This window comes from Actinomadura rubrobrunea NBRC 15275 (genome assembly GCF_001552235.1).
GTDB classification, from domain to species: Bacteria; Actinomycetota; Actinomycetes; order Streptosporangiales; family Streptosporangiaceae; genus Spirillospora; species Spirillospora viridilutea.
In genome coordinates this window covers 56019-113689 of the sequence record NZ_BCQU01000007.1, presented here as the reverse complement: position 1 = coordinate 113689, position 57671 = coordinate 56019, and the positions used below count along the sequence as shown (strand labels likewise).

At 75.0% G+C, this 57671-nt stretch carries 52 protein-coding genes and 1 riboswitch (2 of these 53 cut by a window edge); of the genes, 33 read left to right on the top strand and 19 right to left on the bottom strand.

From position 1 onward, the window contains the following. A protein-coding gene (locus AR3_RS03895) for a histidine phosphatase family protein (RefSeq protein WP_083950906.1) crosses the window boundary here: on the top strand, window positions 1–75 show its final stretch. It extends 708 nt beyond the left edge of the window; only the last 75 of its 783 coding nucleotides appear in the window; its start codon lies off the left edge, out of view; the stop codon is at window positions 73–75. Between the two features lie 62 nt (window positions 76–137). On the opposite strand, the gene AR3_RS03890 is transcribed toward AR3_RS03895, so the two are convergent. Next, window positions 138–1313 (bottom strand): cytochrome P450, encoded by a 1176-nt coding sequence (locus tag AR3_RS03890; RefSeq protein ID WP_067908446.1) that lies wholly within the window; start codon window positions 1311–1313, stop codon window positions 138–140. A gap of 94 nt (window positions 1314–1407) precedes the next feature. Here AR3_RS03890 and AR3_RS03885 point away from each other — a divergent pair, with 94 nt between their 5' ends. Next, window positions 1408–2466 carry a TetR/AcrR family transcriptional regulator gene (locus AR3_RS03885; RefSeq protein ID WP_067908443.1) on the top strand — a complete coding sequence of 353 codons (1059 nt, stop codon included), beginning with the start codon at window positions 1408–1410 and terminating at the stop codon, window positions 2464–2466. Window positions 2467–2487: 21 nt separating this feature from the next. On the opposite strand, the gene AR3_RS03880 is transcribed toward AR3_RS03885, so the two are convergent. After that, window positions 2488–3249 (bottom strand): aminotransferase class IV, encoded by a 762-nt coding sequence (locus tag AR3_RS03880; RefSeq protein WP_106258699.1) that lies wholly within the window; start codon window positions 3247–3249, stop codon window positions 2488–2490. Window positions 3250–3504: 255 nt separating this feature from the next. On the opposite strand from AR3_RS03880, the gene AR3_RS03875 reads away from it, so the two are divergent. Both AR3_RS03875 and AR3_RS03870 read left to right on the top strand, forming a co-directional pair. Continuing rightward, window positions 3505–4212 (top strand): carbon-nitrogen hydrolase family protein, encoded by a 708-nt coding sequence (locus tag AR3_RS03875; protein WP_067908437.1) that lies wholly within the window; start codon window positions 3505–3507, stop codon window positions 4210–4212. Window positions 4213–4261: 49 nt separating this feature from the next. After that, a complete protein-coding gene (locus AR3_RS03870; RefSeq protein ID WP_106258667.1) occupies window positions 4262–4894 on the top strand; it encodes a class I SAM-dependent methyltransferase in 633 nt (210 codons plus the stop codon). 30 nt (window positions 4895–4924) lie between these two features. Here the strand turns inward: AR3_RS03870 and AR3_RS03865 are convergent, their stop codons facing one another. After that, window positions 4925–5821, bottom strand: a complete 897-nt coding sequence (locus AR3_RS03865; protein WP_067908430.1) for a sigma-70 family RNA polymerase sigma factor — start codon at window positions 5819–5821, stop codon at window positions 4925–4927. 94 nt (window positions 5822–5915) lie between these two features. Between AR3_RS03865 and AR3_RS03860 the strand changes: the two genes are divergently transcribed. The 4 genes from AR3_RS03860 (at window position 5916) to AR3_RS03845 (ending at window position 11166) form a co-directional block, all read left to right on the top strand. After that, the gene (locus AR3_RS03860; RefSeq protein ID WP_067908497.1) at window positions 5916–6629 is read left to right on the top strand and encodes an FMN-dependent NADH-azoreductase; all 714 of its coding nucleotides are present in this window, start codon (window positions 5916–5918) and stop codon (window positions 6627–6629) included. 473 nt (window positions 6630–7102) lie between these two features. Continuing rightward, entirely contained in the window at window positions 7103–8503 is a 1401-nt protein-coding gene (locus tag AR3_RS03855) for a DUF1996 domain-containing protein (protein ID WP_067908428.1), read from the top strand. A gap of 186 nt (window positions 8504–8689) precedes the next feature. Next, window positions 8690–9478 (top strand): TIGR03084 family metal-binding protein, encoded by a 789-nt coding sequence (locus tag AR3_RS03850; protein WP_067908425.1) that lies wholly within the window; start codon window positions 8690–8692, stop codon window positions 9476–9478. Between the two features lie 56 nt (window positions 9479–9534). Beyond that, window positions 9535–11166, top strand: coding sequence for an acyclic terpene utilization AtuA family protein (locus AR3_RS03845; protein WP_245637851.1), 1632 nt, complete (start codon window positions 9535–9537; stop codon window positions 11164–11166). A gap of 30 nt (window positions 11167–11196) precedes the next feature. Here the strand turns inward: AR3_RS03845 and AR3_RS03840 are convergent, their stop codons facing one another. Then, a complete protein-coding gene (locus tag AR3_RS03840) occupies window positions 11197–11862 on the bottom strand; it encodes an MBL fold metallo-hydrolase (protein WP_067908494.1) in 666 nt (221 codons plus the stop codon). A gap of 222 nt (window positions 11863–12084) precedes the next feature. Here AR3_RS03840 and AR3_RS03835 point away from each other — a divergent pair, with 222 nt between their 5' ends. The 4 genes from AR3_RS03835 (at window position 12085) to AR3_RS03820 (ending at window position 18255) form a co-directional block, all read left to right on the top strand. After that, window positions 12085–12618, top strand: coding sequence for a hypothetical protein (locus AR3_RS03835; protein ID WP_146150262.1), 534 nt, complete (start codon window positions 12085–12087; stop codon window positions 12616–12618). A 3-nt stretch (window positions 12619–12621) separates the two neighbouring features. Further along, the gene (locus AR3_RS03830; RefSeq protein ID WP_067908415.1) at window positions 12622–16509 is read left to right on the top strand and encodes a tetratricopeptide repeat protein; all 3888 of its coding nucleotides are present in this window, start codon (window positions 12622–12624) and stop codon (window positions 16507–16509) included. A gap of 182 nt (window positions 16510–16691) precedes the next feature. Beyond that, on the top strand, window positions 16692–17390 hold the full coding sequence (locus AR3_RS03825; protein WP_067908413.1) for a Crp/Fnr family transcriptional regulator: 699 nt from the start codon (window positions 16692–16694) through the stop codon (window positions 17388–17390). A gap of 58 nt (window positions 17391–17448) precedes the next feature. Continuing rightward, complete coding sequence (locus AR3_RS03820; RefSeq protein ID WP_217998433.1) at window positions 17449–18255, top strand: MBL fold metallo-hydrolase; 807 nt, start codon at window positions 17449–17451, stop codon at window positions 18253–18255. Here AR3_RS03820 and AR3_RS03815 read toward each other — a convergent pair. After that, window positions 18225–18683: a nuclear transport factor 2 family protein gene (locus tag AR3_RS03815; RefSeq protein ID WP_067908405.1), complete on the bottom strand. Its 459-nt coding sequence runs from the start codon at window positions 18681–18683 to the stop codon at window positions 18225–18227. The two genes, AR3_RS03820 and AR3_RS03815, sit on opposite strands and share 31 nt — an antisense overlap. Window positions 18684–18775: 92 nt before the next feature. Between AR3_RS03815 and AR3_RS03810 the strand changes: the two genes are divergently transcribed. The 16 genes from AR3_RS03810 to AR3_RS03740 all read left to right on the top strand — a co-directional run bounded on the left by AR3_RS03810 (window position 18776) and on the right by AR3_RS03740 (window position 36481). Next, on the top strand, window positions 18776–19390 hold the full coding sequence (locus AR3_RS03810; protein WP_083950904.1) for a TetR/AcrR family transcriptional regulator: 615 nt from the start codon (window positions 18776–18778) through the stop codon (window positions 19388–19390). 44 nt (window positions 19391–19434) lie between these two features. Then, on the top strand, window positions 19435–20037 hold the full coding sequence (locus AR3_RS03805; RefSeq protein ID WP_067908401.1) for a GNAT family N-acetyltransferase: 603 nt from the start codon (window positions 19435–19437) through the stop codon (window positions 20035–20037). Between the two features lie 283 nt (window positions 20038–20320). Further along, window positions 20321–23158 carry an excinuclease ABC subunit UvrA gene (gene uvrA, locus AR3_RS03800; RefSeq protein WP_067908397.1) on the top strand — a complete coding sequence of 946 codons (2838 nt, stop codon included), beginning with the start codon at window positions 20321–20323 and terminating at the stop codon, window positions 23156–23158. A 207-nt stretch (window positions 23159–23365) separates the two neighbouring features. Next, window positions 23366–23836 (top strand): Rieske (2Fe-2S) protein, encoded by a 471-nt coding sequence (locus AR3_RS03795; RefSeq protein WP_083950903.1) that lies wholly within the window; start codon window positions 23366–23368, stop codon window positions 23834–23836. A 166-nt stretch (window positions 23837–24002) separates the two neighbouring features. Further along, window positions 24003–26057 carry an excinuclease ABC subunit UvrC gene (gene uvrC / locus AR3_RS03790; RefSeq protein ID WP_067908394.1) on the top strand — a complete coding sequence of 685 codons (2055 nt, stop codon included), beginning with the start codon at window positions 24003–24005 and terminating at the stop codon, window positions 26055–26057. A gap of 157 nt (window positions 26058–26214) precedes the next feature. Beyond that, window positions 26215–27093, top strand: coding sequence for an RNase adapter RapZ (gene rapZ / locus AR3_RS03785; protein WP_067908391.1), 879 nt, complete (start codon window positions 26215–26217; stop codon window positions 27091–27093). Next, the gene (locus AR3_RS03780; RefSeq protein ID WP_067908388.1) at window positions 27086–28120 is read left to right on the top strand and encodes a gluconeogenesis factor YvcK family protein; all 1035 of its coding nucleotides are present in this window, start codon (window positions 27086–27088) and stop codon (window positions 28118–28120) included. The genes rapZ and AR3_RS03780 overlap by 8 nt, the downstream gene beginning before the upstream one ends. A 60-nt stretch (window positions 28121–28180) precedes the next feature. Next, window positions 28181–29161, top strand: coding sequence for a DNA-binding protein WhiA (gene whiA / locus AR3_RS03775; RefSeq protein WP_067908385.1), 981 nt, complete (start codon window positions 28181–28183; stop codon window positions 29159–29161). Between the two features lie 97 nt (window positions 29162–29258). Next, window positions 29259–29948: a hypothetical protein gene (locus AR3_RS30240; protein ID WP_146150263.1), complete on the top strand. Its 690-nt coding sequence runs from the start codon at window positions 29259–29261 to the stop codon at window positions 29946–29948. A 263-nt stretch (window positions 29949–30211) separates the two neighbouring features. Continuing rightward, window positions 30212–31216 (top strand): type I glyceraldehyde-3-phosphate dehydrogenase, encoded by a 1005-nt coding sequence (gap, locus tag AR3_RS03770; protein WP_067908382.1) that lies wholly within the window; start codon window positions 30212–30214, stop codon window positions 31214–31216. A gap of 93 nt (window positions 31217–31309) precedes the next feature. Further along, a complete protein-coding gene (locus AR3_RS03765; RefSeq protein ID WP_067908379.1) occupies window positions 31310–32497 on the top strand; it encodes a phosphoglycerate kinase in 1188 nt (395 codons plus the stop codon). Between the two features lie 6 nt (window positions 32498–32503). Then, a complete protein-coding gene (gene tpiA, locus AR3_RS03760; RefSeq protein ID WP_067908376.1) occupies window positions 32504–33295 on the top strand; it encodes a triose-phosphate isomerase in 792 nt (263 codons plus the stop codon). 180 nt (window positions 33296–33475) lie between these two features. Continuing rightward, window positions 33476–33718, top strand: coding sequence for a preprotein translocase subunit SecG (secG, locus tag AR3_RS03755; RefSeq protein ID WP_067908373.1), 243 nt, complete (start codon window positions 33476–33478; stop codon window positions 33716–33718). Between the two features lie 115 nt (window positions 33719–33833). Next, on the top strand, window positions 33834–34211 hold the full coding sequence (locus tag AR3_RS03750; RefSeq protein ID WP_067908370.1) for an RNA polymerase-binding protein RbpA: 378 nt from the start codon (window positions 33834–33836) through the stop codon (window positions 34209–34211). Window positions 34212–34376: 165 nt separating this feature from the next. Then, complete coding sequence (locus tag AR3_RS03745; protein WP_106258701.1) at window positions 34377–35015, top strand: class I SAM-dependent methyltransferase; 639 nt, start codon at window positions 34377–34379, stop codon at window positions 35013–35015. A 47-nt stretch (window positions 35016–35062) separates the two neighbouring features. Next, window positions 35063–35149, top strand: a riboswitch (ZMP/ZTP riboswitch). A gap of 60 nt (window positions 35150–35209) precedes the next feature. Beyond that, window positions 35210–36481, top strand: coding sequence for a serine hydroxymethyltransferase (locus AR3_RS03740; RefSeq protein WP_067908486.1), 1272 nt, complete (start codon window positions 35210–35212; stop codon window positions 36479–36481). On the opposite strand, the gene AR3_RS03735 is transcribed toward AR3_RS03740, so the two are convergent. Further along, window positions 36448–37266, bottom strand: a complete 819-nt coding sequence (locus AR3_RS03735; RefSeq protein WP_067908364.1) for a class I SAM-dependent methyltransferase — start codon at window positions 37264–37266, stop codon at window positions 36448–36450. The two genes, AR3_RS03740 and AR3_RS03735, sit on opposite strands and share 34 nt — an antisense overlap. 27 nt (window positions 37267–37293) lie before the next feature. Further along, a complete protein-coding gene (locus AR3_RS03730; protein WP_067908361.1) occupies window positions 37294–38370 on the bottom strand; it encodes a GNAT family N-acetyltransferase in 1077 nt (358 codons plus the stop codon). Between the two features lie 144 nt (window positions 38371–38514). Between AR3_RS03730 and AR3_RS03725 the strand changes: the two genes are divergently transcribed. The 4 genes from AR3_RS03725 (at window position 38515) to AR3_RS03715 (ending at window position 42452) form a co-directional block, all read left to right on the top strand. Then, the gene (locus AR3_RS03725) at window positions 38515–39210 is read left to right on the top strand and encodes a carboxymuconolactone decarboxylase family protein (protein WP_227023153.1); all 696 of its coding nucleotides are present in this window, start codon (window positions 38515–38517) and stop codon (window positions 39208–39210) included. 644 nt (window positions 39211–39854) lie between these two features. Beyond that, entirely contained in the window at window positions 39855–40871 is a 1017-nt protein-coding gene (locus AR3_RS03720) for a phenylacetate--CoA ligase family protein (RefSeq protein ID WP_067908354.1), read from the top strand. Between the two features lie 79 nt (window positions 40872–40950). Then, window positions 40951–41124: a hypothetical protein gene (locus AR3_RS30235; RefSeq protein WP_157406606.1), complete on the top strand. Its 174-nt coding sequence runs from the start codon at window positions 40951–40953 to the stop codon at window positions 41122–41124. After that, entirely contained in the window at window positions 41121–42452 is a 1332-nt protein-coding gene (locus AR3_RS03715; protein WP_067908345.1) for a YcaO-like family protein, read from the top strand. Before AR3_RS30235 ends, AR3_RS03715 begins: the two co-directional genes overlap by 4 nt. A gap of 30 nt (window positions 42453–42482) precedes the next feature. On the opposite strand, the gene AR3_RS03710 is transcribed toward AR3_RS03715, so the two are convergent. Beyond that, entirely contained in the window at window positions 42483–42947 is a 465-nt protein-coding gene (locus AR3_RS03710; RefSeq protein WP_217998432.1) for a MarR family winged helix-turn-helix transcriptional regulator, read from the bottom strand. A gap of 88 nt (window positions 42948–43035) precedes the next feature. Here AR3_RS03710 and AR3_RS03705 point away from each other — a divergent pair, with 88 nt between their 5' ends. Continuing rightward, the gene (locus AR3_RS03705) at window positions 43036–44595 is read left to right on the top strand and encodes an MDR family MFS transporter (protein ID WP_083950901.1); all 1560 of its coding nucleotides are present in this window, start codon (window positions 43036–43038) and stop codon (window positions 44593–44595) included. Here AR3_RS03705 and AR3_RS03700 read toward each other — a convergent pair. The 11 genes from AR3_RS03700 to tal all read right to left on the bottom strand — a co-directional run. Beyond that, complete coding sequence (locus AR3_RS03700; protein WP_067908339.1) at window positions 44543–45313, bottom strand: hypothetical protein; 771 nt, start codon at window positions 45311–45313, stop codon at window positions 44543–44545. The genes AR3_RS03705 and AR3_RS03700 overlap by 53 nt on opposite strands. Continuing rightward, window positions 45310–46233 carry an ABC transporter ATP-binding protein gene (locus tag AR3_RS03695; protein ID WP_067908336.1) on the bottom strand — a complete coding sequence of 308 codons (924 nt, stop codon included), beginning with the start codon at window positions 46231–46233 and terminating at the stop codon, window positions 45310–45312. The genes AR3_RS03700 and AR3_RS03695 overlap by 4 nt, the downstream gene beginning before the upstream one ends. Window positions 46234–46366: 133 nt before the next feature. Then, on the bottom strand, window positions 46367–47038 hold the full coding sequence (locus AR3_RS03690) for a response regulator transcription factor (protein WP_067908334.1): 672 nt from the start codon (window positions 47036–47038) through the stop codon (window positions 46367–46369). A 25-nt stretch (window positions 47039–47063) separates the two neighbouring features. Next, a complete protein-coding gene (locus tag AR3_RS03685; protein WP_106258676.1) occupies window positions 47064–48206 on the bottom strand; it encodes a sensor histidine kinase in 1143 nt (380 codons plus the stop codon). A 155-nt stretch (window positions 48207–48361) separates the two neighbouring features. Beyond that, window positions 48362–49144, bottom strand: coding sequence for a 6-phosphogluconolactonase (gene pgl, locus AR3_RS03680; protein ID WP_067908328.1), 783 nt, complete (start codon window positions 49142–49144; stop codon window positions 48362–48364). Then, complete coding sequence (locus tag AR3_RS03675; protein WP_067908325.1) at window positions 49141–50169, bottom strand: glucose-6-phosphate dehydrogenase assembly protein OpcA; 1029 nt, start codon at window positions 50167–50169, stop codon at window positions 49141–49143. The genes pgl and AR3_RS03675 overlap by 4 nt, the downstream gene beginning before the upstream one ends. A gap of 3 nt (window positions 50170–50172) precedes the next feature. After that, a complete protein-coding gene (zwf, locus tag AR3_RS03670; protein ID WP_067908322.1) occupies window positions 50173–51696 on the bottom strand; it encodes a glucose-6-phosphate dehydrogenase in 1524 nt (507 codons plus the stop codon). 183 nt (window positions 51697–51879) lie between these two features. Continuing rightward, window positions 51880–53694 (bottom strand): hypothetical protein, encoded by a 1815-nt coding sequence (locus AR3_RS03665; protein ID WP_067908319.1) that lies wholly within the window; start codon window positions 53692–53694, stop codon window positions 51880–51882. Beyond that, window positions 53691–55469 carry a phosphoheptose isomerase gene (locus AR3_RS03660; RefSeq protein ID WP_227023154.1) on the bottom strand — a complete coding sequence of 593 codons (1779 nt, stop codon included), beginning with the start codon at window positions 55467–55469 and terminating at the stop codon, window positions 53691–53693. The genes AR3_RS03665 and AR3_RS03660 overlap by 4 nt, the downstream gene beginning before the upstream one ends. A 120-nt stretch (window positions 55470–55589) precedes the next feature. Next, on the bottom strand, window positions 55590–57269 hold the full coding sequence (locus AR3_RS03655; RefSeq protein ID WP_067908316.1) for a glucose-6-phosphate isomerase: 1680 nt from the start codon (window positions 57267–57269) through the stop codon (window positions 55590–55592). A 52-nt stretch (window positions 57270–57321) separates the two neighbouring features. After that, window positions 57322–57671, bottom strand: partial view of a transaldolase gene (tal, locus tag AR3_RS03650; protein ID WP_067908313.1) — the 3' end only. Its footprint extends 790 nt past the window's final position; 350 of the gene's 1140 nt are visible here — the last part of the coding sequence; the start codon falls outside the window, past its right edge; its stop codon occupies window positions 57322–57324.

Genomic DNA, 57671 nt, shown 5'->3' with positions numbered 1-57671 from the left:
GACGCCCCCGCCCGCCGCCCGGCCCCCGCCGACGCCCCGGCGGTCGGCGCGTCCGCCGAGGACGCCGCGCGCTGACGCCCGCCGGGCCGACGTCTCCGAACGTCGCCCCATGAGCCCCGTCGGCGCGCAGGCGGGGGTCAGAGCGTCACGGGGAGCGAGGTCAGGCGCCAGGTGCCCGGGTCGGGGGCGCGCAGCGCGTCGGGGTCGTCGGCGGCCAAGGCCAGGTCGCGCCGCAGCAGGGCAGTCAGGGCGACGCCGGTCTGCACCCGCGCCAAGGACGCGCCCAGGCAGAAGTGCGGGCCGTGAGCGAAGCCGAGGTGCCCGGTCCCCCCGACTTCGCGTGACACGTCGAAGCGGTCGGGGCGGTCGAAGGCGCGCGGGTCGCGGTTGGCGGAGGCCACGGCGACGGTGACCGGCTCGCCCTCGCGGACCGCGACGCCGCACAAGTCGACGTCCTCGCGGGCGTACCGCGGGATCGTCAACAGGGTCGGGCCGCACCAGCGGATCAGCTCCTCCACGGCCCGCGGCATCAGCGCCGGGTTCTCCCGCAGCAGGGCCAGCTGGTCAGGCCGGCGCAGCAGGGCGTGGACCGCGTTGGCGATGAGGTTGGCGGGGGTCTGACCCGCCAGGACCAGGTGCCAGATGAGCGTCGCCATCTCGACGTCGCTGAGCCGGTCGCCGTCCTCGGCCTGGATGCGCAGCAGGTCGGAGACCAGGTCGTCGCCGGGCTCCGCGCGGCGCCGGGCCACCGCCCGCTTCGCGCCGTCCACGATGCCCGGGATCGCCTCGGCGAACCGCGGACCGGCCCCGGCCGCGACCGCCGCGCCGTACTCGCGCCAGCGCGGACGGTCCGCGTCGGGGACGCCGACCAGCTCGCAGATGACCTCCATCGGCAGCGGCCGGGCGAAGTGCGGGAGCAGGTCGACGACGCCGCCCGGCAGGCCGTCCAGCAGGCGGTCCACGATCGGCTCGATGCGATGCCGGAACGCGGCGGCGCGGCGGGCGGTGAACGCCGGGGCCACCAGCCTGCGCAGCCGCGTGTGCTCGGCCCCGTTCCGCTCGCTCATGGTGCGCATGTACGGCAGGCACTCCTCGGGGACGTCGGGCCGCAGGAAGCTGTCGGCGGTCAGCTCGAAGCGGGGGTCGCTCAGCATCGCGCGGGCGTCGGCGTGGCGCAGGACGGCCCAGGTCGGCGGCAGGCCGGGGATCGTCAGCCGTGCCCCAGGGGCGCGCTCGCGGGCGCGTCCGTAGGCGGCGAACGGGTCCCGGATCACTTCGGGGTCGGTGAGGTCCAGCTCGGGGACGGGGGACATGCGCGCTCCCTCTCAGATGTTCACATCAGATGATCTCATCATCTAAATGGCGACGGTATCTTGATCGGGGGTCGGCGGCAACCCGGGGAGGACGATGGAACGGCTCACCAGGGCGCAGACGCAGGAGCGCAACCGCGCCAGGGTGCTGGCCGCGGCCCGGGAGGAGTTCGCCGAGCACGGCTTCCGCGACGCCAAGATCGACGACATCGCCGCGCGCGCCGGGCTCACCCGCGGCGCGGTCTACTCCAACTTCCCCGGCAAGCGGGCCCTGTACTTCGCCGTCCTCGCCGAGGACGGCGAGCGCTCATCGGGGCCCTCGCTCTCAGAAGGGCCCGGCGCGGCGTCCGGCGCGCCGGAGGCGCTCGCCGCGTTCGCGCGCGCGTGGGCGGCGCGGCTGCCGCTGGCCACCGACGGGGCCTGGCTCGGCAGGGACCTGATGCCCGAGATCCTCGCCGACGAGCGCAGCCGGCAGGCGTTCGCGCAGCTGATGAAGCTGAACGCGATCCTGCTCGGCCTCGCCATGGAGCGGCTGCGACCGGGCGGGCCGCGGCTGGTGCGCGTCGCCGAGGCCGTGCTGACGACCCTGCAGGGCGCGAGCCAGATGTCGGCCGCCGCGCCCGGCTTCGTCGAGCCGTTCGACATCGTCGCCGTCTGCGAGCGCCTCGCCGACCTCACGCTGGACGACCGCTGGGCTCCGCCGCACCTGCCGTACGCGCCGCGTGCGCGCCCGGACGACACGCCCTGGTCGCCGCCGCCCGCGGTGGACGCCCTCCGCGGCGAGCCCGTCCGGTCGGAGGACGACGGCGTCGTCGCGATCCTCGGCCTGCACCGCCTGGAGGCCGCCGAGGAGGCCGTGCGGGCCGCGCCGAGCGGGGCCCGGGTGACGGCCGTGCTGGTCACCGGGGACCCCGGCGAGCTGGCGCCGCTGGCCAGGCTGGTCCTCGGCGAGGTGTGCGGCTGCCTGCGTCAGGCGTTTGCGAGGTCGGCGTGGCCGCACCTGGCGGTGGTGCACGATCCGTCGGGCGCCCTCGCCGCGGCGGCGGGCGTGGCCGCCGTCAGCGACGCGACCGAGGTCGCCGTCCGCATCCGCGGCGGCCGGATCGTCGCCCGCGCCGACGGCCACGGCGCCTGCCACGCCGCCGCGACGGCATGACGGCTCCGGCCCGCCGGCCGGTCAGAGCGGGTCCCACGGGATCGACTCGTAGAGGCCGACCAGCCGTTCGGCGATCTCGGGGTTCTGCGGGACGGTCCGGTCGTCGACCCGCCCCACCGGGGAGACGCCCCGCGAGTTGGTGACGAACACGGCGGCGAACGACGGCAGGTCGGCCAGGCGGACCGTGCGGCGGCGGGCGCCGAGCCCGGCGCGGTCGAGCAGCCGCATCGTGATCCCGGGCAGGGCGGGGGCGTCCGGCCAGACGAACGTGTCGCCGTCGTGGCACAGCACGTTGGCGATCCCGGCCTCGGACACGACGCCCTCGTGGTCGACCAGCAGGGCGTCGTCGAAGCCCTCGCGTTCGGCCGCCCGCCCGTAGTGGATCTGCGCGAACGTCCCCGTGTGCTTGATGTGGGGCACCGGCCGCAGGTAGACGACCGATCGCAGCTTCTGCGGCGTCCTGGCGGCCTCCTCCGGAGGCCGCACCGTGACCATGACCGAGACGTCGTCGGACTCGGCGCCGCGGAACACCGTGACGCGCACCGTCGCGTCCGCCGTGTCGCCGAGGGCGTGCCTGATGTGGTCGCGGACGCGCTCGCCGTCCAGTCCGGAGCCGAACAGCTCGCGATTCGCCGCGTCCAGCCGGGACAGGTGCAGGTCCAGGCCGCGGACGGCCCGGTCCCGCACCTGCATGACGGTCACATGGCCGTAGTTGACCAGGGCCGCCGGCAGGACCTCCGCGGCGCTCGGCGCATGCCCGTCGATCTCGGTTCGGGGAAGCACGTTCGCCACCGTAGCCGAGCGGGCCGCGCATCCCTCCCGGCATCTCGAGCACGCGGGCCCGCCGCGACGCCCTGAGGGATTGCGGACGTCGGTAAGACGGGTGAAAGGATCGGGCTGATGACGATCAGCAGGGAGTCGGCGTTCACGGCTCGCCGCGTGCCCGCGTGACGCCGCCGTCGGCCGCCGGTGCGGCGGTGCCGCCGTGCCGGACGCGTCGCCGCGCGACCGTCCGCCGACCCGTTTCGGAGGCGCCTGATGCGTTCCCCCTTGACCATTGCGGTCGCCCAGCCGGCGTGCACGCCCCGGGGCGTCGCGGCGAACGCGGCCGCCCACGCGGCCGCCGTCCGCGCCGCGCGGTCGCGCGTCGTGATCTTTCCGGAGATGTCCCTGACGGGATACGGGCTCGACGCCCCCGCCGTCACGGCGGACGATCCGCGCCTGCGTCCCTTGGTCGAGGCCTGCGCGGACACGGGTTCGCTCGCGCTGGCGGGCGCCCCTGTGGCCGCCGGGGCGGGGGAGGGGACGCACATCGCGACGCTGGCCGTCGACGGTGCCGGAGCGCGCGTCGCCTACCGCAAGATGTTCCTCGGCGGGGACGAACCCGACCGGTTCACCCCCGGACGCGAGCCCGTCGTGCTGGACGTCGACGGGTGGCGGCTCGGCCTGGCCATCTGCAAGGACACGGGAGTCCCACGCCACGCCGCCGCCACGGCCGCCCTGGGCATCGACGTGTACGCCGTGGGCGTCCTCGAGCACGCCCACGACACGCGCGTCATCGATGAGCGCATGCGCCGCGTCGCCGGCGACCACAAGGTGTTCGTCGCGGTGGCGAGCTTCGCCGGGGCGGCCGGCGGCGGGTACGCGCGGGGCGCCGGACGCTCCCGCATCTGCGCGCCGAGCGGTGACGTGATCGCCCAGGCGGGCGCCGAGCCCGGCGACCTGGCCAGCGCCACCCTCAAGTGACGGTGCCCGCCATGGACGGTGAAGTGAACTGCGAGGGGGGAACGGCGAGGTGGACGACGAGGCCGTGGTGCGGTCGCTGACACGGGTCGGCGCGCCGCCGCTGCTGCCGGAGCTGCGCCTGCATCTGGCCGACGAGCCGTTCGCCGCCTGGGAGGCCGTCGCCGGAGGCCGGGACGACGTGCCGCCGCCGTTCTGGGCGTTCCCGTGGGCCGGCGGGCAGGCGCTGGGACGGTACGTGCTCGACCATCCCGAGGCGGTCGCGGGACGGCGCGTCCTCGACCTGGCCAGCGGGTCCGGCATGGTCGCGATCTGCGCCGCGCTGGCCGGGGCGGGGCGGGTCACCGCCTGCGACGTCGATCCCCTGGCCGCGGCCGCCGTCCGCCTGAACGCCGCGCTGAACGGCGCGCGCGTCGACGTGCGACGCGAGGACGTCTTGGCGTCCCCCGGGCCCGTGGCGGCGGACGTGATCCTCGCCGGCGACGTCTGCTACGACCCTGACCTCGCCGAGGCCATGACCGCGTTCCTGCGCGCGCAGCGGCGGTTCGGCGTGGACGTCCTGGTCGGCGACCCGCACCGCCCCTACCTGCCGAAAGGCCTGACCGTCCTGGCCCGCTACGACGTGCCCGGCACCGGCCGCCTCGAGGAGCGCGCGGTCACCCCGGCGTCCGTGCTGTCCTTCTGAGGACGCCGAGTCCGGGCGCGGCGCACGCCGTCAGACGGCCCGCGCGGGCGGCGGGGGGTCGAGCAGGGACAGGCGCACCTCGCGCAGGCGCGCCGGGTCGCCGATGACGTCGATCGCGGCGACCCGGTCGCCGTCGATCGTCAGCTTCAGCGCCAGCAGCACCCGCCCGCGCGGCGCCACGACGAGCCCGGGGCGGCCGTCCACCAGGACGGGCCGCGCCAGCCGGGCGCGGGCGGTGTTGGCGGCCGTCTCCTCGGCGATGCGGCGGGCGCCCCGCACCCGCGCCTCGGGCGGCGCGGCCAGGTCGCTGCGCCGCACCGCGTCGGGCGCCAGCACCGCCAGCAGGGCGTCCAGGTCGCCCGAGCGGGACGCGGCGAGGAAGGCGTCCACCACGCGGCGCTGCCGGGCGAGGTCGGCGGCGGGCACGTCGGGACGCGCGTGGACGCGGTGCCGGGCGCGGCTGGCCAGCTTCTTGGCCGCGGCGGGCGACCGGCCGACGATCCGGGCGATCTCGTCGAACGGCACGGAGAACAGGTCGTGCAGCACGTAGGCGACCCGTTCGGCGGGGCCGAGCGCGTCCAGAACCGCCAGCAGGGCCAGCCCGACGGAGTCGGCCGTCACCGCCTCGTCCTCGGGGCTCGCCGCGCCGGCCTCGGCGGTCAGCGCCTCGAACGCGGCCGCGTCGACGAACTGCTCGCCGCGGCGGCGGCGCGAGCGCAGCATGTCCAGGCACACCCGGCCGACGATCGTGGTCAGCCAGGCCGTCATGTTGGCGACGCCCCCGGCGTCGGCGCGGCTGGCCCGCAGCCACGCCTCCTGCACGGCGTCGTCCGCCTCGTCCGCCGAGCCCAGCATGCGGAGCGCCACACCCCGCAGCTGCCCGCGGGAGCGGTCGAAATGCGCGGCCAGCGCCGCCTGAGAGTCCATCGGTCACCTTTCCTCGGCACGGGTCGTCGTCAAGGCGATGGACGGAAGCACACGAGACCCTGCGAGTCAGGGCGACCTCATGGACGGTGACGACATGCTATCTCTGCTGCACATCGACTCCGGCGCGCCGCACTCCGACGGCTCCGTCAGCAGGCGGCTGACCTCCCTGTTCGCCGAGGTCTGGCGGCGGGAGCACGCAGCCGCCGGATACCGGTACCGCGACCTGGTCGCCGACCCGGTGCCGCCGGTGGGCCCGCCGTACGTCGACCTCGGCCGGCGCGTGGAAAGGCGCGGGACCGTCCCGCTCGGCGAGGTGGAGGCGCTGGCCGCGAACGCGGCCGAACGGCGGGACTGGGCGCGGACCCTGCCGCTGATCGAGGAGCTGCACGCCGCGCACACCGTGCTGATCGGCGCCCCCATGTACAACTTCTCGGTGCCCGCCGCGCTCAAGGCGTGGATCGACCGGATCACCTTCCCCGGCGCCCACGTCGACCCGGACAGCGGGGAGCCCCTGCTGCGGCGCACCAGGGTCGTGGTCGTCACCGCGCGGGGAGGCGCCTACGGGCCGGGGAGCCCGCGCCACGGATGCGACTTCCAGGAGCCGTACCTGCGGGCGTACTTCCGCGAACACCTCGGCGTCCCCGAGGAGAACCAGTGGTACGTCCACGCGGAGATGACCTTGGCGGAGCATCTGCCGCATCTGGCGCGCTTCACGGAGATGGCGGCGCGCTCTCTGGCGGACGCGCGGGAGCGGATAGCCTCGCTGGCCGCCCGGGACGGCCGTCCGGTCGAGGCCCCGCAACCGTGATCACTGCCGTGATCGTCAAGGTCGTGCGGCGGGGCGTTGAACACGCGGCGGACCGCGCGCGTATTCAACGGTGTCGTGTGTTCGGCGTATTCATCACCGCGTTCATCACCGAACGGAGCTCTCTTCAGTCGTCTCCTTTCGGATGAGGGGGGCGGGCGGCCCGCACGGCTGGAAGCCGGGTGTCCTCTGCAAGGGGTGCCGCGCGGGCCGCCCGTTCAGGTCGAAGGTCTGGGACGTCGCCGAGGCTAGCCCCGACCGGGCCGCCGCACGGGCTCTTAAGGTTCGCTTAGTCCGGCGCTGAGGGCCGCCTAAGCGGCCGTCGCCGTTCGGATGCGACGCGGTCACTGCGCGTGACGCGGACGGGCGGCTCAAGAATTTCTCGGTCGCGTTGAACCCCCGCCGGGCGGGCGTGCGTACTGGCCGAACGGAGCCGGGTGCCCTTCCTCGAACGCTGACCAAGGAGGGAGCGCCGCATGCGTTTCGCACGGCGACCGCGAGCCTTTCTGAGCACTGTCGCTCTCACCGCCGGCGGGGGCGTGGTGCTGGCCACCCTGTCCGGCGCCGGCCCGGCGACGGCCGCGTCCCACTCCGCCGGCGCCCCCCGCGCGCTGTCCGTCAACTGCCCGGACGTGGCGTCCCGGCTGCCCGCCGTCCCCGCAAAGGCCAGGGCCGAGGTCGACCGCAACCTCATGCAGCTGAACATCCAGATCCAGGAGGCCAACAACCGGCTGGTCACCAGCGCGGGGGAGGGCGGTCCCGACTTCGCGCAGAACGCGGTGCTCGGGCCGCTGCGCGACAAGCGCCTCGCCACCATCAACCGGATCGCCACCGCCATCGGCCGGGTCGCCGAGCGCCCCGCCGGGCTGGACGCGCTCGCCGCCTGCACCCTCAACGGCGCTCCCAACGCCGGGGCCGGCCAGGGCGGCGGCACCGGCAACGGCATGGGCAACGGCGGCGAGCAGGGCAACGGCGAGCAGCAGCTGCGGCCCGTCGCGTCGGACTTCATCGACATCCGGCGGGTGCGGCCCAACGTCCGGCGGCCCAAGGTGAAGCGCGGCGGGTCGCGCGGCACGTTCACCTCGCGCTGCGGGCGCAACAAGAACGGCCACTACAACTCCGACAACTTCATCACCGCGCCCGGCGTCGTCAACGGCGCGCACCACACCCACGACTACGTGGGCAACAAGTCCACCGACGGGTTCTCCACCGACGAGAGCCTGGCCCGCGCGGGCACCACCTGCAAGGCGGGCGACAAGTCCACCTACTTCTGGCCGGTGCTCCGCCTGCGCAGCCCGAACGACCCGCCGCAGAACGACCAGAGCGCCGCCGACCTGAACGTGGGACGCATCCAGGTGCCCGCCTCGGTGAAGCTGGAGTTCCGCGGCAACCCCCGCGCGAAGGTCACCGCGATGCCCAGGTTCATGCGCGTGATCACCGGCGACGCCAAGGCCGCCACGAACGGCCCCGCCAACGCCAGGGCGGCCTGGACGTGCTCCGGCTTCACCGACCGGGTCGTCACCGACAAGTACCCGATCTGCCCGAAGGGCAGCCGGCTGACCCGCATCCTGGACTTCCCCAGCTGCTGGGACGGCCGCAACACCGACAGCGCCAACCACCGCACGCACGTGGTGTTCCCCAGGGCGAACGGCGCCTGCCCGCGCGGCACCCGCCCCGTGCCGCAGCTGCGCATGACGATCAGCTACAAGATCAACCTGACCAAGGCCCAGATCCGCAAGGGCCGCGTCTACGCGCTGGACAGCTTCCCCGAGCAGCTGCACAACCCGATCACCGACCACGGCGACTTCGTCAACGTGATGCCTCGGCAGCTGATGCGCTTCGCCGTGTTCTGCATCAACAGCGGCAAGCGCTGCTGAGCGGGCCGTTCTGATTCCCCCAGACGCCGCGCCCGGTCCGTGCCGCCGTCCCGGCGCGGACCGGGCGCGGCCCGCCGTTTCCAGGCCCGGGACGCTCCGACGGGAACGGAAACAATCAAGCACGCTTGATTCTTTGGATCACCGGTGACACCCTCCTTCCAGGGCTCAGGGAGGAGGCGAGCGGCAGTGGCCGACCCCGGACCGATCCTGGCGGACCTGGCCGCCGAAAGCCGGGAACTGGACGACCTGGTGGCGCGCGAAGACGTGGACTGGTCGACCCCGACGCCGGCGCCCGGCTGGACGATCGCGCACCAGATCGCCCACCTGGCCTGGACGGACGCCAAGGCGCTCATCGCGGCGCGCACCCCCGACGACTTCCCCGCCGAGCGCGAGCGCGCCATCGGAGCCGGCGACGATTACGTCGACCGGGGGGCGCGGGAAGGCGCCCGCAGGCCCCGCGGCGAGCTGCTCGCCGCCTGGCGGCGCGGCCGGGAGGAGCTGGCCGCGGCGCTCGCGGCCGTTCCGGAGGGGCGGCGGCTTCCCTGGTACGGGCCGCCGATGAGCGCGGCGTCCATGGCGACCGCGCGGCTGATGGAGACCTGGGCGCACGCGCAGGACGTGTTCGACGCGCTCGGCGTCGAGCACGCCCCCACCGCGCGGCTCCGCCACGTCGCCCACATCGGCGTGCGCACCCGCGACTTCTCCTTCCAAGTGCGCGGGCTGCGGCCGCCGGGCGAGGAGTTCCGGATCGAGCTGACCGGGCCGGACGGGGACGTCTGGACGTGGGGACCGCCGGACGCCCGGCAAAGCGTCGCGGGCGACGCGCTCGACTTCTGCCTCGTCGTCACGCAGCGGCGGCACCCCGCCGACACCGGCCTGACCGCCGTCGGCGCCGACGCGGCCCGCTGGCTGGAGATCGCGCAGGCGTTCGCCGGCCCGCCCGGCCGAGGCCGCCGCCCGGGGGAGGGCGCGTGATCAGGATCGGCAACGCCTCCGGCTTCTACGGCGACCGGTTCGCCGCCGTCCGGGAGATGCTCACCGGCGGGCCGCTGGACGTGCTCACCGGCGACTACCTGGCCGAGCTGACCATGCTGATCCTCGGCCGCGACCGGATGAAGGACCCCGCCCGCGGCTACGCCCGCACGTTCCTGCGCCAGTTGGAGGAGACGCTCGGCGAGGCCGTCGACCGGGGCGTCAAGATCGTCACGAACGCGGGCGGGCTGAATCCCGCCGGGCTGGCCGACCGGGTGCGGGAGCTGGCCGACCGGCTCGGCCTGGACGTCGCCGTCGCCCACGTCGAGGGCGACGACCTGCTGCCGCGCGCCGCCGAGCTGGGCCTCGGCCGGCCGCTGACCGCCAACGCCTACCTCGGCGCGTTCGGCATCGCCGAATGCCTGCGCGCGGGGGCCGACATCGTGGTGACCGGCCGGGTCACCGACGCCTCGCTGGTCGTCGGCCCGGCCGCGGCGCGCTTCGGCTGGGCTCGCGACGACTTCGACGAACTGGCCGGGGCGGTGGCCGCCGGGCACGTCATCGAGTGCGGCGCCCAGGCCACCGGCGGCAACTACGCGTTCTTCACCGAGCACGACGTGGCCGCGCCCGGCTTCCCGATCGCCGAGGTCCACGCCGACGGCAGCAGCGTCATCACCAAGCACGAGGGGACCGGCGGGGCCGTCACCGTCGGCACGGTCACCGCGCAGCTGCTGTACGAGATCGGCGGCGCCCGCTACCTCGGCCCCGACGTCACCGCGCGGTTCGACGCCCTGACCCTCGCCGACGACGGGCCCGACCGCGTCCGGATCAGCGGGGCGCGCGGCGAGCCCCCGCCGCCCCGGCTCAAGGTGTGCCTCAACCGCCTGGGCGGATACCGCAACGCCGTCACCTTCGTGCTCACCGGCCTGGACATCGAGGCCAAGGCCGCGCTCGTGCGCGACCAGATGGAACGCGCCCTCAAGGACCGCCCGCCCGCGCGGATCCGCTGGACGCTCGCCCGGACCGACCGCCCGGACGCCGCCACCGAGCAGGAGGCCAGCGCGCTGCTGCACTGCGAGGTCAAGGACGCCGACGCCGCCGTGGTCGGGCGCGCCTTCAGCGGCGCCGCGGTCGAGCTGGCGCTGGCCAGCTACCCGGGGTTCCACGTGACCGCGCCGCCGTCGGACGCCTCCCCGTACGGCGTCTACGAGGCGGCCTTCGTCGACGCGTCCGAGGTTCCGCACGTCGCGGTGCTGCCGGACGGCACCCGCGTCGACATCCCCCCGGCGCCGGTGACGCGCGAGCCGTCCGACGAGCCCGAACCGCCGCTGCCCGAGCCGCCGCCGTCCGGGCAGCCCACGCGGCGCGTCCCGCTGGGCGCCCTGTTCGGCGCCCGCAGCGGCGACAAGGGCGGCGACGCCAACCTCGGCGTGTGGGCGCGGTCGGACGACGCCTGGCGCTGGCTGGCGCACACGCTGACCGTCGCGAAGCTGCGCAGCCTGCTGCCGGAGACCGCCGACCTGCCCGTCCGCCGCCACGTGCTGCCCAACCTGCGGGCCCTCAACTTCGTGATAGAGGGCCTGCTGGGCGAGGGCGTGGCGGCGCAGGCCCGCTTCGACCCGCAGGCCAAGGCGCTCGGCGAGTGGCTGCGCGCCCGCCACGTGGACGTCCCGGTCGGCCTCCTGGCCTGACCCGGCGGGGCGTTCCGCGCCCCGCCGCCGTCACCAGCCGCGTTCGCGCCACTCGGGCAGCGACGGGCGTTCCCGGCCGAGCGTGGAGTCCTTGCCGTGGCCAGGGTAGAACCAGGTGTCGTCGGGCAGCCGGTCGAACACGCGCTCCTCCACGTCCGACAGCAGCTGCCGGAAGCGCACCGGGTCGCCCCAGGTGTTGCCCACCCCGCCGGGGAAGAGGCTGTCGCCGGTGAACAGGTGCGGACTGTCGGCGAGCTCGCCGCCCGCGTCGTACAGCAGCGCGATGGAGCCGGGCGTGTGGCCGCGCAGGTGGATGACCTCCAGCGTCGCCTTGCCCACGCGCACGGTGTCGCCGTGCTCGACCGGTTCGGCCACCGGCTCGGGCAGCGCCTCGGCGTCGAGGGGATGGGCCACCACGGGCGCGCCGGTGGCCTGGACGACCTCGCTGAGCGCCATCCAGTGGTCCTGGTGGCGGTGCGTGGTGACGATCCGGCCCAGCGGCCCGTCGCCGATCAGCTCCAGCAGGCGGGGGGCCTCGTTGGCCGCGTCGATGAGCAGCTGGTCGCCGGTGGCGGTGCAGCGCAGCACGTAGGCGTTGTTGTCGTACGGCCCGACCGCCACCTTGGTGATCGTCAGGCCCGGCAGCTCCCGCACGTCCGGCTCGCCGCCGACCTCGACGTTGCCCGTGTAGCTCATGTGCCGTCCTTCCGTCTCCTCCGGCCGGGGCGCGGGGACCGGCCGGACGACCATCTTCCCGCATCGGCGGGTCCGCCCGTGCGCGCGGCCGGATTGAGTCGCCGGACTCAACCGAACCGTGCCGTACCGGACGGACTTCCCGCCTGGGCCGTATCACCATCGTCCGTAGACGGCCGGAGACGGCCGGGCGGGGGAACGACCCGGGAGGACGGTGACGCGGTGGTGACGAGACCCCTCTTCGGACGCGGCGCGGTGCCGCCCGCAGGCCCGCCGGGGGACGGGGCCGAGCGGCCGGAGGACGTCCTCGGACAGGCCGGGGTCCTGCTGCGGGCGTGCGGGCAGGACGCCGCCGTCGCCGCGATCGTCCTGATCCTCGTGCTGGTCGGGGCGGCGACCCAGCTGGCCCACGGGGGCGGCCGGCTCGGCGCCCTCCAGCTGGCGCTGCTGGCGCCGGTCGCGGCGGCGTCCGCCGGGTCGGCCGCGCTGGCCGTCCGGTCGCGCCTGGTGCTGGTCGCCGCGCTCGGCACGGCGCGGGGCCGCACGGGCGCGCCGCTCGACCCGGGCGTGCCGTGGACGCCGTTCGCGTCCGGATCGGCGCTCGATCGGCGGGCGCGGGACGAGGAGCTGCGAAGGCTGCTGGCCGCGGCGTACCGCTGCTGCGACCTGGCCTGGCGGGCGGTGGTGTGGGCCGCGGCGGCCGCCGTGCTGTTCGTGTGCTGGACCCTGGCCGTGGCCGCGACGACCGCGGGCGGGTGAGCGTTGATCGACCACGACGTGCGGCCCGGCAGCTTCTGGGAGCTGCTGTCGGCGACCGACCGGCAGGCGCTGCGGGCGATGGGGCGGCGCACCGACATCCCGCCCGGCGGCATGCTGCTGCACCAGGGGGTGGCGGCCGCGGCCGTCTACGTCGTGTTCAAGGCCGGCGCCCGCACCACCGGCAACATCGTCGCCAAGGAGTTCGTCGACTCCGGCGACGGCGACGAGTCGGTCATCGATCTGTTCGGGTCGGGCGACGTGGTGGGCGCGCTGGCGCCGTGGGGGCATCCGCAGCGCGGGTCGGTGGCCGCGCTGGACCACGTCACCGCGCTGCGCGTGGACCGCGGCGCGTTCGCCGGACTCCTGGCCGCCAACCCCCGCGTGACCGAGGCGATGATGCACGCGATCGCGCGCGGCGCCGCCTTCGAGGGGCGGCGGCAGGCGGTGCGCGGGGCCGGGCACCCGCAGCGCTTGGCCTACCACCTGCTGGAACTGGCGCACCGCTTCGGGGAGCGCACCGCGCGCGGGATCGAGGTGCCCGCGAGGCTCAGCCAGGCGGAGCTGGCGAACTGGGCGGGCATCTCCCGCGAGACCCTGGTGCGGTGCTTCCGGCGGTGGCGCGCCAAGGGCGTCCTGGGCGGCCGCAGCCGCCCCCTGGTCATCCTGGACGCCGAGGCGCTGCGCCGCGCCGCGGGGGCGTGGGGCGACGAGTGGCCCGACCCGTCGCCGGACGGCGCCGCCGGGGCGGCGGGGGAGGCCGTCCCCTCGGCCGCCGGCGGCGGGTCGGCGCCGGGCGCGGCATCGGAGGGACGCGCACCCGGCGCGGTGATCGCCGTCCGCGCGCCCGTGCCGTTGGAGCGCCCCGCCGCGGGGGCGCCCGCCTCGAGGCTGCCGGCCGACAACCCGTACTTCACCGGACGCGCCGTCAGCCTCGGCAAGCTGGACCTGCTGGTGTCCCAGGCCGAGACGCCCCGCGCCGTGGTCATCCAGGGCATGGCGGGCGTCGGCAAGACGACCCTGGCGCTGCACTGGGCGCACCGGGTGGCCGACCGCTTCCCCGACGGCGTCGTCTTCACCGACCTGCGCGGCACGACCCGCGCGCCGGTCACCGCCGCGGAGGCCATGGGGCAGGTGCTGCGCGGCCTCGGCGTGCCCGGCGACCGGCTGTCGCGCGGCGAGTCCGAGCTGGCCGCGCAGTGCCGGTCGCTGCTGGCCGGGCGGCGCGTCCTGCTGATCCTGGACGACGCCGCCGGGCCCGAGCAGATCCGTCCGCTGCTGGCCGCCATGGACGCCGGACTGGCGGTGGTGACCACGCAGCGGCGGCTGCCCGTCCTGCTGGAAGGCGCCGACATCCGCACGCTCGAGCTGCGGGAGATGACGCCGGACGAGGCCCTGGACCTGTTCGCCGCGGTGCTCGGCCCCGGCGACCGCCGGGTGCGGGACGCGCGCGACGCCGCCCTGCGGCTCGCCCGCGAGTGCGGCTTCCTGCCGCTGGCCCTCGGCATCATGGCGGGGCGGCTGGCCGACAACCCCGGCGAGCCGATCGACGTGACGCTGCGCCAGCTCGCCGACCCCGACGGCGCGGCCTCCGGAGGCTACGGCGGGCTGCGGCCGCCCGGCGTCCACGGCGGCGGCGTCCCGCAGCGTCTGAACGGCGTGCTCAGCCCCACCTTCGAGGTCGCCTACCGCGGGCTGCGCCGCGACCAGCGCGCCGCGTTCCGCAGGCTCGGGCTGCTCGTCGGGCCGGACTTCACCCCGCGCGTCCTGGCCGCGCTGCTCGACCGGCCGGAGGACGAGGCGCGCGAATGCCTCGAAGGGCTGCGGCAGGCGTACCTCGTGCACGACGTCGCCCCGGGCCGCTACCGCATGCACGACCTGCTGCGCGACTTCGCCCGCGAACGCGGCCTCATCGAGGACGCCGACAGCGATCGTCTGGCCGCGCAGCGCCGGATGCTGGCCCGATACCTCGCCGACGCGCGGAACGCGGGACGGGCGCTGAGGCGGCACCGCCGCCCCACCCTGGACGCCCACGAGGACACGGCCGCGGACGCGCCCGGCGCGAACGACGCGACCAGCGCGGCCGAGCGCACGACGAGCCTGGCGTGGTTCGAGGCGGAGCGGCGCAACCTGGTCGCGGCCGTGGAACAGGCCGCCCGGCTGGGGCTGCACCGCACCTGCTGGGAGCTGGCGGACGCGCTGTTCGACTTCCAGAACTTCCGCCGCTACACCGAGGACACCATCGCCGTCCAGCAGGCCGGCCTGCACGCCGCGCGCACCGAGGAGGACTGGGCGGCCGCCGCGGTCATGCTGCACAACCTGGCCGTGGCGCACGCGGTGGTGGGACGGTCCGTGCAGGCCATCGGATACGCCGAGGACGCGCGGCGCGGCTTCCGGTCGCTTGACCCGCCGAACCGGTTCGGCGAGGCGGCCGCGCTGGCGGTCCTCGCCGACGTGCACACCACCCTCGGCCGCTACCCGACGGCGATCGAGCACGCGCGGCGCGCCCTGGGCATCCACCGGGAGCTGGGCGACCGCGGCGGCGTCGCCGACGCGGAGGAGATCCTCGCCCGCGCCCACCTGGGCCTGGCCGCCGACGACGCCGCGCTGGAGCACGCGGACCGCGCCCTGCGCATCCGCCGGCGGATCGGCGACATGCCCGGCGTCGCCGAGGCCCTGCTCACCCTCGCCCGGGTGCACCGCCGCAAGGGCGCCGTCCACGCCGCCGTGTCGCGCGCCCTGGAAGCCCTCTCCATCCGGCAGGAGCAGGCGGACCGGTTCGGAGCCGCGCAGGCGCTCACCGAGCTGGCCCGCATGTACAACGCGCTGGGCCTGCGCGACCTGGCGCTGCGGGACGGCCGGAAAGCGCTCGACACCTACCGCGCCCTGGGCGTTCGGCACGGGGAGGCCCGTGCGCTCGCCACCCTCGGCATGCTGATGTGCGACGCGGCCCGCTTCGCGGAGGCGTTCAGCTACTGCGGGGAGGCGCTGCGGCTGCACCGCGGGGTCGGCGACCGGCACGGCGAGGCCGAGGCGCTCGCCCAGATCGGGATCGTGTGCGGGCGTCTGGGCCGCTACCCCGAGGCGCGCGAACAGCTGCTGCGCGCCCTGGAGATCCGCCGGGAGATCGGCGACCTGCACGGCGAGGCGCACGACCTGGAGCACCTGTCGCTGGTGCTGCGCCGTCTGGACCGCCACCAGGAGGCCTTCGTCTTCGGACTGGAGGCCCTGGACCTGTGGCACCGGCTGGGCGCGCGCGGCGGGCTGGCCACCACGTTGGGCAGCCTCGCCCGCACGTACCTGCAGCTGGGCCTGCACGAGCAGGCCGAGCGGGCCGCCCGGCAGGCGCTGGAGATCCGCCGCGAGATCGACGACCGGTACGGCATGGGCGTCGGCCTGGACACCTACGCCATGGTGCTGCTGCGCAGCGGCCGCGCCGGCGAGGCCCTCGAGGTGGAGAGGGAGGCGCTGCGCGTCCTCGGCGACGTCGGCGACCGCCACAGCGAGGGCACGGCCCTGGTGAACCTCGCGTCCATCTACCTCGAGCTGGACAGGGCCGCGGAGGCGCTGGAGGCGGGGCGGCGGGCCTTCGACACCGCCGCCGAGCTCGGCGACACCAGGGGCCAGGCGCACTCGCTGCACACCATGGGGCGGGCCTGCCAGCGCCTCCGCCGGCACGCGCGCGCCGTGGCGCACTTCGACGCGGAGATCGCCATCCGCCGCGAGATGGGCGACCTGCGCGGCCAGCGCGCCGCGCTGGACCGGCGGCGCGCGTCCCATCTGGCCCTGGGCGACCACGCGGCCGCCGCCGACTGCGCGCGCCGCGTCCAGGCCATCGACCAGTGGCTGCGGTCGGACCGTGCGGACGACCAGGACCCGGCCCCGGGGAACTGAGCCGCCGCGGCTCCGGGGCCGGACCCCAGCCGTGACCGCGCAGTCCGAGCCGCCGCATCCGGATGACGCGGCCGCGGACGCCGTCACCTGTGTCGTGCTACGCGGTGCACCGGCGCATCGCCGGGTTTCACTGGAATGGGGAACGTGCGCTTCCGCCTGGCCGGGAGCGGAGAGGAGGCGACATGACCACCACCCCGCGCGTCGCCACGTTCTGGGACCTCCTGACGGAACGCGCCCGAGAGGCGCTGCGCGCGGCCGCCACCACGACTCTGATCAGACCGGGCGCCTTCCTGATGCGCGAGCACACCCGCAGCGCCCAGGTGTACGTGCTGCGCCGGGGCGCCGTGAAAGTGTGGGTGGACCGCTTCGGCGAGATCGCGATCCTGGACGTGCTGGGCCCCGGCGACGTGGTCGGGGAGCTGGAGGCGGTGGACGGCGGCGTCCGGCACGCCAACGTGGAGACCCTCACCCCGGTCGAGGCGCTCGTCCTGCCCGCGGCGCGGTTCCGGGCCGTCCTGGACGCCCATCCGGGCGCCGCGTGGGCGGTGGCCGCGGTGCTGGCCGAGCGGCTGCGGGACGCCAACGAGCTGCGCGTCGCGCACTTCCCCGACCGCGCCGAGCGCCGCCTGGCCGGCCGCCTGCTGCGGCTGACGGCGCGGTTCGGCCGTCCCGGACCCGACGGCGGCTACGAGATCAGCGTGCCCGTCCCCCAGCAGGACCTCGGCCGCTGGGCGGGCATGGGCCGCCGCAAGGTCGCCCGGATCCTGGCGGGCGAGCGGGTGCGCGGCGGCCTCGACGTCGCCCGCAGCGCGATCACCATTCGGTCCCTGGACGTCCTGCGCCGCCTGGCCGACGATCCCGACCTCGCCGACGATCGCTGATCCCGCCGCCGCGGGGGCGGCCAGGATGCCCCGGCGCCCTGGGGGAAGAATGGCGATCATGACGCATCCGATCTGTGTCACCTGCGGCGTCCAATACGGAGAGCCGCGCGAGGATTGCCCCATCTGCCTGGACGAACGGCAGTACGTCGGGTGGGACGGCCAGCGGTGGACCACCCTCGAGGAGCTGCGCGCCGCCGGGCACCGCGGCGAGGTCGCGCAGGAGGGGGAGGACGTCTTCGGCGTGGGCGCCGCGCCGCCCACCTCCATCGGCCAGCGCGCCCTGCTCGTCCGGACGCCCTCCGGCAACGTGCTGTGGGACATGATCACCTACATCGACGACGACGTCGTCCGCCAGGTGCGGGAGCTGGGCGGGGTCTCGGCGATCGCGATCAGCCATCCGCACTTCTACGGCTCGATGATCGAGTGGGCGCACGCCTTCGACGCCCCCGTCTACATCCACGAGGCCGACCGGCAGTGGGTGGCGCGTCCCGACGACGCGGTGCGGTTCTGGTCGGGCGACACCCTGGAGATCGCCGACGGCCTCACCCTGATCAACGCGGGCGTGCACTTCGCCGGCGGCCAGGTGCTGCACTGGCGCGACGCCGAGGACGGGGAGGGAGCCCTGTTCACCGGGGACATCCTGCATGTCGTCCAGGACCGCCGCTGGGTCAGCTTCATGTGGTCCTACCCCAACCTCATCCCCGAGCGGCCGAGGACGATCCGCAGGGCGTTGCGGCTGCTGGAGCCCTACCACTTCCGCCGCGTGTACGGGGGCTGGTGGAAGCGCATCGTCTCCACCGACGGCAAGGCGGCCGTCCAGCGGTCCTTCGACCGCTACGTGGACTTCGCCCTGGACGACGGCTGACCGGGCGGCCGGCCGGAGAGGGCCTCGGCGATGGCGGCCGTGTTCTGGTACTCGCGCCAATGCGCGATGCGCCCGTCGCGGGCGCGCAGCACGACGACGAAGGGGGCGACGAGCGTCGGGCCGCCGGGGCCCGCCGCCGCGGCCAGCGCGTACTCGACGACGATCACCTCCGGGTCGGCGGTCTCGTGGACGACGACGTCGCGGAACTTCTCGAACCGCACGTCCAGGGACCTCCGCCCTGCCGCGACGAAGCGCATCACCGCGTCCCGGCCCTCGACGCGGCCGGGCGCGCCTTTCGGCGAGAAGGGCGTCTCCAGGACGATGTCCTCCGCGCACATGTCCTCGGTGAACGCGACGCCGCCCTCCAGGACGTTGCGTTGGAAGCGGGCGAACAGCTCGCGGGGCGTGGGGACGCTCTGCCGAGGCATCGGAAGTCCCTTCGGCCGAAGATGAGCGATGACTCGACTGGAAAATCATGAGTGGCGACTCATCTTGTCAATCGGCTGGGAAGAAGTAGGCCATGACGGCACGCGGACCTGACGACGCCGGGCAGGCGGGGCGCGGCGGGCAGGAGACCGGGCGGCGGCTGCGCGCGGACGCCCGGCGGAACCGGGCGCGCATCCTGGCCGCCGCCGAGGAGGTGTTCGCCGAGAAGGGGGAGGGAGCCTCCACCGAGGAGGTGGCGGCGCGGGCCGGGGTCGCGATCGGCACGGTGTTCCGGCACTTCCCGACCAAGCGCGACCTGCTCGCGGCGATCATGAAGGAGCTGCGGGCCCGGCTGGTGGACGAGGCGGCCGCGCTGGCGGCGGGCGCCGATCCGGCCACGGCCTTCTTCGACTTCTTCGCGTTCATGGTCGAGCGGGCGGCCCGGGTGCGGACCGTGCTGGGCCTGCTGGCCGCCGAGGGCATGGGCGTCCGGACCGACGAGCAGATCCGCGGCGCCTTGGAGAACGTGGTCGGCGAGCTGCTGCAGGGCGCGCAGCGCGCCGGCGCCGTGCGTCCGGACGTCCGGCTCGACCAGGTCATGGCGATCCTCACCGCCACCTGCCAGGGCGCCATGCACGGGGCGTGGGACGACGACCTGCGCCGCCGCACGCTGATGATCGTGTTCGACGGGCTGCGGCCCCGCCCCTGAAAAAGCGTTGGCCCGGACGGTGCGGCGGCGGCCACGATGGGGCCGTGAACGCATCCGCGTGGCCGCCGCCCCGTCTGGGCGCGCCCGGACTGGTCCTGCGCCGCTGGAGCGAGGGCGACGCGGCGATCCTCCTCGACGCCGTCACGGAGTCCCACGAACACCTGCGCACGTGGATGCCCTGGGCGCAGGACGCGCCCTCCCTGGAGGGCCAGCGCGCCTTCCTCCGGAGTTCGGTCGACGCCTGGGACCGCGGCGCCGAGTTCGTCTACGGCGTGTTCGACCCCGAGGAGACGGCCGTGCTGGGCTGCGTCGGCCTGCACCGCCGCGCCGGGCCGGAGTGCCTCGAGATCGGCTACTGGGTGCACGCCGCGCACACCCGCCGCGGTCTGGCGAGCACGGCCGCCGCGCTGATGACGGACGTGGCGTTCGCCCTCCCCGGCATCGACCGCACCGAGATCCACTGCGATCAGGCGAACGCGGCCAGCGCCGCGGTCCCGCGCTCGCTCGGCTACCGGCTGGACCGCGTCCAGCCCCGCGCCGCCGTGCTCCCCGCGGAGACCGGCCGCGACATGGTCTGGGTCATGTCGCGGGACGCCCACGGGGACAGCGAGGCGCGCCGCCGCGCCCTCGCCGCCCGCGGCCGATGACCGCGCGGCCGTCCTGTGCGGAACGCGTGCGGGGGCCTGGGCGGGAGCGGTGAGAAGGCACGGGTGCGGTTCCGGTGGCGTCAGGTGTTCGAACACGTGTACGGTTCGGTGGTGCGCCCGGTCGATGGGACGGGCGCGGACCATAAACAAAGCGGGCCGGGACCGGCACGAAATGCGGCGGCTCGACGTCGCGTTATTTCCCCGGGGAGCTGTCGCCGCCTCTGGTTACCCTGAGGCCATCGTGTCTCGCCTTCGCGCCCAGACAAGGAACCGGAAGAACGCCGTGCATGACCGACTCATCGTGCGTGGAGCACGCGAGCACAACCTGAAGGACGTCTCGCTGGACCTGCCGCGGGACTCTCTGATCGTGTTCACCGGGCTGTCCGGTTCCGGCAAGTCGAGTCTGGCGTTCGACACGATCTTCGCCGAGGGGCAGCGCCGGTACGTGGAGTCGCTGTCGGCCTACGCCCGCCAGTTCCTCGGCCAGATGGACAAGCCCGACGTCGACTTCATCGAGGGCCTGTCCCCGGCGGTGTCGATCGACCAGAAGTCGACCAGCAAGAACCCGCGCTCCACGGTCGGCACGATCACCGAGGTCTACGACTACCTGCGGCTGCTGTACGCGCGCATCGGCCGCCCCCACTGCCCGGTGTGCCGCCGGCCGATCAGCCGCCAGGCGCCGCAGCAGATCGTGGACCGGGTGCTGGAACTGGAGGAGGGCACCCGGTTCCAGGTGCTCGCCCCGGTGATCCGCGGCCGCAAGGGCGAATACGTCGAGCTGTTCCGCGAGCTGCAGTCCAAGGGGTACTCGCGGGCCATGGTGGACGGGCGGATGGTCCGCCTCGACGACCCGCCCAAGCTCAAGAAGCAGGAGAAGCACGACATCTCCGTGATCGTCGACCGGCTGACGGTGAAGCAGTCGGCGCGCCAGCGGCTGGCCGACTCGGTGGAGACCGCGCTCGGCCTGTCCGGGGGCACGATCGTGCTGGACTTCGTCGACCTCCCCGAGGACGACGAGAACCGCACCCGGATGTACTCCGAGCACCTGTACTGCCCCTACGACGACCTGTCGTTCGACGAGCTGGAGCCCCGCTCGTTCTCCTTCAACTCCCCCTACGGCGCCTGCCCCGACTGCACCGGCCTCGGCACCCGCATGGAGGTCGACCCCGAGCTGGTCGTGCCCGACCCGTCCCTCACCCTGGGGGAGGGCGCCATCCAGCCGTGGTCGAACGGGCACGTCAGCGACTACTTCCTGCGGCTGCTGTCGGCGCTGGGCGACGCCATGGGCTTCGACCTGAACACCCCCTGGGAGAAGCTCCCGGCCAAGGCGCGCAAGGCGATCCTGCACGGCCATTCGACGCAGGTGCACGTCCGCTACAGGAACCGCTACGGCCGCACCCGCTCGTACTACACCTCCTACGAGGGCGTCATCCCCTACATCCAGCGGCGGCACTCCGAGGCCGAGAGCGACGCGACCCGCGAGCGCTTCGAGGGCTACATGCGGGAGATCCCGTGCCCGTCCTGCGGCGGCGCGCGCCTCAAGCCGTACGTGCTGGCGGTCACCGTGGGCGGCAAGTCGATCGCCGAGGTCGCGGCCATGCCGATCGGCGAGTGCGCCAAGTTCCTGTTGTCGCTGGAGCTGACCGAACGGGAGCGGCACATCGCCGAGCGCGTCCTCAAGGAGGTCAACGCGCGCCTGGGCTTCCTGCTGGACGTCGGCCTGGACTACCTCAGCCTGGACCGCGCCTCGGCCACCCTGGCCGGGGGCGAGGCGCAGCGCATCCGGCTGGCCACCCAGATCGGGTCCGGGCTGGTGGGCGTGCTGTACGTGCTGGACGAGCCGTCCATCGGCCTGCACCAGCGCGACAACCAGCGCCTCCTGGAGACCCTGCTGCGGCTGCGCGACATGGGCAACACGCTGATCGTCGTCGAGCACGACGAGGACACCATCCGGGCCGCCGACTGGGTGGTCGACATCGGCCCGCGCGCGGGCGAGCACGGCGGCCGCATCGTGGTGTCCGGCCCGGTCGAGGAGCTGCTGCGCAGCGAGGAGTCCCTGACCGGCGCCTACCTGTCGGGCCGCCGGGAGATCCCGGTGCCGCGGGTCCGCCGGCCCCGGCAGAAGGGCCGGGAGATCGTCGTCAAGGGCGCCCAGCAGAACAACCTGCGCAACGTGGACGTGGCGTTCCCCCTCGGGGTGTTCACCGCGGTCACCGGCGTGTCCGGGTCCGGCAAGTCCACGCTGGTCAACGACATCCTCTACAACGCGCTGGCCAAGCAGCTGCACGGGGCCAAGACCGTGCCCGGCAAGCACCGCCGGGTCACCGGCGTCGACCAGCTCGACAAGGTGGTGCACGTCGACCAGTCGCCGATCGGGCGGACGCCCCGGTCGAACCCGGCCACCTACACCGGGGTGTTCGACCACATCCGCAAGCTGTTCGCGCAGACCGCCGAGGCCAAGGTGCGCGGCTACCAGCCGGGCCGGTTCTCCTTCAACGTCAAGGGCGGCCGCTGCGAGAACTGCTCCGGCGACGGCACCATCAAGATCGAGATGAACTTCCTGCCGGACGTCTACGTGCCCTGCGAGGTCTGCCACGGCGCCCGCTACAACCGGGAGACCCTGGAGGTCCACTACAAGGGCAAGACGATCGCCGAGGTCCTCGACATGCCGATCGAGGAGGCCGCCGAGTTCTTCGAGCCGATCAGCGCGATCCACCGGCACCTGAAGACGCTCAACGACGTGGGCCTGGGCTACGTGCGGCTCGGCCAGCCCGCGCCCACCCTGTCGGGCGGGGAGGCCCAGCGCGTCAAGCTGGCCGCCGAACTGCAGCGCCGGTCCACCGGCCGCACCGTCTACGTGCTGGACGAGCCCACCACCGGCCTGCACTTCGAGGACATCCGCCGCCTGCTCGGCGTGCTCAACGGCCTGGTCGACAAGGGCAACACGGTCATCGTCATCGAGCACAACCTCGACGTGATCAAGACCGCCGACTGGATCATCGACATGGGCCCCGAGGGCGGCTCCCGGGGCGGCACCGTCGTCGCCGCCGGCACGCCGGAGGACGTGGCGAAGGTCGAGGCCAGCCACACCGGCAAGTTCCTCGCGAAGATCTTGGGCTGACGCACGGGCGAGGGACGCCCCTCGCGGAGGTGCAAGCGAACTGGCTCGAAGGGAGCAGTTCCCCGACACCGGCTCCCTTCGAGCGGCCCCGTCCCGCGGCCTCCCCGTGCCGTGTCCGAGAATGGTTCTGCTTTGAACCAATGGGGGAGCCGGAACGTGCTCCTGGTGAAAGTGACAACGGACGTCTCGAGGGACGGAGGACACGGCATGGCACAGGAGCCCGCACCGCGGACGGAATCCGCCGAGCGGCCACCTGGGGAAGGCGAGACCCGGCGCGGGGTCCTGTTCGGCGTCGGCCTGGCGGGGGCGGCCGGGGTGCTCGCGGCGTGCGGCGGGTCGGGCGGCGGCTCCGGCGGCCAGGGCTCCGGCGGGGAGGGCTCCGGGGGCGCCGGCTCCGCCCTGGGCGAGACCGCCGCGATCCCGGTCGGCGGCGGCAAGGTGTTCAAGGCCCAGAAGGTCGTGGTGACCCAGCCGCAGCAGGGGCAGTTCAAGGCGTTCGACGTGACCTGCCCGCACCGCGGCTGCCCGGTCGACGCGGTGGACGGGGGCACGATCAACTGCCCGTGCCACGGCAGCAAGTTCAGCATCGACGACGGCTCGGTGGTCAGCGGCCCCGCCAAGAAGGGGCTGACCGCCAAGCAGGTCACCGTGCAGGGCGATCAGATCACCTTGGCCTGACGGGGTGCCCGAGGACGGGGGAGCGGTCCCGGCGGGCGGACGGCGGCGCACGAGCGCGGCGCCGTCGCCCGCCCCGTGGGCGGCCGGCGGCGCGGCGCGCGAACGCGAATGCCGCGGCATCGGACGGGTGGTGGCGCCGATCGCCAGGGCTACTAGGCTTTCTGGCGTGGCAGATCCGGCGACCTACCGACCCGCACCGGGATCCATCCCCGAGTCCCCCGGGGTGTACAGGTTCCGCGACGAGCACGGCCGGGTCGTCTACGTGGGCAAGGCCAAGAACCTGCGTTCCCGTCTGAACTCCTACTTCACCGACTTCGCCGGGCTGCATCCGCGCACCCAGACGATGCTGCAGACCGCCGCGCAAGTCGACTGGACGGTGGTGAGCACCGAGGTCGAGGCGCTGCAGCTGGAGTACTCCTGGATCAAGGAGTTCGACCCGCGGTTCAACGTCCGCTACCGCGACGACAAGTCCTATCCCTACCTGGCCGTCACCCTGGACGAGGAGTTCCCGAGGGTGATGGTGATGCGCGGAGCCAAGCGCAAAGGGGTGCGCTACTTCGGGCCGTACTCCCACGCCTGGGCGATCCGCGAGACGGTCGACCAGCTGCTGCGCGTGTTCCCGGTGCGCACCTGCCGCCCCGGCGTGTTCAAGCGGCAGCGCCAGCTCGACCGGCCGTGCCTGCTCGGCTACATCGGCAAGTGCTCGGCGCCCTGCGTGGGCCGCGTCACCGCCGAGGAGCACCGGCGGCTCGCCGAGGACTTCTGCGACTTCATGGCGGGCGACACCGCGCGCTTCGTCAAGCGCCTGGAGGCCGAGATGCGCGCGGCCGCGGCCGAGCAGGAATACGAGCGGGCCGCCCGGCTGCGCGACGACATCCGCGCCCTGGAGCGGGCGCTGGAGAAGCAGGCCGTGGTCCTCGGCGACCGCACCGACTGCGACATGATCGCCTTCGCCGAGGACGAGCTGGAGGCCGCCGTCCAGGTGTTCTACGTGCGCGGCGGCCGGATCCGCGGGCAGCGCGGCTGGGTGGTCGACAAGGTCGAGGCGGTCACCACCGCCGACCTGGTCGAGCACTTCCTCATCCAGATCTACGGCGAGAGCGAGGCGGTGCCGCGCGAGGTCTGCGTGCCCGCGCTGCCGCCGGACGTCGACGCGATGACCGAGCTGCTGGCCGAGCGGCGCGGCGGGCCCGTGCGGCTGCGGGTGCCCAAGCGCGGCGACAAGAAGGCCCTGCTCGACACCGTCGAGCGCAACGCCGTGGAGGCCCTCAAGCAGCACAAGACCCGCCGGGCCGGCGACCTGACCACGCGCAGCCGGGCGCTGCGCGAGATCCAGGAGGCCCTGGAGCTGGACGAGGCGCCGCTGCGCATCGAGTGCTACGACGTGTCCAACCTGCAGGGCACCAACGTGGTCGCGTCCATGGTGGTGTTCGAGGACGGGCTGGCCCGCAAGAGCGAGTACCGCCGGTTCGCCGTCAAGGCCGTCGACGGCCAGGACGACGTCCGCTCCATCCACGAGGTGATCACCCGCCGGTTCCGGCGCTATCTGGCCGAGAGCGCGAAGGGCGGCGAGCTCGACACCCTGAGCGACCGCCAGGCGGAGAACGCGCACCAGCCGATCGACCCCGAGACCGGCAAGCCCCGCAAGTTCGCCTACCCGCCCAACCTGGTGGTGGTGGACGGCGGCCCGCCCCAGGTGGCGGCGGCGCAGCGGGCCCTTGACGAGCTGGGCGTCGACGACGTGGCGGTGTGCGGCATCGCCAAGCGGCTGGAGGAGATCTGGCTGCCGGGCGAGCCCGACCCGGTGATCCTGCCGCGCAACAGCGAGGGCATGTTCCTGATGCAGCGGGTCCGCGACGAGGCGCACCGGTTCGCGATCGCCTACCACCGGCAGCGGCGGTCCAAGGCGATGACGGCCAGCGAGCTGGACGGCGTGCCCGGCCTCGGCCCGGCCCGCCGGGCCGCGCTGCTCAAGCACTTCGGCTCGGTGAAGCGGCTGAAGGAGGCGACGCCGGAGCAGGTCGCCGAGGTCCCCGGCATCGGGCTGCGCAGCGCCCAGGCCATCCTCGCCGCCCTGCACGGCGCCGTTCCCGCTCCCGCGTCCGGCTCGCACGAGGCCGGCGCGTCCGGAACGGGGGCGAAGACGTCCGATGCCGACACGGCCGGTTCGAACGAGGCCGGCGCGCGCACGCCGACGGGGGAGGGGCGCGCCGGTGACTGACACGGGCCCGCTGATACGCCCGCCGGCGACCTGCGCCAGCGGGCGAAGCGGGCGGCGCGGGTCCGCCGACCGCCCTGGTGCGCACGGGGGCGCGCAAAGGCGGTGGCGCGGTGGGTACGGAGACGGGCACGCGCGGCGAGCACAGGGGGAGGCCGACATGGGCACCGACACGCGGATCCCGGACATCGTGATCATCACCGGCATGTCCGGAGCGGGCCGCAGCACGGCCGCCAAGTCGCTGGAGGACCTGGAGTGGTTCGTCGTCGACAACCTGCCGCCGGGGCTGCTGGCCACCATGGCCGACCTGGGCGGCCGGGTGAAGGACGCGGTGCCCCGCATCGCCGTGGTCGTCGACGTGCGCAGCCGCGCCTTCACCGAGGACCTGCACTCGGCCATCGCCGAGCTGGAGACGCGCGGCGTCCACCCCCGCGTGGTGTTCCTGGAGGCCAGCGACGCCGACCTGGTCCGCCGGTTCGAGAGCGTGCGGCGCCCGCACCCGCTGCAGGACGACGGGCGCCTCGTCGACGGCATCGCCCGCGAGCGCGAGCTGGTCCGCGAGGTGCGCGCCGAGGCCGACCTGGTGATCGACACCAGCGGGCTCAACGTGCACGAGCTGCGCGCCAAGATCGTGAGCTTCTTCGGCGACGACACCGGCGAGTCCAGCCTGCGCGCCACCGTGGTGTCGTTCGGCTACAAGTACGGCCTGCCCGTCGACGCCGACCTGGTGGTCGACTGCCGCTTCCTGCCCAACCCGCACTGGGTGCCCGAGCTGCGGCCCAAGACCGGGCGCGACGCGGCGGTCCGCGACTACGTGCTGGCGCAGCGCGGCGCCAAGGAGTTCCTGGACGCCTATACCGAGGTGCTGCGGCTGCTGGCCGAGGGCTACGAACGGGAGGGCAAGCACTACGTGACGCTGGCCGTGGGGTGTACCGGAGGCAAGCACCGCAGCGTCGCCATCGCCGAGCAGCTCGGCGCGCGCCTGCGGAACGAGGGCATCGACGTGCAGGTCGCCCACCGCGACCTCGGCCGTGAGTGACGGGCGGGCCGCGGGCGCGGCGGCGGACCCCTCGGGGCCGCGGGTCGTCGCGCTCGGCGGCGGTCACGGACTGTACGCGTCCCTGTCGGCGCTGCGCCGCGTCACCGACCGGCTCTGCGCGGTCGTCACGGTCGCCGACGACGGGGGCTCCAGCGGGCGGCTGCGCCGCGAGCTGGGCGTGCTGCCGCCCGGCGACCTGCGCATGGCGCTGGCCGCGCTGTGCGGCGACGACGAGTGGGGCCGCACGTGGCGCGACGTCGTCCAGCATCGCTTCCGCAGCGAAGGCGCCCTGCACGAGCACGCCGTCGGCAACCTGCTCATCGTCGCGCTGTGGGAGCTGCTCGGCGCCCAGGCCCTGACCGGCGGCGGCCTCGCCGACGGCGCCGGCGCGCCCGTCACGGACCCCACCGTCGCCGGACTGGACTGGGTGGGGCGGCTGCTGGGCGCGCACGGCCGGGTGCTGCCGATGGCCTCCGTCCCGCTCGACATCGTCGCGCAGGTGCGCGGCGCCGACCCCGCCGCGCCCGACGCCGTCACCGAGGTCAAGGGGCAGGTGGCGTGCGCCAAGACGCCCGGCAAGGTGCTGAGCGTGTCGCTGGTGCCGTCCGACCCGCCCGCCTGCCCGGAGGCGGTGCGCGCCGTCGAGGAGGCCGACTGGGTGGTGTTCGGCCCCGGCTCCTGGTTCACCAGCGTGCTGCCGCACCTGAAGGTTCCCGAGCTGGCGCGCGCCCTGACCGAGACCAAGGCCCGCCGCATCGTCGCCCTCAACCTCGCACCGCAGCCCGGCGAGACCGACGACTTCTCGCCGCAGACCCACCTGGAGGTGTTGCAGGACCACGCGCCCGACCTGCGCGTGGACGTGGTCGTCGCCGACCGCGGGGTGGTGGACGACCCCGCGGCCCTGGACAAGGCCGTCCAGGACCTCGGCGGACGGCTGCTGCTGGCCGACGTCGCCGCCGACGACGGGTCGCCGCGTCACGATCCCGCCCGGCTGGCCCAAGCCTTCGTGAAGATTTTCCGTGAGTGAGGCCCGGCCGGGCCGACATCGGCCAGACTGCTGGGAGTCCACAAGGGGGAGGGTTCATCTATGGCGATGACCGGTGTGGTGAAGGACGAGCTGAGCAGGCTGTCGATCATGAAGCCCTGCTGCCGCAAGGCGGAGGTGTCGACGCTGCTGCGCTTCGCCGGCGGCCTGCACCTGGTCAGCGGGCGGATCGTGATCGAGGCCGAGGTCGACACCGGGGCGGCCGCGCGGCGGCTGCGCAAGGACATCGCCGAGGTGTTCGGGCACACCTCGGACGTGGTGGTGCTCGCGCCCAGCGGGCTGCGCAAGGGCAACCGGTACGTGGTCCGGGTGTTCCGCGACGGCGAGTCGCTGGCCCGGCAGACCGGGCTGATCGACAACAACGGGCGTCCGGTGCGCGGGCTGCCCCGGCACGTGGTCGCGGGCGCGGCCTGCGACGCCGAGTCGGCCTGGCGGGGGGCGTTCCTGGCGCACGGCTCGCTGACCGAGCCCGGCCGGTCGATGTCGCTGGAGGTGACCTGCCCCGGGCCGGAGGCCGCGCTCGCCCTGGTCGGCGCCGCCCGCCGGCTGAAGATCCACGCCAAGGCGCGCGAGGTGCGCGGCGTCGACCGGGTGGTGGTGCGCGACGGCGACGCCATCAGCGCCCTGCTCACCCGCCTCGGGGCCCACGACAGCGTGCTGGCGTGGGAGGAGCGGCGGATGCGCCGCGAGGTGCGCGCCACCGCCAACCGGCTCGCCAACTTCGACGACGCCAACCTGCGCCGCTCGGCGCGCGCCGCGGTCGCCGCCGGCGCCCGGGTCGCGCGGGCGCTGGAGATCCTCGGCGACGACGCCCCCGAGCACCTGGTCAACGCGGGCAAGCTGCGGCTGGAGCACAAGCAGGCCTCGCTGGAGGAGCTCGGCCAGCTCGCCGACCCGCCGCTGACCAAGGACGCCATCGCCGGCCGCATCCGCCGCCTGCTGGCCATGGCCGACAAGCGCGCCCAGGACCTGGGCATCCCCGGGACCGAGGCCAACCTCACCGCCGAGATGCTCGCCCCCTGACCGCATCCGGCCATCGCGGCCGCGGCGGGGCCGGGCGTCCCCGTCCCGCCCCCCGGAGTTCACGAGCCGTTCGCCGGGCGGTGGTCGGGTGCCGCGCATGCGTGCCTACCTCGCCATCGCCGTGCGCAGTCCCGGAGACCGCGTCGACCCGGCGCTGCTCGCCGCCGCCCGCCGGTCGATCGCCGAGGCCGTGCCGGTGCCGCCGGACCGCTGGCGCACCGCCGAACGGATCTCCCCCGACGGCGGCGCCGCGCCGCCGGCCTGGACGAACGAGCCGTCCGAGGCGCCCTTCCCCGACCCGATCCTCCTCTCCGGCGACCGGGCCCTCGGCTACTGCGGCCACTTGGGCGGCAAGGGCGACGCCGACGCGCTGCTGGGCGCCGACCGGCTCGACGAAGGCGTCGACCTCGGCGGCTGCTTCTCGGTGTTCCGGGTCGGGCCGGACGGCATGGAGGCGGCCACGTCGATCACCCGGGCCTGCCCCGTCTACCGCGCCGAGGCGGGCGGGCCGCGGTTCGCCGCGTCCGCTACGCGACTGGCGCCGCCGGCGGCGCCGCGCCGCCCGGGCCGAGGGCGCCGCCGGGTTCAACTGGCGCAAGTCGTACGGAAAGGAGCTCGCCGACATCTTCCGCGAGCACATCCCGGACGCGCCGTCCGAGCTGTTCTCCATCCTCGACCGGGGCGCGGTGGAACGGCGCCTCGCCGAGGTGCCGCCGCGCCGTCCGGGCCAGAGCTGGAACCTGCTCACCCTGGCCGCGCTGTTGCCGGGGTCCTGGCGCGGTCCTGAGCCGTCCGACCCGCCCGATGTCGAGATCCCCATCCCGAGGTGAAAGCCGCGCCGACCGCGGCGTCGGCCCCGTTCCCGGCGGCCCCCGGATCACCCGTGCGGGGGAGGCGCGGCCACCCGCGTTTCACCGCCCGCCGGTGTCAGGGCGGCGGCACCGGATTAGATAGGGTCGGCGGTGGGGAGACGACCCCCCGGACCAAGGTAGACAAGCGGCCCGGACCCGATGCCCGGGCGCGTCCACGAGGTACGAGGAGAGCGGTTCCGTGACCATCCGAGTAGGCATCAACGGGTTCGGCCGGATCGGCCGCAACTTCTTCCGCGCCGTACTGGCCAGCGGGGCCGACGTCGAGGTCGTGGCGGTGAACGACCTGACCGACAACGCCACCCTCGCCCACCTGCTGAAGTACGACAGCATCCTCGGCCGGCTCGGCGAGGAGGTGAAGGCCACCGCGGACGAGATCGTCGTGGGCGGCCGCACCATCAAGGCGTTCGCCGAGCGCGACCCGAACAACCTCAAGTGGGGCGACCTCGGTGCCGACGTGGTGATCGAGTCCACCGGGCTGTTCACCGACGCCACCAAGGCCAAGGTGCACGCCGACAACGGCGCCAAGAAGGTGATCATCTCCGCTCCGGCCAAGAACGAGGACGTCACCATCGTCATGGGCGTCAACCACGACGCCTACGACCCGGCCAAGCACACCATCATCTCCAACGCGTCCTGCACCACCAACTGCCTGGCGCCGATGGCCAAGGTGCTGCACGACACCTTCGGGATCGAGCGCGGCCTGATGACCACCGTCCACGCCTACACGCAGGACCAGAACCTGCAGGACGGCCCGCACAAGGACCTGCGCCGGGCCCGCGCCGCCGCGCTGAACATCGTCCCGACCTCCACCGGCGCCGCCAAGGCCATCGGCCTGGTGCTGCCCGAGCTGAAGGGCAAGCTGGACGGCTACGCGCTGCGCGTGCCGATCCCGACCGGCTCGGCCACCGACCTGACGGTCACGCTGGCCCGCTCCGCCACGGTGGAGGAGGTCAACGCGGCGCTCAAGGCCGCCGCCGAGGGCCCGCTGCGCGGCGTGCTCAGCTACACCGAGGACCCGATCGTGTCGGCCGACATCGTCACCGACCCCGCGTCCTGCATCCTGGACGCCGGGCTCACCAAGGTGATCGACGACCAGGTGAAGGTCGTCGGCTGGTACGACAACGAGTGGGGCTACTCCAACCGGCTGGTCGACCTGGTCAAGCTGGTCGGCGCCCAGCTCTGACCCGCCCGACGGCCACGCCGCCCGCCGCGCGTCCGGCCCCTCCGCGGGGCGCGGGCCGCGCGGCGGGCGCCTGTGAAAGGGACATCCACTGCGATGCGCACCATTGACGATCTCGATGTCGCGGGGCGGCGGGTGCTGGTCCGCTCGGACCTGAACGTCCCGCTGGAGAACGGAAAGATCACCGACGACGGGCGGATCCGCGCCAGCGTGCCGACGATCAAGGCGCTGCGCGACCGGGGCGCCCGGGTCGTCGTCTGCGCCCACCTGGGCCGCCCCAAGGGCCAGGTGAAGCCGGAGTTCTCGCTGGCCCCCGTGGCCGCGCGGCTCGGCGAGCTGCTCGGCGCGGACGTGCGGTTCGCCTCCGACGTCGTCGGCGACTCGGCCCGCGCCACCGTCGAGGGCCTGGCCGACGGCGAGGTGGCGCTGCTGGAGAACCTGCGCTTCGAGCCCGGCGAGACCAGCAAGGACGACGCCGAGCGCGGCGCGTTCGCCGACCGCCTGGCCGCCCTCGCCGAGCTGTACGTGGGCGACGGGTTCGGCGCCGTGCACCGCAAGCACGCCAGCGTCTACGACGTGCCGCAGCGGCTGCCGCACGCCGCCGGCGGGCTGATCGCCGCCGAGGTGGACGTGCTCAAGCGCCTCACCGAGGACGTGGCCCGCCCGTACGCGGTCGTGCTCGGCGGCTCCAAGGTCTCCGACAAGCTCGGCGTCATCGACAACCTGCTCGGCAAGGCCGACCGGATCCTCGTCGGCGGCGGCATGGTGTTCACCTTCCTGGCCGCCCAGGGCCACGAGGTCGGCAAGAGCCTGCTCGAACGCGACCAGCTCGACACCGTCCGCGGCTACCTGCGGCGGGCCGAGGAGTCCGGCGTGGAGATCGTGCTGCCGGTGGACGTGGTGGCCGCCGCCGCGTTCGCCGCCGACGCCGAGCACTCGGCGGTGCCCGTCGACGCCATCCCGGCCGACCGGCTCGGGCTGGACATCGGCCCGGAGTCCGGCAAGCTGTTCGCCGCCAAGCTGGCGGGCGCCGCCACGGTGTTCTGGAACGGCCCGATGGGCGTGTTCGAGATGGAGCCGTACTCGCACGGCACCCGCGCCGTCGCCCAGGGGCTCATCGACTCCGGCGCGTTCACCGTCGTCGGCGGCGGCGACTCGGCCGCGGCGGTGCGGCGCCTCGGCTTCGACGAGGGCGCGTTCTCGCACATCTCGACCGGCGGCGGCGCCAGCCTGGAGTACCTCGAAGGCAAGACGCTGCCCGGCCTGAAGGCTCTGGAGGACTGACGACCGATGGCCGCGAACCCTGCCCGCAAGCCGCTGATGGCCGGCAACTGGAAGATGAACAACTCGCACCTCGAGGCCATCAAGCTGGTGCAGCAGCTGGCGTTCACCCTCAAGGAGCCCGACTACGAGGCCGTCGAGGTGGTGGTGCTGCCGCCGTTCACCGCGATCCGCTCGGTGCAGACCTGCGTCGAGGCCGACAAGCTGGCGATCCGCTACGGCGCGCAGGACGTCTCGCCGCACGCCTCCGGCGCCTACACCGGCGAGATCTCCGGCTCGATGCTGGCCAAGCTCGGCTGCTCGTACGTCGTCGTCGGGCACTCCGAGCGCCGCCAGTACCACCACGAGGACGACGCGCTGGTGAACGCCAAGGTCAAGGCCGCCTTCGCCAACCAGATCGTCCCGATCATCTGCGTCGGGGAGGGCCTGGACGTGCGCAAGGCGGGCGAGCACGTGGCGCACACCCTCGCCCAGGTGGACGGCGCGCTGGAGAAGATCCCCGCCGAGCAGGCCCGGACCGCCGTCATCGCCTACGAGCCGGTGTGGGCCATCGGGACCGGCGAGGTCGCCACCCCGCAGGACGCGCAGGAGGTGTGCGGCGCGATCCGCACCCGGCTGGCCGAGCTGTACGACGGCGACGTGGCCGCCCAGGCGCGCGTGCTGTACGGCGGGTCGGTGAAGAGCGGCAACGTGGCCGGGATCATGAAGCAGCCGGACGTGGACGGCGCACTGGTCGGCGGTGCCAGCCTGGACCCCGGCGAGTTCGTCAAGATCTGCCGGTACCGCGACCTGCCCGCCTGAGAATCCGCCTCGATTCACCATCGATTCGGCAACGACATGCGGATTCTCGTCGTACCAGCCGGTAGTTCGTCGTACCCTTCGTACGTGACGGGTAAACCGCTCGGCTCGTACCATGTCCTGTCCGTGCAAGTGTTCGAGAACGCGCCCCGCACCCGGGGCGGCCAGAGAAGGCGCTGAAACGTGATCATCGCAACGTCGATCGTGCTCGCCATCACCAGCGTGCTGATGGTGATCCTCGTCCTGATGCACAAGGGCAAGGGCGGGGGCCTCTCCGACATGTTCGGCGGCGGTATCAGCTCGTCACTGGGCGGATCGTCGGTGGTCGAGCGCAACCTCGACCGGCTGACGATCGGCGTCGGGCTGGTCTGGGTCGCCTCGATCGTCGTGCTCGGGCTGCTGTTCAAGAGCAAGGGCGTCGGCTGAGCGGACCCCGACCCGAGGACACCGGCCGTCGCGCCACCGTGCCGCGCCCGCCCCGAGGAGGGCGCGGCACGCGGCGGTAGACAAGCGAGCGGCAGATCAAGCGAGGAGTTGGTCCGTGGCTAGTGGCAACGCGATTCGGGGCAGCCGGGTGGGCGCCGGCCCCATGGGAGAGGCCGAGCGCGGGGAGGCGGCTCCCCGCGTCTGGGTCACCTTCTACTGCGCCAACCGGCACGAGGTGCGCCCGAGCTTCGCGACGGACGTCGCCATTCCCGAAACGTGGGACTGCCCCCGCTGCGGGTTCCCCGCCGGGCAGGACCCCGACAACCCCCCGGCCCCGCCGAAGACCGAGCCGTACAAGACGCACCTTGCGTACGTGAAGGAGCGGCGCAGCGACGCCGACGGTCAGGCGATCCTGGAGGAGGCCCTCGCCAAGCTCCGCGAGCGGCGGGCCGCCGTCAAGGCCGCCATGCAGTCCGCGGGACGCAACAGCTGACCGCGCGCGGTCCGCGCCCCCGAGATCGTCCCACGGCCCGGGTCCCGCCCACGGGGCGCCGGGCCGTTCGCATGCCCGCGGGGCCGTGCGCGCCGGCCGGGTCCCGTGTTCGGAGAGGCGGCCGGAGAGGTTCCGCCGGGGCGGCGCATGCGCGACGATCGGTCCATGAGCAATGCGATCTTCGCCCGGTTCTTCGATCTGGTCGCGGCCCGGGGCGAGCAGCGCGGCAACGCCGATCTGCGCCGCGAGCTGCTGGCCGGGCTGTCCGGCCGGGTCGTGGAGGTGGGAGCGGGCAACGGGCTGAACTTCCCGCACTATCCGCCGGACGTGGCCGAGGTGGTCGCCGTCGAGCCGCAGCCGTACCTGCGGGGCAAGGCGGCCGCGGCGGCGCGGACCGCGCCGGTCGGCATCCGGGTGGTCGACGGGACCGCCGAGCGGATCCCGCTCGACGACTCCTGCGCCGACGCGGTGGTGGTGTCCGGGGTGCTGTGCTCGGTGCGCGACCCGCGGGCGGCGCTGGAGGAGTTCCGCCGCGTGCTGCGGCCGGGCGGGCGGCTGCGCTTCTACGAGCACGTCCGCGCCGACGGCGGCTTCGGACGCCGCCAGGACCTGCTCGCCCCGCTGTGGGCGCGGCTGATGGGCGGCTGCCGCGTCGACCGCGACACCGTCGGGGAGCTGGAACGCGCCGGATACCGGATCGAACGCTGCCGCCGGCTGGTGTTCCCGCCCGGGGCGCGGGTGTCGGTGGTGGCCCCCCGTGTCATCGGCACCGCGCTGCCCCTGGAACGACCCGGCCCGGCATGACCGGCCCGTGATCTCCGTCCGCGGACGGCGGGCGGCGCCGACTACAATGCGGTGCACGCGACTGGCGCAGTCAAGGTGGAATCGACCACCGGGGAGCGAACGCAGTCCGCACACCGCGCGCCTGGGTGTACGGGCCCCCGTCGGCCGGGGGCGACCGTACCGGGGCCTCCGGCGAGAGCAGCGCGGAGGTCGTCATGCACGAACCGGCCATCGCCCGTCTGCGGGCGCAGGATCCCGACATCGCCGGCCTGGTCGAGGCCGAGGCGCGGCGCCAGTTCGAGAAGCTGCGCCTGATCGCCTCGGAGAACTACGTGTCGCCCGCCGTCCTGGAGGCCACGGGCAGCGTCCTGACCAACAAGTACTCCGAGGGCTACGCGGGCCGCCGCTACTACGAGGGCCAGCAGAACATCGACCCGATCGAGCTGCTGGCCGTCGACCGGGCCAAGCAGGTCTTCGGCGTCGAGCACGCCAACGTGCAGTCGTACTCGGGCTCGCCCGCCAACCTGGCAGTCTACCTGGCGTTCCTGGAGCCCGGCGACACCGTCATGGGCATGTCGCTGCCGATGGGCGGCCACCTGACGCACGGCTGGTCGGTGTCGGCGACCGGCAGGTGGTTCCGGCCCGTCCGGTACGGGGTGCGCGAGGACACCGGCCGCATCGACATGGACCAGGTCCGCGACCTGGCCCGCGCGGAGCGGCCCAAGCTGATCTGGTGCGGCGGCACGGCCGTCCCGCGCACCATCGACTTCCCCGCGTTCGCCGAGATCGCCCGGGAGGTCGGCGCGGTGCTGGCCGCCGACATCGCGCACATCGCCGGGCTGATCGCGGGCGGCGCCCACCCCTCGCCGGTCGGCTGCGCCGACGTGATCACCACCACCACGCACAAGACGCTGCGGGGGCCGCGCGGCGCCATGATCATGTCGACGGCGGAGCACGCCAAGGCCGTCGACAAGGCCGTCTTCCCCGGCCTGCAGGGCGGCCCGCACAACCACACCACCGCCGCCATCGCGGTGGCGCTGGGGGAGGCCGCGCGGCCGGAGTTCGCCGAGTACGCCCGCCGCGTCGTCGCGAACGCCAAGGCCCTGGCCGCCGCGCTGGCCGAACGCGGGTTCGACCTGGTCTCCGGCGGCACCGACAACCACCTGATCCTCATCGACCTGACCGGCAAGGGCGTGCCCGGCAAGCCCGCGGCGCAGGCCCTCGACCGGGCGGGCATCGAGCTGAACTACAACACCGTGCCGTTCGACCCGCGCACGCCGTTCGACCCGTCCGGGCTGCGGCTGGGCACCGCCGCGATCACCACGCGCGGGCTCACCGAGGAGGCGATGCCGCAGATCGCCGCGTGGATCGACGAGGTCGTCCAGGCGACGGCGAAGGAGGACGAGGCGGTGCTCGCCCGCGTCGCCGGCGAGGTGCGCGAGCTGATGGCCGGCTACCCGATGCCCGGCTGGGCGCCCGCTCCCTGACCGGAGCCCGCGCGGCGCAGCACCAGGATCATCCGCCACGCGTCCGGGGCGGTGACGGGCACGTCGCCGAAGTCGCCGTAGCGGGCCGCGATCTCCAGTGCGCCCGACAGGCGGACGGCCGCCTCCACCTCGGTCGCCGACCAGAACCGGTACGGCACCACGTCGCGGATCACCCGGGTCGTCCCGCCCTCGGCGACGGTGACCGTGACGTGGTCTTCGGAGATCTGGGTGACGGGGTCGAGCCGGTCGGTCGGCTCGCCCCACCGTACCGTGACGTGCACGCCGTCGCGTTCCACCGTCCACCCGGTGCTGACGCTCGGCTCGTCGGACAGCCGGTCGCGCGGATGCGACATCTCCACGATGTACACGCCGTCGCCGGCCAGGTGCTCGGCGACCCGGTCCAGGTGGGCGGTGAACGCGTCCAGCGTCATGAGGTGGGACGTGGAGTCCAGCATCGTCACCACCAGGTCGAACCGGCGGTCCAGGGCGAAGGCGGTCATGTCGTCCCGGACCACCCGCAGGTCGACGCCGGCGTCCTTGGCGGCCCGCTCGGCGTACGCGCACATCGCCGGGTTGATGTCCAGGGCCGTGGCCTCGACGCCGCGGCGGGCGAACTCGCGGGCGTGCTCTGCGGGCCCGGCGGCCAGCTCCAGCACGGTGCGGACGGCGGCGCCGCCGTCGCGGTGCCGCGCGCACCACGCCAGCAGCGCGTCCACCTCGGCGGGCACGTCCCGGAACGCGCACGCCAGCTCGTAGGCCCGCGGATCGTCGTAGATGCCGGTCACCCGGCCATCCTGCCACCCCGGGGCCGGTCAGCGGGACGCGGCGGCCGCCGCGCGGTCGGACGGGGCGGCGTCCCGGCCGTCCAGGCGCAGCCGAACCTCGACGACGCCGGGCTCGTCGGTGCGCCGGACCCGTCCGCCCAGCGACATCAGCAGCCGCAGCACCCGCCGGTTCTCGGCGAGCGCGGCGGCCCGCAGCTCCACCAGTCCGCGCTCGCGGGCCAGCACCACCAGCAGCTCGGTGAGGGCCCGGCCGAGGCCGCGCCCCTGCCAGGCGTCCGCCACCAGGAACGCCAGCTCGGCCACGCCCGGTTCGAGCACGTGGATCAGGTGCGCCAGCGCCAGCAGCGACCCGTCGGGCCCTTCGGCGACCAGCGTCAGCCCGTGCGCGGGGTCGGTGAAGTCCCGCATCGCCCTCGGGGGAGGGGCGGGCGTGGCGCTGAAGTAGCGCATGCGGCGCGACTCCGGCGAGCACCGCGCGTGCAGGTCGAGGACGGCGTCGGCGTCCCGCGGCCGGATGGGGCGCACCACCGCGCGCGTGCCGTCGCGCAGCACCACGGTCCGGGAGGCCGGGGCCGGGGAGGGCGCGGGCAGCGCCGCGCGCACCAGGGCGTCCGCGCGGGCCGCCTCGGTCGCGGTGAACGGCAGGCCGTAGCGCCGCAGCCGCACCGCGCGGCGCTCGCCGACCGGGACGGTCAGCACGTCCGGCGCGCCGTCGTCGTCGGCGGGCCCGGTGATCCAGGACGCCTCGTGCGCGCGCAGCAGCTCGGCCAGCACCTCCGGCAGGTCCTGCGGCCGGGCGCACAGGCGCGCCGCCAGCGTCAGCGCCCGCGTCGGCTCGTCGACCAGTTCGCGCGGGCGCGCGGGCACCACGGCGGTGCGCGCCCCGCCCGCCGCGGCGATCGCCTCGGCCAGCGCCCGCGCCGGCGGGGGATCCCCCGGGGCGGGGTCCGGGACGCTCACCACGAACTCGTCCACCACGCCGCCGGGACCGACCTGCACGGAGAGGCCGAGGATGTTGGCGCCCCGCTCGGCCAGCGCGGCGGTCAGCCGGGCCAGTCGGCCGGGCCTGTCCTCGATCTCGGTGCGGATTCTCAGCAGCGGCATGGGACGGTCCTTCCGCGGTCGGGAGCGGGGCGTCTCCCAGCGTCGCCGCGGGTTGTTACATAACCGCTACGCCAGCATGTTCTGACGGTTTCAGCCGTGCCGCGGGTCTTGAGGAGCGTCCGCCCAGCGCCTACCGTCGCGTAAGTGATCGACCCCCTGAGCGGCGAGGACATCCCCGGCCACCGGGTCCCGCCCGGCGGCCCCGGCTGGGACGGCGCGGACGACGCCGACGGCGGGGCGCGGCTGCCGCCGCTGTCCCCGGCCGTGCTGGACGACGCCCAGCGCCTGCTCTACGAGGCCGTCGCGGGCGGTTCCGACGGCCGAGAGGACGCCCCCGTCCGCCGCGTCGACCGGGACGGACGGCTGCTGGGGCCGTACAACGCGATGCTCTACAGCCCCCGCGTGGGCCTGTCGCTGCAGGAGCTGGGCGAGGCGCTGCGGTCGCGGATCTCCCTCACCCCCCGCGAACGCGAGATCGCCGCCCTGGTGGTGGCCGCGCACCGGCGCGCTGACTACGCGTGGTACGCCCACGAGCGCACCGGCCGGCGCGCCGGGCTGACCCCGCGGGAGATCGACATCCTGCGGGAGGGGAGGGCGCCGCTGCTGGCCGACGCGCGCGAACGGGTGGTGTACGAGGCGGCCCGGCAGCTGGCGGCCGAAGGCGACCTGGCCGACGCGCTGTTCACCGAGGCCGCCACCATCCTGGGGCGCGCCGGGCTGGTCGAGCTGGTCACCCTGGTGGGCTACTGCTCGACGCTCGCCCTGCACCTGAGGGTGTTCCGCGTCGGCGTGCCCGCGGGAGAACCCGCGCCCCGCTGGCCCGACGCCGACCCCGGATGACGCTGCGGGACCGTCGGCAAAGAATCGGCGAACCCGCATTTCGTCGCCGCTGCCGAGACCCGCGGAAAAGAGCGGGGCGGAGACGGCCTGATTCGGGCGTCTCGATATTCTCTTTCGGGCTCGATTGACATTCCGGATCCTTCTGGTATCTCTATTGACTGCTCCTGTCAGGATCAGACAAGCTCTGCGATGGATGGCATCGGTATCAGGATGGCCGCAGATGACCCGGACGAACCCGGCGGCGCGCGTCCGCGCCGCGCACCCCGCCGCATCTGACGACCGGCCCCGCCGGACGCGCCCCGAGAGGCGCGAGAGCGGGCCGGCGGACGCGCCGATCGGCGGTCCGGACGCGGCGCTCGTCGCCCCCTGCACCCTTTCGGCGGTCGACCGGTGAACCCCGCGGACCGGCGACCTGCGACGCCCCGGGCCCTGCGGTCGGTGATGTGAGAACGGACGACCTGATACGGCGCGCCGCAGCCGCGGAACGCGACGCGGCACTTCTGTCGGAAGTGCGGGAACGGCGGCTGCGTGCAGTTCTTTCGGCGGCCGCGGGATCACGCGCCGACCGAAATGGCGCCGACATGATGCGGGGCGCCGCGCCAGAGACGGACCTTTCGCCATGGGAGGCGTTGCGCCGTCTCGCGGTGCGAAGCCGCGATCGGAAGCGTTCCGCCGCGGCGGACGCGTCGGCCGCCGCGCCCGGCGCGGCCACTGTGATCCCCGCCGCGCCCGGCGCGGCCACTGTGATCCCCGGCGCGCGCGAGGCCGCGCTGGAACGCGCCGCCATCGACCGCCGCCTGTTCGACTCCTTCGGGCTGCCGCGCTCGTTCACCTCCGCCGTCGTGGTGCCGTCGCGCGGGCCGCGGGCCGCGGGGCCCGGGATCGGCGACCCGGACGTGCGGCACCGGCGCCTCGGGCTGCGCGAGGCGCAGGCCTGGCTGGCGGAGGGCAGGCGGCCGGGCGACCTGGTCGTCGGCACGCCCGCGGTGTGCGAGGCGCTGCGCGCGGCGGCCGACCGGGCGGGCCTCGACATCGCGTTCGCGTCGTCGTGGGACCTGTCGCGGCCGACGCGCGCGCTGCTCGCCATCGACCACGACGGCCCGCCGGAGGCGCCCGCGGAGCTGTACGTCGCGGCGGAGCTGACCGCGCCGATCGCCGTCCGCCACCCCGACTGCCCGGCGATGCACGTCAACGCCGACGCCGTGCACGTGGAGGTGCTGCACCCGCGGACGCGGCGGCCCGTGCCGCCGGGCACCGCCGGGCTGCTGGTGCTCACCGACCTGCTGAACACCGCCGCGCCCCTCGTGCGGTACGTCGTCGGCGACGTCGGCGCTCTGGTGGACCCCGAGGGCACCTGCGACTGCGGCCGCGTCACCCCGCGGCTGCTGCTGTTGGGGCGCGTCGCCGCGCCCGACGGCGTCACCGCCCGGCTCACCGTCGACGTCGGGCCGCGCGGAATCGTCCGGCACGTCCGGCGCCTCCCGGCCGCGCTGAGCGACCTGGTGCCCGACGGCGGGCTGTGGCTGTCGGCCGCCGAACGCCACCCGCTGACCGCCGGGGCCGACCGGACCGCGGCGGAGACGGGCGATCCGCGGGTGCGCGCACCGCGCCCGCGGACGGCGCCGTCGGCGCGGTCGGCGGCGCCGCGGGAGCGGGCGTGACGCCCTCGGCGCCGTCCCCCGCCGCCCCCCGCGCGCCGCGCGCCCGTCACGATCACGACGTCGTGAACGAGGAGCTCCGATGCGTGCATCCGACGTCCCCGTCCGGGGCCCGCGCCGCCGCGGACAGGCGGCGCCGACCGGCGCGGGCGCGGCGGTCCGCGCCCGCGGTGTGATCGTCCGCGACGTCGCCGAGCCCCCGTGCGTCCGGACGCGCCGCGGCCCGATCGGACGGATCCGCGGGCGGGACGCATGAACACCTTGCGCGTCGCGGTGTTCACCGCCGCGGGGACGGCCGCGGAGCTGGCCGACCGGATCGCCGCGGCGCTGGAACGGCACGCCGACCTGCTGCGCTCCACCGTGACCGTGCGCTGCTACCGGGCCTCGGACATGCTGCTGGGCCGCCATCTGGTGACGGGCGAGCTGATCACCCGCCGCTGGCGGCCCGTCGAGGCCGCGGCCTGCGGGAGCGACGCCGCGGCGGTCGTCGAGCGGTTCGCCGGCGAGCTGGTGGAGCGGGTGGCGCTGTGCGCCTACGAGCCGCCGCGGGCGGTCGAGGGCGTCAGCGAGAGCGAGCTGCGCGCCCAGGGCGATCTGGCCGTCTTCGACGTGCGGTCCTACCTGGGCGAACCGCTGGACCCGCGGGCCTGGCCGTTCCCCCGCTACGACCCGGACCGCCCCGTCGACTGGACGATCGCCGACGACCTGCTGACCGGCCGGCCGGTGTACCTGCCCGTCGCGCTGTGCGCCGCCGGGGGAGGCCGGTCTGGGGAGGGGCGCGACGTGCCGCAGTGGTGCGAGCTGACCGCCGACGGCACGGCGGCCGGGCCCGGCCGGGCCGTGGCGACCGCGCACGCCGTGCGGGAGCTGTACGAGCGGGACGCGCTGCGCCTGGCCTGGTACACCGGCAGCCCGCTGCGCCCGGTCCGCGAACCGTCCTGGTGGCGCGAGGACCGGGCGGCCGACGAGGCCGCCGGCTGGCGGACCGAGTTCTTCGCGGGCGCCACCCGGCTGGGCGTGCCGTTGTGGGTGGTGCTGACGCGGAACCTCCGTTCGCCGATGTACGCCATCGGCAGCGCGTGCGACGAGGACGCCGAGGACGGCCAGCGCCACGCGCTCGACGAGGCGCTGCAGGGCCGCCTGTACCCGTGGCTGCGGGGCGGCGACCGGACCCGCGGCGGCAGGCCCATCCGCACGTTCCGCGATCATGTCGACTACTACAGCGACCCCGCGCGCATCGGCGAGCTCGACGCGGTGTTCCCGCGCGCCGGGGGCGGGACGGCGGCCGTGCGCGGGGCCGCGTCCGTGCCGGGACAGGGGCCGCGGCACGGGCCGGACCGGGGGCACGGCCGCCGCGCCTGGCCGGACGGGTGCCCGGAGGTGCCCGACCTGCCGGTGGAGGGGCTCGGCGGCGCCGTCCGCCTGCGCCTGCTGCGCGGGCCGGACCTTGAGGTGGTGCGGATCCTGCATCCGCGGCTGCAGCCGATCGAGGCCGCCCACGCGGCGGCCCGCCTGGTCGGCTGGGCCCGCACGAGCGCGGCGCGAAAGAGCGGACTGCGCGCGGCCCCGGCCCCGTTCGCCTAGGCCCCGGCGTCGCGTCCGCGGGCGCCTGGGTCAGCCCTGGTGGCCCTCGACGAACCGGGTGAGCAGGGCGGCGAACTGCCGCCGCTCCTCGTCGGTCCAGTCCTTCATGGCCTGGGCGATGTACGTGTGCCGCGTCCGCCGGGCCGCCTCGACGACCTCGCGTCCGGCGTCGGTCAGTTCCAGCCGGATGCGGCGCCCGTCGCGCTGTGAGGCGACGCGCCGCACGTACCCGGCCTTGACGGCCTCGGCGACGATCCGGCTGCCCCGCGAGGGGGCCACCCCCAGCCGCTCGGCGACCAGCCCGACGTTCATCTCCTGACCGGGCCGGTCGGGGCCCTCGTCCACGACGTCCACCACGTGCAGCACCTGCACGTCGACCGGCAGGTTGTGCTCGCGGATCGCGGCCTTGCCCAGCCGCCGGCGGGCCATGCCGCGGCGCAGCCGCACCATGCCGCGCTCGACCGCGGCCAGCGGGTCGTCCGGTCCCGGGTTCACGCCTGGCGAGTCTAGCCCAGGCGATTGCGCCCGGCATCTATGTGCTTTTAGCATCTAGTTGCTTAACGCAAGTATATGCGAGGTGCACATGTCTTCTCCGGAGATGACCCCGCGGCGCCGGCTGTGGGCGTTCGTCGCGCTGATGCTGGCCGGGCTGATGGCGTCGCTGGACGCCACCGTGCTCGGCACCGCCCTGCCGACGATCGTCGGCGAGCTCGGCGGGCTGGACCGGATCGCGTGGGTGTCGACCGCCTACGTGCTGGCCACCAGCGTGACCGTCCCGCTGTCGGGACGGCTCGGCGACCAGTTCGGCCGCAAACCGGTGCTGCTGGCCGGCCTGGCGCTGTTCCTGGCCGGCTCGGCCGCCTGCGGCGCCGCCCCGTCCATGGACTGGCTGATCGCCCTGCGCGCGGTGCAGGGCGCGGGCGCCGGCTGCCTGCTGGCCTCGCTGTTCGCCGTCACCGGCGAGCTGTTCGAACCGCGCGAGCGGGCCCGCTACCAGGGCTGGTCGGCGCTGAACTTCGCCGTCTCCAGCATCGCCGGGCCGCTGGTCGGCGGCGCGCTCACCGACCACGCCTCCTGGCGCTGGGCGTTCTACGTCAACCTGCCGCTCGGCCTCACCGCCGCCGCCGTCCTCGTGCCGGTGCTGCGGCTGGCGCGCCCGCGCGGCCGCGCCCGCGTCGACTACCCGGGCATCGTGCTGCTCGGCGCCGCCGCCACCTGCTTCACCCTGCTCACCAGCTGGGCCGGGACGCGGCACGCCTGGGACTCGCCGGTCGTCCTCGGCCTGGCGGCGGCCACGGCGGTGCTCGCCGCCGTCTGGGCGGCGGCGGAGCGGCGCGCGGCCGAGCCGATCATCCCGCCGCGGCTGTTCCGCGACCGCTCGTTCGCCGTGGCGAGCGCGGTGGCGCTGGCCGGCGGCGCGACCGGTTTCGGGCTGGCCACCTACCTGCCGATGTTCCTGCAGACGGTCGGGGGAGTGCGCGCGACCGGCTCCGGACTGCTCCTGCTCCCGATGACGGCCGGGCTGGTGCTCGCCTCGATCGCCGCCGGCCAGTACATCTCCCGCACCGGCCGCTACCACCGGCTGCCGGCGCTGAGCATGGCGCTCAGCGCCGCCGGGATCGCGCTCATGGCCACCATGGACGCCCGCACCTCGCCGCTGACCGCCGGGCTGTTCATGGCGGTGCTGGGCCTGGGCGCGGGACTGTCGCAGCAGGTCGTCGTGCTGATCGCGCAGAACTCCGCGCCGCCGCGGGACCTGGGCGCGGCCGGTTCGGCGGTGTTCGCGTCCCGGATGGTCGGCACCGCGGCGGGGACGGCGGTCTTCGGGGGCGTCCTGTCGGCGCGGTTCGCCGCCGAGGCCGAACGGCGCGTCCCGGCCGGGGCCGCGCCCGCGTTCGACGACCTGGCCCGGCCCGACGTCCTGGACGGCCTGTCCGCGCCGGTGCGCGACGGCGTCGCCGAGGCCTTCGCGCACGCGTACACGGCGCTGTTCGCGACGGCCCTGGTGCCGGCGCTGGCGGGCCTGGCGGCCGCTCTGCTGCTGCGGAACACGCCGCCGGCGGTGCGCAGGCCCCCCGGCGCCCTGGACGCTACTTCACCTCGCGCCGCGTCAGCCGGACCAGGCCCGCGATCAGGGGGATGAGCAGCCACACCGCCAGCGACGTGCCGACCCGCGCCCATTCCTCCAGGGTGATCCCCTCCTCGAGGAGCGCGTTGAGGGTGCGGTTGGTGTCCAGCCAGCCCGCCGCGTCCCTCAATGCGTCGACCGTCTCGGTCAGCGTGGTCCAGGCGGTCGGCAGCGCGAAGTACAGGACGATCGCCAGCGGCGCGTTCATGAACAGCATTCCGAACGCCATGCCGGAGTAGACGCTGATCATCGCGAACAGCAGCGTGGTGGCGACCACCGACGGCCGCATCGTCCACGCCGCGTCCGAACGGCCGGTCGCCTCCGCCAGGCCGCGGCCCGCCGCGGCGACGGCCAGCGCGGCGGCGACGCACAGCGCGGCCAGCGCCGTTCCGGCCGCCAGCTTCGCCGCCGCCACCCGGTGCCGCTCCGGGACGAGCGCGAAGGTGGTCAGCGCGGTGCGCTGGGACCACTCGCCGGTGACCGACAGGATGCCCAGCACCGGCAGCAGGAACGCCGCCCCGGTCAGCGACGCGGAGAAGAACCCCGCCAGCGTCCGCTCGTGCTCGGGCGCGGCGAACAGCACCACCGGCGTCATCGCCGCGGCCGTCAGGGCGATCACGATGAGCAGCCAGCGGCCCGACCGGGTGTCGGTCGTCTTGCGCAGCTCGACCAGCGTCAGCCGGGCCAGGGACGGGCGGGCGGGTTCGGTGAGCGGCGCGGTCGCGGCGGTCATCGGGCGGCCTCCTCGACGGCGGGCGCGGACGCGGCGGCCCCCGTCCCGGCGGTGAGCGACAGGAACAGCTCCTCCAGGCCGCCCCCGTCGGCCCGGCGCAGCTCCAGCAGGGCGACGCCGGCGCGGGCGGCGGCCCGGCCCACGTCGCCGGCGGCGGCGTCCACCAGGAACGCGCCGTCCTCGGCGGTGCGGAAGGCCAGTCCGGCGGCGGTCAGCGCGGCGCCCAGGGCGGCGGGGTCCTCGCCGCGCACCCGGGTCCCGCCGTGCCGCGACAGCAGGTCCTCCTTGGCGCCCTCCGCGACGATCCGGCCGCCCGCGATCACCACGAAGCGGTCGGCCACCGCCTCGACCTCCCGCAGCAGGTGGGAGGACAGCAGGACGGTGCCGCCGCGCGCGGCGAAGTCGCGCAGCAGCGTGCGCATCCAGTAGATCCCCTCGGGGTCGAGGCCGTTGGCGGGCTCGTCCAGGATCAGCACGCTCGGGTCGCCGATCAGCGCCTGCGCGATGCCGAGGCGCTGGCGCATGCCCAGCGAGTAGCCGCCCACCCGCCGCCGCGCCGCCTTGTCCGCCAGGCCGACGAGCTCCAGCATCCGGTCCACCCGCGCCGCGTCCACCCCCAGCACCCGCGCGGTGAGGGCGAGCGTCTCGCGCCCGGTGCGGCCGGAGTGCTGCGCGGCGGCGTCGAGCAGCACGCCCACGTGCCGCCCGGGGTTGGCGATGCGCCGGTACGGGACGCCCTTGACGGTCGCCGAGCCCGCCGTCGGCGGCGTCAGCCCGCAGATCATCCGCATGGTGGTGGACTTCCCGGCGCCGTTCGGGCCGAGAAAGCCGGTGACCGTGCCCGGCGCGCACGTGAACGTCACGTCCGCGACCGCGGTCACGTCCCGGTACCGCTTGGTCAGACCCTTGACTTCGATCATGCCGACAGGCTGCCGCCCGGGCACGGCCCGCCGCGTCGGCCGATGGTCGAGGCGTCCGCGACCGAAGTCGGCACCGCCCCCGACGCTCGACGCGACCGAGACGCCGCCAGGACCGGGCCCGGCGCCGGAAGGCCTAAGACCAGTCGGCCAGGCCCGCGTCGTGCACCAGCAGGGCGATCTGCACGCGGTTGTTGAGGTCCAGCTTGGTCAGCAGCCGCGACACGTACGCCTTGACGGTCGCGACGCTCAGCGACAGCTCGCGGCCGATCTCGCCGTTGGTCTTGCCCTGCCCGACCAGCAGCGCCACGGCGCGCTCGCCGTCGCTCAGCCGGTCCAGCAGGGCCCGCGCCCGCTCCTGCCGCGGGTCCACCCCGGCGGCGTCGGCCACGTACGCCATCATCCGCCGCAGCACCGCCGGGGACAGCATCGGCTCCCCGGCCGCCACCTGCCGGATCGCCCGCACGATGTCCGGCGGCGGGGTGTGCTTGAGCAGGAAGCCGCTGGCGCCCGCCCGCATCGCCCGCAGGATGTGGTCGTCGGTGTCGAACGTGGTCAGGATGATGATCTCGGGCGGGTCGCGGCGGGCGCGCAGCCGCTCGGTGGCGGCCAGACCGTCCATCCGCGGCATCCGGATGTCCATGAGCACCACGTCGGGACGGTGCTCGTTGACCGCGGGCACCACCTCGGTGCCGTCGGCGACGTCCGCCACGACGGCGATGTCCTCGGCTCCGGACAGCATCATCGACAGACCCGCCCGGACCAGGGGGTCGTCGTCCACGATCAGCACGCGAATCGGGGCATCCATCATCGTCCACCCTAGGGGCCGCCGATCACCGCGACGGCAGGGGCAGCCAGGCCCGCAGGACGAAGTCGTTCTCGGGGGTGCGGCCGTGCTCCAGGCGCCCGCCCACCAGCTCGGCGCGCTCGCGCAGCCCGATCAGCCCGGCCCCCGCGCCGGGCAGCTCGGCGGCCCGCCCCACCGGCAGCGGGTTGACGATCTCGATGGTCAGGCCCGAATCGGCGGCCTCCAGCCGCACCTCCACGCGGCACCCGGGCGCGTGCTTGCGCGCGTTGGTGAGGCCCTCCTGGACGACCCGGAACGCGTGCCGCCCCACGCTCTCGGGCACGGACGCGGGGTCGGGGACGCGGTCGTCGAGGGTGACGGGCGTCCCGGTGCGGCGCGACTCCTCGACCAGGGCGGGGACGTCGGTCAGCGTCGGCTGCGGCCGTTCGGCGTCGGCGCCGTCGTCGCGCAGCACGCCGATCACCTCCCGCAGGTCCTCCATCGCCTGGTAGGCGCAGCGGCGGATCACCCCGGCCGCCTCCCGCTGCCGCTCGGTGGCGTCCTCCCCGAACTCCAGCGCCCCCGCGTGCACCGCCAGCAGCGAGATCCGGTGCGCCAGCACGTCGTGCATCTCCCGGGCGATCCGCTCGCGCTCCAGGTGCCGGGCCTCCTCCACGCGCAGCTGCTGCTGCTCCTCGGCCTGCCGGGCCCGCTCCTTCCACGACTCGACGAGCTGGCGGCGCGACCGGACCAGCATCCCGGCCGCCACCAGCACGGCGATGCCCAGCAGGAACACCGCCAGGGTCTCCCAGTACTCGCGCTCGGACCGCCAGGTGGAGTCCATGAACGCTACGGTGATCAACGCCGCCTCCGTCCCGGCGGCGGCGCACGCCGTCCACCAGGACCGGTGGACCGCGACGGTGAACAGCGCCAGCCCGAGCGGCCCCACCACGGCCGTGGAGAACAGCTGCCCCGCCATGAGCACCGCCCAGACCAGCAGGGGCCGGCGGCGGCGCAGCAGCATCAGCAGCGCCAGCGACGCGCCGCCGAACGCGACCTCGGCGGACAGCGGCGGGTCGGGGTCGTAGTCGGCGCGGGCGCCCAGCAACAGCAGGAAGCTCAGCAGGGCCGCGGCGGCCGCGACGGCGACGTCGTCGACCCACTCGCGGGAGGAGCGACGCAGCAGCACCCGACCCAACCTACCGGCCGCCTGTCGGGCCGCCCATGTCCGCAGGTCGATGCCGGAATCGACTTTCGTCGACGTCCGGCCGACCGGGAGGTCCGTTCCGGCGGTGCGACGGCGCCGGGCCCCGAGAGGACCCGGCGCCTTCGCCGAAACCGCCGTTACGGCGAGCTCATGCGGTCGATGCCCGGTGGCAGCTGCGCCGCGGCGGCCCGGTCGAGCAGGAACAGCGTCCGCTGCCGTCCCCGGGCGCCCGCGCCCGGCACCTGCATCGGCCCGGCCTCCGACAGCGCCAGCCGCACCGCCGGGGCCTTGGACCCGCCCGCCGCGACCACCCACACCTCGCGGGCCGCGCGGATCGCGGGCAGCGTCAGCGACAGGCGCGTCGGCGGCGGCTTGGGCGCGCCCCGCACCGCCACGACCGTCCGCTCCTCCTCGTACAGGGCGGGCATCTCGGGGAACAGCGACGCGACGTGCGCGTCCGGCCCGAGGCCCAGCATCAGCACGTCGAAGGACGGGACCGGACCGTGGTCCTCGGGGCGGGCCGCGGCGCGCAGCTCGGCCGCGTACCGCTCGGCCGCCGCCTCGGGGTCGGCGCCGTCCGGTCCGTCGGTGGACGGCATCGGATGCACCCGCGCCGGATCCACGTCCACATGGTCGAGCAGCGCCTTGCGGGCGCCGGTCTCGTTGCGCTCGGGGTCGCCGGTCGGCAGGAACCGCTCGTCCCCCCACCAGATGTCCAGCGCCCGCCAGTCGATCGCGTCGCGGGCGCGGCTCTCGGCCAGCTCGGCCAGCACCGCGGTGCCCACCCCGCCGCCGGTCAGCACCACCGACGCCGAGCCCCGCGCCGCCTGCACGTCGACCAGACGGGTGACCAGGCGGGCCGCCACCGCGCGGGCCAGCAGCTCCTGGTCGCGGTGGATCAGCACGGTCGGTGTGGTCATGCCCCCTCCGCTCCGGACGTCCGCGCCCCGTCGCCGGACGGCCCGGCCGGCCGCGCGGGCGCGGCGATCCCGCCGTCGGCGGCGGCGGCGAACTCCTCTCGCCGGTGCTGGGCGGCGGCCAGCTCCTTGGCGAACCGGGACGCCGCCTCCCGGTACACCTCGTCGGGGTCGAGCCGCCGCAGCTCCTCGGCCAGCAGCTCGGCCATCGGGCGGCGCATGAGCGACACCTGCCGGTCGGGCTGCCCGGGCCGCGTCAGCGTGGCCACCCGGCCGTCGGGGCGGCACACGACGATGTCGCCCTCGGTGGTGGCCAGCCGGACCCCGGTGATGCCCGGACCGTCGGAGAGCCGCCGCGTCACCGTCACGCCCAGCCGCAGCGACAGCCAGGCCGCCAGCAGCTCCGCGCTGGGGCTGTCCGGCTCGGCCGTCACCTCCCCGGAGAGGATCTCGCCGTGGGGCTGGTCCAGCGCGGCCGCCAGCAGCGACCGCCAGGAGGTCAGCCGGGTCCAGGCGAAGTCGGTGTCGCCGGGGGCGTAGACGTCGGCCAGCCGCGCCAGCGTGCCGAGCCGGTCGGCGGCGGCGTAGGAGTCGGTGACGCGGCGCTGCGCGAGGCTGCCGAGCGGGTCGCGGCTCGGCACCTCGGGCACCCTGCCGCCCGGCCACCACGTCACGACCGGCGTGTCCGGCATGAGCAGCGGGGTGACCACCGAGTCGGCGTGCTCGGCGAGCGGCCCGTACATGCGCAGCAGCACGGTCTCGCCGGGGCCCGTCTCGCCCATGCGGATCTCGGCGTCCAGCCGGGACGAGCTGCCGCGCGCGTCCCGGGAGATCACCGTCAGGACCCGGCAGGGGTGCTCGCGCGACGCCTCGGTCGCCGCGCGCACCGCGTCGTACTGCGCCGACTCGTCCGTCACGATGATCAGGGTGAGCACCATCCCGACCGCCGGGCCGCCCATCAGATGCCGGGCCTGCGTCAGCGCGTCCTGGATGCGGCGCGTGGTGGTGTCGGCCAGATCGATGTTCATCTCTTACAGTCGCCTCCATGCGCGCCCGTCGCGCGCCATCAGCGCGTCGGCGCTCTCGGGCCCGTACCCGCCGGACTTGTACTGGTCGATCTCGGGCTGGCTCGCCCAGTACTCCACCACCGGGTCCAGGATCCGCCAGGACAGCTCGACCTCCTCCTGCCGGGGGAACAGCGGCGGATCGCCGATCAGCACGTCCAGCAGCAGCCGTTCGTAGGCCTCGGGCGAGGACTCGGTGAACGACTCGCCGTAGGCGAAGTCCATGTTGACGTCCCGCACCTCCATCGAGGAGCCGGGCACCTTGGAACCGAACCGCACGGTGATGCCCTCGTCCGGCTGCACCCGGATGACCAGCGCGTTCTGCCCCAGCTCCTCGGTGTCGGTCTCGGAGAACGGCAGGTGCGGCGCCCGCTGGAAGATCACCGCGACCTCGGTGACCCGGCGGCTCAGCCGCTTGCCGGTGCGCAGGTAGAACGGCACGCCCGCCCAGCGCCGGTTGCCGATCTCCAGCTTGACCGCGGCGTAGGTCTCGGTGCGCGAGTCGCTGGGGATGCCGTCCTCCTCCAGGTAGCCGCGCACCTTCACGCCGCCCTGCCAGCCGGCGGCGTACTGGCCGCGCGCGGTGGCCAGCGACAGGTCGTCGGGAAGGCGCACCGCCGACAGCACCTTGGCCTTCTCCGCGCGCACCGCCTCGGCGCTGAACGACACGGGCGGCTCCATCGCCGTCAGCGCCAGCAGCTGCAGCAGGTGGTTCTGGATCACGTCGCGGGCGGCGCCGATGCCGTCGTAGTACCCGGCCCGGCCGCCGATGCCGATGTCCTCGGCCATCGTGATCTGCACGTGGTCGACGTACGACCGGTTCCAGATCGGCTCGAACATCTCGTTGGCGAACCGCAGCGCCAGGATGTTCTGCACGGTCTCCTTGCCGAGGTAGTGGTCGATCCGGAAGATCGACTCCTCGGGGAAGACCCGGTGCACCGTGTCGTTCAGCTCGATCGCGCTGGCCAGGTCGTGGCCGAACGGCTTCTCGATGACCACGCGCCGCCACCCCTGGGACCGGTCGGCCAGCCCGGCGCGCTGCAGCTGCTCGACCACCTGGGGGAAGAACTTGGGCGGAATGGACAGGTAGAACGCGTAGTTGCCGCCCGTGCCGCGGGTCTGGTCGAGCTCCTTGACGGCCATGGCCAGCGCCTCGAACGCGCCCGGGTCGCTGAACTCGCCCGGCACGAAGTGCATGCCCTCGGAGAGGTGACGCCAGACGTCCTCCCGGAAGGGCGTGCGGGCGTACTTCTTGACCGATTCGTAGGCGATCTGCCGGAAGTCCTCGTGCTCCCAGTCGCGGCGGGCGAAGCCCACCAGCGAGAACCCCGGCGGCAGCAGCCCCCGGTTGGCCAGGTCGTAGATGGCGGGCAGCAGCTTCTTGCGCGACAGGTCTCCGGTGACTCCGAACAGGACCAGGACACAGGGCCCGGCCACCCGGGGCAACCGCTTGTCCCGCGGGTCCCGGAGCGGGTTGTGTGCGATGGTCACGTGGCGGCCCTCTCTTCCCGCACTATGCCGTGGACCGTTCCTGCCCACTGATTCATCCTGCTATCTCCCGTGGCCGCGCGCATTTCCCCGGGTGCCCCCCGTGCGCGGGCCGTCGTATCGGCTGGGTCTCGGGTCGAATGTCGGCTTGCTGGTTCGTGGTACGTGCGCTCGGCCGAGCCGAGCTCATGCCCCTCCCCGGGCGATGTCGAGCAGTCGGGCCAGGCCCGACCGGCGGTCGTGCAGATGGAGTCGGACTACCGGGCGCCCGCTCCGTCGCGCCGCCCGCGCCGCGGCCAGTGCCCGCGCCGGCTGCGCGGAGCCCAGCCGGCGTCGCCGTCCGGCGACCGGCACGTCGCAGCGGACGTTTCCGGTCAGCATCAGATAGACGCCCTTCTCCCGGCGGTCATTCCCGACCGCCGGGAGGCGGCGGCCCCAGCTGACCGTCACGGGCCGGGACGTGCGCGCGGCCATCACCCCGGCCAGCCGCCTGACCTGCGCGCCCTGCCCTCCGCCGCGGTCCGGGTCGAGGAACGCGACGATCGCCAGATGCCCGTCGTCGCCGACCCGCCAGACCAGCGCGTCCAGCAGGCCGGGCAGGTCGCGGCAGGCGGCCAGGTCGGGGTCGGCGGTGTGCGCCGCCACGGCCCCGCTCCCGTGCCCGTCCACGAAGACCGGTTCGCCGGCCTCGTCGGGGCGGCCCGGGCCGCCGGGGCCGGGGTCGTCGTCGACCTCCCCGTCGACCTCCCCGTCGACCTCCCCGTCGACTTCCTCGTGGACATCGTCGTCGGCCGTGCCGCCGGGCTCCCCGTCGAGCCCGGCGCCGCTCTCGCCGTCGGGACCGCCGACGAGATTACCGGCGAGATCGCCGGCGGGGTCGTCGGCGCGGACGGCGAACGGGTCCTCGCCCAGCAGGTGCGCGGCCACGGCCGCCGCGTACTCCCAGACGACCAGCTGCGCGGCGAGCGGCCCGGAGACGGTGACGTCGTCCTGGCGGGGCCGCCCGTCCACGGTGACCAGGAACAGGTCGTCGTCCGGCAGCACCGGCAGGCCGCCGTGCTGGACGACCGGCAGGAGCCGTCCGCGCGTCGCCCCGGCGAGCAGGGGAGCGATCCAATCGGCCGTCTCCGGCGGCCGCGCCGAGTACCCGCCCAGCACGACCGTGGCGCGGCCCGCGCGCGCCGCGCCGCCCAGGATCGCGCCCAGCACCAGCCCCGGGTTGTTCTCCGGGCGGGTCAGGGCGGGCAGCACCGCGGTCGCCCCGTCCAGCACCGCCGCCACGTCCGCACCGGCCAGGCCCGCGGGGACCAGCGCGTACGGCGACAGCGCCCCGAACACCGTCGGCGCCGGCGCCTCGACCACCGCGTGCCCGGCCTCGGCGGCGAGCTCGGCGGCGCCGCCGCCGGCGGGGGCGACGGTCACGAACCGCCGCGCGATCTGCGCCGGGGACAGCCCGATCTCCCGGAACAGCGCCGCGAAGTCCCGGCTCAGCACGCCGGCGTCCGCGTCGTCGCCGGCGACCACGACGAGCGTGCGGCCGAGCCGCGCGCGGTCGGACGCCAGCCGCGCCACCGGCTCCGGGTCGGCGCTGTCGAACACCGTCAGCGGGCGGCCCTGCGCCGGCCGCTCCGCGGCCGGCCCGTCCGCGGCGCGCTCGGCCGCCCACTGCCGGACGATCACGTCGGCGGCGCGGGCCGCCGGGCCGCCGCCGAGCAGGGCCACCTCCGTCAGGCCCGCGTCGAGCGCCCGGCGCCGCAGCTCCAGGACGCGGTCGAGCACCGCCCGGGACGGGCCCGGCTGCCCGGGCCAGCACAGCCGCCGCCCCGGCCGCCGCGACCGCTCCGCCGCGGCCGACGCCCACAGCGTGGCGTCCTCCGAGGCCAGCCGGACGGCGACCTGGTCGATCCACAGCCGCCCCAGCATCCGCCGGGCCGCCTGGCGCACGGGATCGCGCGCGGTGACGGTGACTCCGCCCGAGACGACCGAGGTGTACTCGGTCACAGCCCCGTCCGTCCCACCGGCCCGCCCGGGCCGCCGCGGCGGCCGAACGCGGTCGGCCGCACACCGGTGCGCACGCCCGGCGCCGCGCGGACCGCCTCGATGAGCCGGGCCGCGCCCTCCACCGGGTCGCGCAGGTGCAGCCGGACCACGGGCAGGCCCCGCTGCCGCAGCGACCGCACCTCCGCCAGCGCCCGCGCGAGCTGCAGCTTCGCCAGCCCGTACGGGCGGCCCGGCACCGGATGGTCGGCCAGCGGGTCGTCCGGCGCCGGCTCCCCGGTCACGATCAGGAACGCGCCGCCGCCGGGGCCGTCCTTGTGGACCGGGCCGGTGGCGTGCGGGTACGCGGGACCCTGCCCGTACAGGACGGGACGGCCGCTGCGCCGGGCCAGCGCCGGCGCCAGGTACCGGCCGGAGATCTCCCCGGACACGTACGTGGCGACCGACACGTAGCCGTTCATCGGGATGTGCGCCAGCAGCGCGTCCAGCACCCCCTCCAGCCGGGACCCGCCCAGCGACGGCACGTCGGTGTGCACCTCGATCCCGCCGTCGACGAACGCCGGCTCGCCGGTCAGCAGCGGGCCCGTGCCCGCCGCCTGCAGCATCGTCGCCGCGTCGTCCTCGGCCTCCTGCACCACCAGGCTGCCGGGTTCGAACGGGTTGACGCCCATCAGCCAGCCCGCGACCGCCGTGGCGTACTCCCACAGCAGGAACTGCGCGCCGAGCGGCGCCCACAGCGACGTGTCGCACTCGGACGTCGCCTCGGCGCGCGGGTTGATCGCGATGCTGTGCACGTCCGGCCAGTCGCCGGATCCGCCGGACGGGTCGAACGCCAGCAGCCCGCGGCCGCGCTTGCCCGTCCCGACCGCCAGCAGCTGGGCGATCCAGGCGCTCAGCGCGGTGGGGCCGCCGGGCTCGCGCAGCATCACCTTGTCGCGCGGGCCGCCCTCGACGCCGCGCTGCGCGCAGCCGCCCAGGATCGCCCCGAGCAGCAGGCCCGGGTTGTCCTCCTCGCGGCCCAGCGACGCGGCCACGGTCGCCGCCTCGTCCAGCACCCGGTAGGAGTCGGCCCCCGCCAGCAGCGCGGGCACCAGCCCGTAGGCCGACAGCGCGCCGTAGTGGCCGGGCAGGTACGGATCGGTCAGCCCGATGCGGTAGCCGCACTGGCGGGCGAAGTCGTGCAGCGGGCTGCCGTGGTCGGTGATCACCAGGAAGCGGGAGGCGATCTCGCGCTCGGACAGGCCGTGCTCGCGGAAGGCCGCCATGAAGATCCGCCGGTAGGCGTCGCCCTCGATGGACACGCCCGGCTTGCTGGCCAGCACCACCAGCGTCCGGTCCAGCCGGTCCAGCGCGTAGCCGAGGGCGGCGGTGTCCCCGCCGTCCAGCACGGTCAGCCCGCCGGTCGGCGGCTCGGGCCGGCCGGCCGCGTCGGGCGCCGCCGACGGCCCGGTGGGGGCCAGCGGCCGCCCGGCGGAGGAGTGCGCCTCGACGATCGCCTGCGCGGGCAGCGCGTCGGCGCCCACGCCGATCAGCACGACGTGGTCCAGGCCGGAGTAGCGGGCCTCGGTGACCAGCGGCTCGATCTGGTTGAGCAGGCCGCGGGAGGCCACGGGCAGATCGAGCCAGCCCAGCCGGCTGTGGTCGACCGCACGGCGGCCCCACAGCCGCGGGTCCTTGGCGGCCAGCGCGCCGGGCACCCCGCAGCTCACCAGGTAGTCGCGCGCCTGCAGCGCCGCGTCCAGCACCTCGCCGCGCGTCAGTACGTCGAATCCGGACACCGTTCCTCCCGAAGCCCTATCGTTCCAGGAGAGAACGGGCATTGGCGACCCGGACGCGGATCTTCCGTCGCACCGGGCGGACCGGCCCGGCCGCCCGCGCCGCCGAGCGCGCGGGGCGGTTCAGTCGGTGAGCGCCGCGCACAGGCGGGCGATGCCCTCGGCGCGGTCGCGCAGGTGCAGGCGGACCGCCGGGCGGCCCACCGAGCGCAGCGCGCGCAGGTCGCCGAACGCCTGCGCCAGCTGCAGCTCCCGCAGGCTGTACGGCCTGCCCGGCACCGGCACGTCCCGCGACGCCTCCCCGGTGATCTGCAGGAACACCCCGTTCTGCGGGCCGCCCTTGTGGTACTGGCCGGTGGTGTGCAGCAGCCGCGGCCCCCACCCGAACGTGACCGGCGCGGGGCTCTTGCGGATCGCGTCGCCCCGCGCGGCCAGCAGCCGCCGGAGATCGGCCGCCGCCGCGTCGCCCTCCCGGTCCAGGTACGCCATGACGGCGAGGTAGCCGCCGTCGGGCACCGTCTCCAGCAGGGTCTCCAGCACGCCCGCCAGGTCGGTGACGCCCCGCACCAGCTCCTCGGGGGCGTGCACCTCCACCTCGTCGCACACCAGCGCCGGAACCCGGCTGATCACCGTGGGCGCGGCGCCCTCCTCGGCGCGCAGCAGCGCCGCGGTGTTGCGCTCCGACGCCTGCACGTCCGGCTGGTCGAACGGGTTGACGCCCAGCACCCGGCACGCCACCGCCGTCGCGTACTGCCACAGCAGGAACTGCGCGCCCAGCGGGCCGGACACGCTCAGCGCGGTCTCCTCGCCGAACGGCCCGCGCGCCCGCGGGTCGTCCGGGCGGGTGCCCAGCACGACGCGCCGCACGTCGTCGGCGGGCTGGAACCCCGGCGCGTCCACGTCCTCGACCACCACCGGCAGCAGGCCCCGGCCGTCCTTGCCGGTCGACTCGGCGACCATGTGCTCGATCCAGCCGTCCAGGCCCGCCAGCCCGGACCCGTTGTCGGCGATCAGCAGCTTGTCCCGGCCGACCAGCCCCGCCGCGCCGAGCACCGCGCCGAGCGCCAGCGCCGGATTGTCGTACGGCTGGGCCAGCGCCGGGACCAGCGCCGCCGCGTCCTCCAGCAGCCCGGCCACGTCCGCGCCCGCCAGCGCCGGAGGCGCCAGCCCGAGCGCCGACAGCGCCGCGAAGCGCCCGCCGACGTCCCCGGGGGAGGGCAGCAGCCGGTACCCGGCCGCGCCCGCGGCCTCCGCCAGCGGCGACCCGGGATCGGTGACGACCACGAACCGCCGGGCCAGGTCGGCGCCGGTGATCCCGGCGGCCGCGAACGCGGCCTCGAACACCCGGCGCAGCGCGTCGGCCTCCACGTTCCCGCCGGACGGGTCGGCGACCACCACGAGCGTGCGGTGCAGGTCGCCGTCCAGCGCCCGGCCCACCTGCAGCGGGTCCGTGGTGTCCAGCGCGGTCAGGGGCACTCCAGACGCGCGGGCGATCACCTCGGGGGCCAGCGCGGCGCCCCCCACGCCCGCCAGCACCACCCGGTCCAGGCCCGCGTCGCGGGCGGCGCCCGCCAGCTCCGCCAGCCGCGACGGCAGCGGCCGCGACCGCTCGGGCAGCCGCAGCCACCCGAGCCGCCGCGACGCCTCCGCCGCCGCGTCCGGACCCCACAGGGTCGGCTGGCCCGAGGTCAGGGAGCGCGGCACGCCGTCGGAGACCAGGCGCGACAGGACCGTCTCGCTCTCGTCGACGACGGCGCCCCGGATGGTGACCGAGACACCGCCCGCGGTCACCACCGCGGTCATGGCCGATACCCCCCGTTCCGGCCGTCGAGGACGCGACCGCCGCTCCCCGCCGTCACGCGCCGCCCCCGCCGGCCGCGCCGTCCCTCGACCGCGCGGCCTCCAGCTCGCGGCCGATCGTGCCGAGCAGCTCGTTCCAGGACGTCTCGAACTTCTCCACGCCCTCGTCCTCGAGCACCCGCACCACGTCGTCGTAGTCCACGCCGACCGCCTTGAGCGCCTCCATGTGCGCGCGGGCGTCGTCGTAGGCGTTCTGCACGGTGTTGCCGGGCACCTCGGCGTGGTCGGCGACCGCCTCCAGCGTGGCCTCCGGCATCGTGTTCACCGTGCCCGGGGCGATCAGCTGGTCCACGTAGAGGGTGTCGGGGAGGGTCGGGTCCTTCACGCCGGTGGACGCCCACAGCG

Coding starts and splice junctions, on each gene's coding strand:
- AR3_RS03890 (WP_067908446.1), bottom strand. CDS start 1,313: ATGTCCCCCGTCCCCGAGCTGGACCTCACCGACCCCGAAGTGATCCGG.
- AR3_RS03885 (WP_067908443.1), top strand. CDS start 1,408: ATGGAACGGCTCACCAGGGCGCAGACGCAGGAGCGCAACCGCGCCAGG.
- AR3_RS03875 (WP_067908437.1), top strand. CDS start 3,505: ATGCGTTCCCCCTTGACCATTGCGGTCGCCCAGCCGGCGTGCACGCCC.
- AR3_RS03865 (WP_067908430.1), bottom strand. CDS start 5,821: ATGGACTCTCAGGCGGCGCTGGCCGCGCATTTCGACCGCTCCCGCGGG.
- AR3_RS03860 (WP_067908497.1), top strand. CDS start 5,916: ATGCTATCTCTGCTGCACATCGACTCCGGCGCGCCGCACTCCGACGGC.
- AR3_RS03855 (WP_067908428.1), top strand. CDS start 7,103: ATGCGTTTCGCACGGCGACCGCGAGCCTTTCTGAGCACTGTCGCTCTC.
- AR3_RS03845 (WP_245637851.1), top strand. CDS start 9,535: ATGCTCACCGGCGGGCCGCTGGACGTGCTCACCGGCGACTACCTGGCC.
- AR3_RS03840 (WP_067908494.1), bottom strand. CDS start 11,862: ATGAGCTACACGGGCAACGTCGAGGTCGGCGGCGAGCCGGACGTGCGG.
- AR3_RS03825 (WP_067908413.1), top strand. CDS start 16,692: ATGACCACCACCCCGCGCGTCGCCACGTTCTGGGACCTCCTGACGGAA.
- AR3_RS03820 (WP_217998433.1), top strand. CDS start 17,449: ATGACGCATCCGATCTGTGTCACCTGCGGCGTCCAATACGGAGAGCCG.
- AR3_RS03815 (WP_067908405.1), bottom strand. CDS start 18,683: ATGCCTCGGCAGAGCGTCCCCACGCCCCGCGAGCTGTTCGCCCGCTTC.
- AR3_RS03810 (WP_083950904.1), top strand. CDS start 18,776: ATGACGGCACGCGGACCTGACGACGCCGGGCAGGCGGGGCGCGGCGGG.
- AR3_RS03795 (WP_083950903.1), top strand. CDS start 23,366: ATGGCACAGGAGCCCGCACCGCGGACGGAATCCGCCGAGCGGCCACCT.
- rapZ (WP_067908391.1), top strand. CDS start 26,215: ATGGGCACCGACACGCGGATCCCGGACATCGTGATCATCACCGGCATG.
- whiA (WP_067908385.1), top strand. CDS start 28,181: ATGGCGATGACCGGTGTGGTGAAGGACGAGCTGAGCAGGCTGTCGATC.
- AR3_RS30240 (WP_146150263.1), top strand. CDS start 29,259: ATGCGTGCCTACCTCGCCATCGCCGTGCGCAGTCCCGGAGACCGCGTC.
- AR3_RS03765 (WP_067908379.1), top strand. CDS start 31,310: ATGCGCACCATTGACGATCTCGATGTCGCGGGGCGGCGGGTGCTGGTC.
- tpiA (WP_067908376.1), top strand. CDS start 32,504: ATGGCCGCGAACCCTGCCCGCAAGCCGCTGATGGCCGGCAACTGGAAG.
- AR3_RS03745 (WP_106258701.1), top strand. CDS start 34,377: ATGAGCAATGCGATCTTCGCCCGGTTCTTCGATCTGGTCGCGGCCCGG.
- AR3_RS03740 (WP_067908486.1), top strand. CDS start 35,210: ATGCACGAACCGGCCATCGCCCGTCTGCGGGCGCAGGATCCCGACATC.
- AR3_RS03730 (WP_067908361.1), bottom strand. CDS start 38,370: ATGCCGCTGCTGAGAATCCGCACCGAGATCGAGGACAGGCCCGGCCGA.
- AR3_RS30235 (WP_157406606.1), top strand. CDS start 40,951: ATGCGTGCATCCGACGTCCCCGTCCGGGGCCCGCGCCGCCGCGGACAG.
- AR3_RS03715 (WP_067908345.1), top strand. CDS start 41,121: ATGAACACCTTGCGCGTCGCGGTGTTCACCGCCGCGGGGACGGCCGCG.
- AR3_RS03705 (WP_083950901.1), top strand. CDS start 43,036: ATGTCTTCTCCGGAGATGACCCCGCGGCGCCGGCTGTGGGCGTTCGTC.
- AR3_RS03700 (WP_067908339.1), bottom strand. CDS start 45,313: ATGACCGCCGCGACCGCGCCGCTCACCGAACCCGCCCGCCCGTCCCTG.
- AR3_RS03695 (WP_067908336.1), bottom strand. CDS start 46,233: ATGATCGAAGTCAAGGGTCTGACCAAGCGGTACCGGGACGTGACCGCG.
- AR3_RS03690 (WP_067908334.1), bottom strand. CDS start 47,038: ATGGATGCCCCGATTCGCGTGCTGATCGTGGACGACGACCCCCTGGTC.
- pgl (WP_067908328.1), bottom strand. CDS start 49,144: ATGACCACACCGACCGTGCTGATCCACCGCGACCAGGAGCTGCTGGCC.
- AR3_RS03675 (WP_067908325.1), bottom strand. CDS start 50,169: ATGAACATCGATCTGGCCGACACCACCACGCGCCGCATCCAGGACGCG.
- AR3_RS03655 (WP_067908316.1), bottom strand. CDS start 57,269: ATGACCGCGGTGGTGACCGCGGGCGGTGTCTCGGTCACCATCCGGGGC.